The following is a 57,671-nucleotide window of genomic DNA, read 5'->3' as shown; positions in this document are numbered from 1 at the left end:
ACCATCAGATACGAACCCATTACAGATGGTAGCTGCGGTGGTCTGCTCACCCTGTGCATTCTGCAGATCAAATTTTACATTATCACCAAGCTTTTCTTTTAAAGCATCCTGGAATCCCTGGGTTGCTGCATCCAGAGCTTCATGCTCAACCAGCTGGCAGATACCGATGTTATATACCTTGCCATCTGTGGAAGCGGCACTAGTAGCTGCTGCTTCACTCTGAGCTGTGCCGGTAGCTGCTGCGGTGGAAGCAGTTCCGTTATCGGTGCTGCCACAACCTGTCAGGACAGATGCTGCCATTACTGCGGTAAGTACTACAGATAATAATTTCTTTTTCATAATAAATGTCCTCTTTTCTGCGGATCTTACGATCTGCTTACTGTAATGCGCAGACGCTTTACCCCGTCAAAGCGTTGCACTGATAAATATCATAACCCATAAAAGGACATTCGTCAATCAAAATTCATCGATGCTTTGAATAATAATGATCTAATTTTTAGATATTATCTTTTTTCACCACATCTCCGGGTCTTTTGAAGATATGTCCAGCAGGGATCACCCCTCTGACACAGGAAGTAGGATACACGTTGGAATTGCGTCCGATGACTGTTCCGGGATTCAGTACGCTGTTGCAACCCACTTCTACATGGTCTCCCAACATGGCCCCCATCTTCTTCAGCCCGGTTTCAATCTTCTCTTCTCCGTTCTTTACAACCACCAGCGTCTTGTCGCTCTTCACGTTGGAAGTAATGGAACCGGCCCCCATATGGGACTTGAAGCCCAACACACTGTCTCCCACATAATTATAATGAGGCACCTGTACTTTATTGAACAGAACCACGTTCTTAAGTTCCGTGGAATTGCCAACTACCGCGCCTTTACCCACAATGGCATTGCCACGGACAAAGGCACAGAGACGGACCTCCGCTTCTTCATCAATGATCAGCGGACCGTTCAGGCAGGCGGTAGGAGCTACCTTTGCGTTCTTTGCCACCCAGATATCCTCGCCTCTTTTTTCATAAATTTCTTCCGGCAGTCTCTTACCCAGTTCCAGAATGAAATCGTGGATTCTGGGAAGCACCTCCCAGGGATATTCTGCCTCGGTGAACAGATCTGCCGCAATGGTCTCCTTCAGATCATACAGATTCTCAATCGTAATATTTTCCATGATAATTTCTCCTCATCTTTATTCCTTATTTTTGGCATTGGATTGCTTTGTCTTCTTCTGATAAAATTCTTCTGTAGCCTGGAACTGTCTCCATAGCACTCCCTGATTGTTCAGGCTGCGTACAGCGGTAGTTCGCCTTCCCACAAAATCCGTCAGCTTTCCCATGTACTCTTCCGGTGTGATCACACCATCCGCCACCATGGTAAGCCCCTTTTCCCAACTGGCCGTCAGTGCCGGATTTAAAAGTGGTCTTATGGAATCCGATACCACGTCATAGATCATCTCTCCCATCTGGGTGGGAGTCAGCACCTGGGTCTTCTTGTTCAGTGCCAGATATTCGATATTCACCAGTTTCTTCAGGATCTCCGCTCTCGTGGCGCTGGTGCCGATGCCGCTTCCCTTGATCTGGGCCCGCAGTTCTTCGTCCTCGATAAACTGGCCCGCATTTTCCATGGTCAGGATAATGCTTCCCGAAGTGTAACGCTTGGGCGGCGAAGTCTCGCCCTCCTTGATCTCATAGGTATCCGCAGTCAGAGAATCTCCTTTTTTCAGATGCATCAGCAGATTGGTAAGCTCTGCATCACATTTTTCATCAGCGCTTTCATTCTCATTCTCTTTATCTTCCTTCGGTGCCGTATTCTCCTTCTTAAAAGAGAAGTTCGCCACCTTCAGATACCCTTCCTGTACCAGTACCTTAAAGCTGGCAAAAAAGTTTTCTTCCTTTACCTTCACTGTCAGAGAGAACTTCTGATAGACTGCCGGAGGATAGAAAATACTCAGGAACCGGCGTACAATGACCTCGTACACTTTTGCCGCCGTAGGGGCCAGACCTGCCAGATTGTTCAGTCCCTGTCCCGTTGGAATGATGGCATAATGATCCGTGATCTGCTTATCATTCACGTAACGTGTCTTCGCAATATTCTTATAGGTCCCCTGCTCTAACACTTCTTTGGCAAAAGGAGTGGCCAGAGCATAGCTGCGTAAGCCACCGATATTCTTGTGGATTTCCTTTGTCACCGCCGTAGACAGGACTCTGGCATCCGTTCGGGGATAAGTGGTCATCTTTTTCTCATACAGTTCCTGTACGATCCGCAAAGTCTCATCCGGGCTGATCTTAAAGTATTTGGAACAGTCATTCTGTAACTCCGCCAGATTGTACAGAAGCGGTGCATTCTTGTTCTCTTTTTTCTTCTCAATGCCGGTGACAGTCACCGGGCCCACCGGTTCTGCGGTAAGCTCTGCGATCAGACGCTCGGCATCCTCTTTTTTCTTGAAGCCATTCTCTTTATACAGTGCCGGAGAATTATAATATTTCGAGCCTTCCACTGCTCTCCACTCTGCGGTAAAGGGCTTCTCCTGTAATTTAAAATTACCGATCACCCGGTAAAAGGGAGTCTTGGTGAACGAACGGATCTCCCGCTCTCTGTTCACGATCATTCCAAGGACACAGGTCATGACACGACCCACAGAAATCACTGCCCGGTCTCTTTTGAGATACCCTTTTACCGTGTTGCCGTATTTTAACGTCAGGGCTCTGGAAAAATTGATACCCATGAGATAATCTTCCTTGGCCCGCAGATAGGCAGCATTTCCCAGATTGTCGTAGGCTGAGAGATCTTTTGCCTCCCGGATTCCACGTAAGATTTCTTCCTCCGTCTGGGAGTCGATCCATACACGTTTCCGTTCCTTGTCCTGTACGCCCGACATCTGCTCCACCAGACGATAGATGTATTCTCCCTCTCTTCCGGAGTCGGTGCAGACATAAATTGTCGTAACATCCGGCCGGTTCAGCAGGGAACTTACGATCGTATACTGTTTTTTCGCACTTTCAATGACTTCGTATTTGAATTCCGTCGGTAGAAAAGGCAAGGTGTCAAAGCTCCATCTCCGGAACTTTTCATCATACACCTCCGGATAACTCATGGTCACCAGATGTCCCACACACCAGGTAACGATAGCCTCTTCCGATTCCAGATAGCCGTCTTTGGAACGCATATTGTATTTTAAAGCATTGGCAAATTCTCTTGCCACGCTCGGTTTCTCTGCAATAAATAAATTTTTACCCACGTAATACCATCTTTCCTGTCTTACGAGTTCTCATCCACGGAATGCACCAGTATCTGTACCGTTCCTTCCGTTAATGTCTTCTCATATCCATTCTCGCTAAATATCAGAATGCTGTCTGCAGTCACATGTTCCCTCTTCATGGATGCCTGCAGCACATCATAATCTTTCGAAGTATAACATACCGTGCCGGAATAATCCACCACGATCTTTCTGCCGGTGTCCTCCCTGCACAGAAAATAGATTTTCCCCTGTCTGCTGTTCCAGAGTTCAACCGTCCGGAAACGTCCCTGCAGCACTTCCTGACAGATCCGGCGATAGGTCAACAGTTGAAAATCATTATATTCTTCCCGGATGTATTTTTCATAAAATGTACTGCCTTCTGTCCGCTCAGACGTCTGATGCGGAAACAGAAAGCAAAAATAAAACCGGACAAACGCATTACAGATCTCATATGTACCGGGCAGCACCTTCTCCACCAGCTCCAGTTCCATCAAATTCTTCAGATATACACTGATCTTGGCCCGGGAAAATCCGGTATGTGCATACATATCGTTCAGTTTTCCATGTCTTCCGTCTGCCAGCGTTGCCAGAATGGTGTCATAAACTGCCGTCTCCCGCGATTCCTCCGACAGCCATTTTATCATAAGCTCCGGCAGAAAGCTGTTCCTCTGTAAAAGCAGCCGGATCAGATTTTCTTCTGCCGAATTCTGCGGATAAAGCAGCCGCCACAGTCCCGGCAGCCCTCCCAATGCCGCATAAAGCGAAATACTTTCCTGTACTGTATAGTCGGAAAATATCTTACGCATGGCGGAAAAAGGCAGTTCCTTCACCTTCAGAAATCCGCTGACGGAAAATGCCAGATTTCCCACTTTGGAAATCATGCTGTTCTCCACCCAGCCGGAGGCATAGGTGGTCAGGATCACTAACAGTGCTTCTTTTTTCTCCTTCAGGAACCGGATCAGTTCCTGCAAAAACAAAGTATCCCCTTTTAAAAGATACTGAAAATTCTCTATGATAAGTACTTTCTTATCTGCTGTCGTTTCGCCTTTCTGTATTGTCATGCATTCCAGCAATTCCCGCCAGGAAGGATACTCTGCAATCTCCTTTCCCCGGCTTCGCAGTTCCCGTCCCCACAAATATTGTTGTTCTCTGGAAGAACAGTTTCCCGCACTATAACGCAACATCTGTTTTTTCTCCGTAAAAGAGGTTAAGAGAGCCGTCTTGCCAACGCCTCTCTGTCCATACACCACCAGGATCTGACTCCCTGTTCTCTTATAATGATTTTCCAAAAAAGCTGTTTCCTGTTCCCTTCCAGTCAGCATGGCAGCCTCTTTCTTTCTGACCCAGCAGATCAGTACATCTTCTGCAACAGTTGTTCGATCTCTTCCTGTGACAACGGCTTTCCAAACAGATATCCCTGAATGATATCACACCCGATGACCCGCAGATATTTATACTGCTGTTCTTCCTCCACGCCTTCCGCAATGGACTCAAATCCCAGGGATTTCACCATACTTACAATAGACTCCGTAATAATCCGGGTCGCAGAATCCGTCAGCAGCGTGTCGGTAAATGATTTATCAATCTTCAGCGTATTGATAGGCAGCTTCTTTAAGTAAGACAGGGAAGAAAATCCTGTTCCGAAGTCATCCAGTGAAATGCGAATCCCGTACTCCTTCAACAACTGCATTTTCTCGGTAACTGCACTGAAATCGTCGATCAAAATGCTTTCTGTGATCTCCAGTTCGATTTCATCCGGATCCACATCGTATTTATGAATGATATTCAGCAGGGTTTCCACAAAATCTTCCTTCTGGTACTGCAACGCGGAAATATTCACTGACAGCACAAAAGGAACTCCGTAACGGTTCCTCCATTCGGAAAAAGTACGGATACTCTGTTCCAGTACCCAGTTGCCGATAGGAATGATCGTTCCGTTCTTCTCCGCAATGGGAATAAATTTTGCCGGACTGATCATTCTGCCGTTGCCATCCTTCCAACGGATCAGTGCCTCCACGCCCCGCAGTTTACGGTTGCCCGCATAATACTGGGGCTGATAATACAGCAGAAAATTATTCTCAAAAACAGCCTCTTTTAATTTGCTGTCCAGTTCTACATTTTTCAGGAAATCGTTCAGGATCGGCGTATCGAAATACTGGATCCGGTTCTTGCCCATGGCTTTTCCCTTGAACATTACGATTTCCGCACAGTTGATCAGTTCCAGTGCGGAAGTCGCAGCCTCCGGATATTCCGCCACACCGACACTTACGGTGATGTTCAGGACCTGCCCGCCCACCAGATAAAACGGCTCCCTGGTGCGCTTAACGATCTCCTTATGAATATGTTCCACACTTTTGTTCCCACAAGGATCATAAATGGCCATGCAGTAGACATCACTGGTCAGGTGGCAGACGATCACATCATCCCCGTTAAATTCCTTCAGAAAAGAGCCAAACTGCTGTACCAGTTCGTCCCCCGCCACGATTCCCAGTCCGTCATTTACCTTGCGGAAATCATCAATATCAATAACAAGCACGCTGACCAGCCGGTTATCCTCTTTGGCCCGACGAAGAAATTCGGTCAGAAGACGCACAAAATAATTACGGTTGTACAGTCCGGTCAGACTGTCGTAATACGCCATGTAGAGAAGCTCTTCGTTCTGTGTTTTCTGTTTGGTGATATTCTGTACCACAATAATCTGATCCGTCGGCCTGCCATCTTCGTAGAAAATCCTGCTGGAAAACTGCAGCCAGGTCTTCTTTCCCCTCTGCATACATTCCACAGAGTCCGTCTCCCGACCGCTCTTTTCCAAAAACAGCATTTCCCGAAGTGCCAGCACATACGGTTCGTCCACCATCTCCTGAAGTTTTACAAAATCTCTTCTGTCCAGAATCTGGAAGTCAAAGAAATCATCCCATTTTCCCAGCGTAGTGACCGTATTCTTTTCAAAAGAATAGTAGATATAAGCATAATCCATGGTATCGCACAACAGACGATACATTCTCTCCTTAGCGCTCAGTTTCTGATTCATTGCGCGCATAAGATCCAGCTGATAGCGTAACTCGTTCATAACCCCACTCACCCTTTATTTTTTGGTGATGTAACCCTGTGCTTTCAAAAGTTCTGCGCAAAGCAATGCTCCCCCAGCTGCTCCACGTAAGGTATTGTGTGACAAACCTACGAACTTGTAATCATATACGGTATCTTCTCTCAGACGACCTACACTGATACCCATACCGTTCTCGAAATCAACATCCAGAGCCACCTGAGGTCTGTTGTCCTCCTCCAGATACTGGATAAACTGCTTCGGTGCGCTGGGAAGTCCCAGTCTCTGAGGCTCACCGCTGAAGGTGACCAGTTTCTCGATCAGCTGCTCCTTGGTGGGCTTCTTACGGAATTTAACAAATACGGCTGCGGTATGTCCGTTCAATACCGGAACACGGATGCACTGACAGGTGATCACGGGAGAAGTTGCGGGAACGATCTTATCGCCTTCCACTTTACCCCAGATACGTAAGGGTTCTTTCTCACTCTTCTCTTCCTCACCACCGATGTAAGGAATGATATTGCCTACCATCTCGGGCCAGTCCTTAAAAGTCTTGCCTGCGCCGGAGATTGCCTGATAAGTGGTTGCTACCACTTCGTAAGGCTCGAATTCCTTCCATGCGGTCAGAACCGGTGCATAGCTCTGGATGGAGCAGTTGGGCTTTACAGCGATAAATCCTCTGGTGGTTCCCAGTCTCTTCTTCTGTGCCTCGATGATCTGGAAATGTTCGGGATTGATCTCGGGTACTACCATGGGAACATCGGGGGTCCATCTGTGGGCACTGTTGTTGGATACCACAGGGGTTTCGGTCTTTGCGTATGCTTCCTCGATGGCCTTGATCTCATCCTTGGTCATATCTACCGCACTGAATACGAAATCAACCTGTGCGGCTACTTTTTCTACTTCATTGACATTCATGACTACCAGCTTTTTCACAGCTTCGGGCATGGGAGTGGTCATCTTCCAACGGTCACCCACGGCCTCCTCATAAGTCTTGCCTGCGGAACGGGGGCTGGCAGCAATGGTCGTTACCTCGAACCAGGGATGGTTCTCCAACAGAGAGATAAATCTCTGACCTACCATACCGGTTCCGCCCAGGATACCTACACGTAATTTTTCACTCATTTTTCATTTCCTCCTCATCTTTGTGCATTTTTATTTTATCTGCAAAAGACCTGTTCAGTTTCCACTTACTGAATGCGGTCTTCCAAAGCCTGTTGATATACTTCTATGGCATTTGTTTTCAGGTATTCTTTATTTTTCTCAATGACCTGCTTCATCATTTCCGCACCGGGAGCACCGATGGTCAGCCGCTTTTCCACACAGGTCTTTAAGGAAATGGCATCGTAAATGTCCTCATCAAACTTATCACTGATGGAACGTAATTCTTCCAGGCTCAGGGCATCAATGGAAGTATCCTTTTCAATACAATACAGTACCAGGCGTCCGATAATGCCGTGAGCATCCCGGAAAGGTACGCCCTTACCTACCAGATAATCTGCGGCATCCGTAGCATTGGTAAATCCGTTCATGGCACTCTTTGCCATACGGTCCTTACGGAACTTCATGGTCTTTATCATGCCGGTAAATAAGGCAATACAGTCCGCTGCGGTATCCATGGCATCAAAAGCCATCTCCTTGTCTTCCTGCATGTCTTTATTATAAGCAAGGGGCAGTCCCTTCATTGTGGTAAGTAACGCCATCAGGGCACCGTAGACTCTTCCGGTCTTGCCTCTTACCAGTTCGGCGATATCCGGGTTCTTCTTCTGAGGCATAATGCTGCTTCCAGTGGAATAGGCATCGTCCAGTTCCACGAACTGGTACTCATTGGAATTCCAGATAATGATTTCTTCGCTGAAACGGCTTAAATGCATCATGATCGTGGAAAGTGCGGAAAGGAACTCGATCAGATAATCTCTGTCCGCCACGGAATCGATACTGTTTAATGTCGGTCCTTCAAAACGAAGCAGCTTTGCGGTATACTCACGGTCTAACGGATACGTGGTACCGGCCAGTGCTCCTGCTCCCAGAGGACAATAATTCATACGTTTGTAAATATCGACCAGACGCTGTCTGTCCCTCTTGAACATTTCAAAATAGGCACCATAATGATGAGCCAGAGTAATGGGCTGTGCCTTCTGTAAATGGGTGAATCCCGGCATATAGGTCTCTAAGTTGTTCTCCATGGTGTCAAGAATGGCTTCCAGAAGCTTTTCCAGAAGTCCGTCTGTCTCTGCCACTCTCGCTCTGGTATAGAGACGCATGTCCAACGCCACCTGGTCGTTACGGCTGCGTCCGGTGTGAAGCTTTTTGCCTGCATCACCGATCCGGTCGATCAGGGTTGCCTCTACAAAACTGTGGATATCCTCCTGGGTTTCGTCGATTGTAAGCTTTCCGGCATCCACATCCTCTAAAATACCGGTCAGTCCTTCGATAATGCTCTTTCTCTCCTCCTCGGTGAGGATTCCCTGCCTTGCCAGCATGGTGGCATGTACGATACTTCCGGTGACATCTTCATGAAACAATCTCTTATCGAATGTTATGGACGCATTGAAATCAAATACCAGCTGATCGGTCTGTTTCGTAAAGCGTCCTCCCCATAATTGTGCCATGGTCATTCTCCCATCTTTTTATTCTGTCAGCAGCCTATCAGACAATTTTTCTCATAGACATTGATTGCAATTAATCATATCACAAACGACACTTTAATGCAATACAGTGAATTTCATCACTTTCGGGTAGCAAAAACACTTTTTTCTTTTAAATTCATACTATAACAATAAATATTCAAGTTAAGGAAGTATGCCTTTTTATGGGAGCTCTCATCGAATTAAAAAACATAGGTTACTCCTATCATAATCTGGCGGGCGAGACCGGTGCCATAAAAGATGTCTCCTTTCAGGTGGAGGAAGGGGAATTTGTCGCTTTAGTAGGTCCCAGCGGCTGCGGGAAGTCCACGCTGCTGTCTATCATTGCGGGACTGCTTGCTCCGGAGACCGGCACCATCGTAGTCAACAATCCCGACGGATCCCTTCACTATCCCCGTGTCGGCTATATGCTGCAGCACGATCATCTCTTCGAATGGCGTACCATCTACCAGAATGTCACTCTGGGACTGGAGATCCATCATGCTCTTACCAAAGAGCGTACCGACTATGTGAAACAGCTTCTGTCCGACTATGGTCTGGAAAGCTTTCAGGATAAACGTCCCAGCGAATTGTCCGGCGGCATGAAGCAGCGTGCTGCCCTGATCCGCACCCTTGCCCTGGATCCCCAGCTGCTCCTTCTGGATGAACCCTTCAGCGCCCTGGATTACCAGACCAGGCTCATGGTATCCGCGGATATCTGCCGGCTGATCCGGCAGGCTGGTAAGACTATGATCATCGTCACTCACGATCTGTCGGAGGCCATCAGTCTGGCCGACAAGGTCTATGTACTGTCTGCGAGGCCGGCGACGATCAAGGCCGTTCTCCCCATCCGGCTCACGCTTCCGGATGCATCACCGCTGGCTGCCAGAAATGCGCCAGAATTTCCATATTATTTCAAACAACTCTGGGAGGAATTAACGGATGAGACCACAAATTAAACAACCTCTGACCGTTCAGGAACAATATCTTCGAAAACACAAAAGCCATCACAGACAGGTCTCCTTCCTGCGCTTTTTTCTTCTGGGAATCTTTTTACTCCTGTGGGAAGTAAGTGCAGATCTTGACTGGATCGACAGTTTCTTTTTCTCCAGTCCCCACAGAGTCATTCTGTGCCTTGGAGAATTATGGACAGAGCGGTCCCTTCCGATGCATATCGGTATCACACTGTTAGAAACGATCCTGAGTTTCCTGCTGGTATTTTTCGTCAGTCTTCTGTTATCCACTCTGCTGTGGTTTTCCAGGCAGCTGTCGGAGATCTTAGAGCCTTATCTGGTACTGCTCAACAGCCTTCCGAAATCCGCTCTGGCTCCTCTGTTTATTGTCTGGCTGGGCACCGGGATCAACACCATCATCATTGCTGGAATCTCTGTGGCAGTATTCGGATCCATCATCAGCTTTTACACCGCCTTTCATCAGGTAGATCCGGAAAAGGAGATTCTGATCCGCACACTGGGTGGAAACCGCAGGGATATCTTTTTCAAAGTGGTACTGCCGGGATCCATTCCCACCCTGCTCAGTACCACCAAAGTCAATATCGGGCTGTCCCTGGTAGGTGTTATCATCGGGGAATTTCTCGCCGCCAGACGGGGACTGGGCTACCTGATCATCTACGGTTCCCAGGTCTTCCAGCTGGATATGGTAATCAGTTCCATCTTACTGCTATGTGTGATTGCCATGCTGCTCTACCTGCTGACACAGTCTCTGGAACATTACAGCAAAAAGCACCGCAACTGACCTTTCGGAGATCCGCAGGCGTTTTCGTCTTACGGTCTCCTACATAATTTACGGCTTTGTGAAACGTTCTGCGAAAATAATAAATTTTACAGTTGCAAAATTTCCCAAGAACATATATAATAACCTAGTCCGCTGAAATAGCTCAGTTGGTAGAGCACTTCACTCGTAATGAAGGGGTCGTGGGTTCGAGTCCCATTTTCAGCTTATATGTATTAAAAAAGAGAAAGCTTTTCGCTTTCTCTTTTTTTGTAGTAACTCTTCAGAGCCATGCAAAGCTGCGTTCTGCAAATGTCTGCTTATCTTGCACCTTTGTCGTAGATCACTCCCAGTGCTCTCGGTGCACCGTTCTGTTTGGAGAAGAATACCAGAAGCAGCAAAGTCAGTACATAAGGCAGGATCATGACCAGATCCTGATAACTGCTGGGCATCTGCAGTACCTGTACCAGACGGTATCCACCGGATCTGGCAAATCCGAACAACAGACACGCTCCCAGAGTCGGCAGGATACGCCAGTTGCCGAAGATCAGTGCCGCAATAGCCAGATAACCGTAACCTACATAAATACTGGAGGAAAAGTTTGCGGAAATGGAATACGCGAAACAGATACCTCCCAGTCCCGACAACGCACCACAGATCATAATGGCTGCAAGACGGATCTGTCCCACCTGTCTTCCGGCCGCATCCACTGCATGGGGATTGTCACCGCAGGCACGCAGATGCATGCCGAAGCGGGTCTTATACATCACAAACCACGCCACGAAAGCCACTACCACAATCACCAGTTCAAAAGGATACAGATTGGTAAATACCGCTCCCAGTACCGGAATCTTAGAGATTCCCGGGATGGTAATTCTGGAAGAAACAGTCAGTACGAATTTATCGGACGTAGCACCAAATACCACTCTGTTGAACAGCTTCGTTAAATATGCGGTCAGCGCCATGGCCAGAATATTGACTACCACACCACTGATAACCTGATTAGCCTTGAACTTCAGACATAACATGGCATGGATCAGTGCAAACAGACTTCCGCCCACAGCCGCCATAACCATGGCAATGTAGAAAGGCGCCGGAGAGTCTCCGGCAAAGTTTCCCGCAATGGCAACCGCCACGAATGCACCGATAAAGGCGCCAAAACCCTGTAAGCCTTCTACCGCCAGCATGGTCACACCGGATTTCTCACAGTAGATGCCACCGATGGCCATAATAAATAAAGGCAGTGCAAAGGATAAACCGTCAATGATCACAATATCCATTTATTTGTCCTCCTTTGTCTTGTTGGTTTTCTCTCTTCTGTTTCGCTCCATTTTCCACTTGATGTAAGCATTACATGCGCTGAACAAAAGGATGATACCGGTGATAACGGATGCAATCTCCGCATCCACGCCGGCCGCAGATTTCATATAAGTACTTCCCTTGCTGATCAGGGTGATCAGCATAGTAGAAAATACAATACCGAAGGGATTGTTGTTACCAAGCAGGGATACCGCAATGGCATCAAATCCGGTACTGATCAATACCTTTGGCTGAATGGATCCCACATAGCCCAGATAATAAGTCACACCGGCAAGTCCGGCCAGTGCACCGGAAATCGTCATGGACAGTACCATGCTTCTGCCTACCTTGATACCTGCATATTTTGCAGCACTGCGGGAATAGCCCACAGCCTTCAGTTCATAACCAAGCTTTGTCTTCTCTAACAGGAACCATACAGCCACCACCGTAAGCAGAGCCAGAATAATTCCCAGCGGAATATCCATTTTCAGATTGCCCACCATGGTATCCATCAGTGTCAGTCTGGAAGCTGCGGAGATTTCCTTTGACTGTCTGGAGACCGGATCCACGAAAAAGGTATTGATGAAGAAACTGATCACATACTGGAACGTATAGTTTAACATAATAGAGGAAACGACCTCATTGATATTAAACCGGTATTTCAGGAAGCCGATCAGTGCTCCCACCAGACCACCGACGATCAGGCCGATGATTACTACCAGCGGCTTTGCCAGCACGGCGTTCAGACTGCTGTAGCCCACAACGATGCTTGCGGTAAATCCGGCTGCCAGCATCTGTCCGGAGACGCCGATATTAAACAGTCCGGCGCGGAGTGCTACCGCCACAGCCAGTGCCGCGAAGATCATGGGGGTAAAATAGTTCACATAACTCATAAAGTCCGTCAGCATACTCTTGTAGCTGGCGTAGGAGGACTTGGGTGCCAGTCCGCCTCCCTGTAGAAGTGCGTAATAAGCCTTAAAGGGATTGGAACCGGTCACAGCGATGATCACACCACCTGCCACAAGACTACAAAGGATCGCAAGGAGAGGAATCTTTACCGCATTCCATAATTTTGTAAATTTTTTCATGGTCTTATGCCTCCTTCTCCTTGTTTTTTACGCCCATCATGAACTCTCCCACTTCATTGGTGGTCAGTTCACTGGCTTTGGCGATCTTCTGTATGCTTCCGTTATAAATAACTGCGATGGTATCCGCACAATTCATGATCTCATCCAATTCCAGAGAGATCAGAAGGATTGCCTTGCCCTTGTCTCTCTCTGCAATGATCTGCTTGTGGATATTCTCTATGGCACCGATATCCAGTCCACGGGTGGGCTGCACAAAGATCATCAGGGAGGAATCCTGTTCCACTTCTCTGGCAATAATGGCTTTCTGCTGATTACCACCACTCATGGAACGTACCACTGTCTTGCTGCCCTGGCCGCTTCGGATATCGTATTTTTCTATCAGTTTTTCACTGTTGTCTTCAAAAATCTTCTGATCCAGTACTCCCTTATGACAGAACGGCTCTTTGTAATAATTACGAAGTGCCAGATTCTCCGAAAGGGTAAAATCCATGACCAGTCCGTAATTCTGTCTATCCTCGGGAATATAGGAAATTCCTTCGGTCGTTCGTTCTCTGATAGACAGGTTCGTAATGTCTCTGCCGTTTAACAGGATCTTGCCGGAACGCACCGGTACCAGTCCCGCAATAGCATCTGCGATTTCTACCTGTCCGTTGCCTGCCACACCTGCGATCGCAACGATCTCACCGGAATGTACCTCCAGAGATACATCCTTTACCACTTGGAAATCCTGTTTATTGTAAACATTCAGTTTCTCGATACTGAGTATGGTCTTACCCGGTTTTGCAGGCTCTTTTTCTGTCTCAAAATTCACTTCACGGCCTACCATTTTGTTGGCCATGACTTTGGTGGACGTGGTAGCCACATCCATGACATCCATCAGACGTCCGTGGTTCAGGATGGCACATCTGTCCGCGATCCGTTTGATTTCTTCCAGTTTATGTGTGATCAGGATGATAGTCTTGCCGTCATCCCGCAGAGATTTGATAATATCCAACAGGAAATCGATCTCCTGCGGTGTCAGAACCGCTGTGGGTTCATCAAAAATGAGGATCTCCGCTTCTCTGTAAAGCATCTTTAAGATCTCTACTCTCTGCTGTGTAGAGACATTAATGTCGCTGATCACATCGGTGGGGTTCACTGCCAGTCCGTATTTTTCCGAAAGGTTCCGGATATCCTGATTGGCCTTCTTCATATCCACTACCGGAATACATCCCAGCACCTTCTTCACCGGCTCCATACCCATTACGATATTCTCAGCAATGGTGTAGTTGGATACCAGTTTGAAATGCTGGTGTACCATACCGATGTTTAATTTGGTGGCATGATTGGGGGATTCCAGCTTCACCTTTTCACCCCGGATATAGATCTCTCCTTCATCCGGTTCGTACATTCCGAACAGCATACTCATCAAGGTGGATTTTCCTGCACCATTTTCTCCCAGAAGGGCAAAGATCTCTCCCTTTTTGATCTGGATCGTCACATCGTCATTGGCTACGATCCCGGGAAAACGTTTGGTGATGTGTTTCATCTCAACAATATATTCCGACATGTTCATCCTCATTTCTGTACATTTTCCTGCCTAAACAGCAGTTTAAACAAGAAGAAGGTGACAGTTCCTCACCATCACCTTCTTGTGAATCCATTCTTCCTACCAGGTAAAGGTCTCCGGAGTTACACCGTTAAAGTTTGCCGCAGGAACGATCTTGCCTTCCTTTAACAGAGCCTGTGCTGCATTGATCTTCTCAATAGCCTCTGCGGTGAGCTGGCATCTGCCTTCCTCACTTACGAAACCGGTAGCATCATCTGCTGCGGTCAGAGTCACATTAGCACCTTTGAAGGAACCGTCTTTTACTTCGTTCAGTACGTTGTAAACAGTATCATGCATTACCTTCAGGCCACTGGTCAGAACGATATTGCTGTCACCGTTTGCACCGTCATCATACTGGTCAACATCACAACCGATCACCTTAACGCCTTCAGCTTCCTTTGCAGCGGTGAATACACCGTTACCGGAACCACCTGCTGCTACGAACAGGATGTCCACGCCTTCAGCGATCAGAGCATTACCCAGTACCTTACCGGTAGCTTCATCGGAGAAGTTACCAACATAGTTACCGCCTACGTTAGCGCCGGTAACATCGGTACCTGCGTAAGAAGGAAGCTCTACTACTTCTACGTTCATGCCTTCGGTACCGTTCACATACTTAACACCGCACTCGAAGCCATACTGGTAGTTCACGTTGGAAGGATATGCAATACCGTTTACTACTGCTACCTTACCTGTGGTGGTAGACAGAGCTGCAGCCATACCTGCATAGAAACCACTCTCCTGCTCAGCATAGTAAGCAGCGTATACGTTGTCGATCACCTGATCTGCGGTTACTTCGGTACCATCAACGGTAGGCCAGGAATCGATCAGGATGAACTTGGTATCCGGATTCTCCTGTGCCAGATTGCCGATACCTGCAAACTGGAAACCACAGCATACAATAACATCATAATCAGCTACAACATCAGCTACAGCCTGAACAGCTGCTGCGCTGTCACCGGTCTCCTCACGGATGGGGGTTACGGTTGCATTCGGATTCTCCTCAATGAACTTCAGAACACCGTTGTAGTTGTCCTGATTGAAGGAACCGTCATCCACGCCGGAGGGGCTGGATACGATAGCGATCTTCAGACCGGGTTCTTCACTGCTGCTCTCTGCAGTTGTTGCAGTGGTGGTAGCTGCCGCACTGGATTCTGCATTGGTGTCAGCATTGGTGCTGCCGCATGCTACCAGAGAAACAGCCATGACAGATGCAAGTGCAAGTGCCAGAAACTTTTTCATAATTTTTTCCTCCTAAAAATGTAAATATTAAAACATTGAATCACAACGGTAATATTATCATTATAGTCTGTAAAATTCAATATCTATTTTTAATTAACGCATATGCACGTCCATCTGCGGGAACGGTATTTCAATTTCTGCTTTATCAAGTGCATACTTACACTGTTCGGTAATACGCCATTTTCCCTGCCAGAAATCCTCATTTTTGAACCAGCAGCGTACACATAGGTTGATTCCGGAGTCTGCCAGTTCATCTACAAATACAAAATGCTCTCTTTCCTTTATAGTATCGGGATCTTCAGAGAGAACCTTTGTCAGAACTTCCTTTGCCTTCTTAATATCTGCGCTGTAAGCAATAGACACCTTCACATCACATCGCCTGGATTCGGCAGCAGTGACATTCACAATGGTGTTATTTGCCAGATTGCCGTTTGGAAGAATAATCGTCTGATTATCATAGGTTAACAGCTTTGTATAGAAGATCTGGATCTCTTTTACTGTACCTTCCTTACCGGAGGAGCCTTCCACAATGTAATCTCCCACCTTAAACGGCTTCAATAATAAAATCAGCACACCGCCCGCCAGATTAGACAGACTTCCCTGCACTGCCAGACCGATGGCCACGCCGGCCGATCCCAGCAACGCCACAATGCTGGCTGCGTCCACGCCGAAGGAGGACGCCAGTGTCAGGATCAGTATTATATATAAAGAAGCTTTTACAAAAGAGTCCACGAACTGGATCACACCGATCTCTGCTCCCGCCCGGTTCATAGATTTACGGATGATCTTGCGGATCAGCCTGATCAGCTGCATTCCAATGAAAAAGAATACCAGTGCCAGTCCGATCCGGATGCCAAGATTCAGTGCCTTTTCCGGCAGGGTATCCAGGAAAGATGCGATCAGTCCTTCTTTTTTCTGCACCTCTTCAATTACGTTATCTGTCAGATCCATGTTGCCTTATTTCTCCTGTTTTCTTTTTGTAGTCTTGCCTGCGGTCTTGCGGATCGGTGTATTCTTGCGGATACGCTTCTCGATCACTTTTTCCAGTTCTGCCTCGGTATAAGGAATAAACTGCAGAATGCTTAAGGAAAGGGGAGCCATTTTCACGGTAACGGACTGCTTTTTGTCATCCCATTCCACGTCCTCCGCACGTTTCACACGGTCATTGACCACACCGGTACCGCCATATTGCACAGCATCCGTGTTCAGGATCTCCTTGTATTTTCCCTCGTAAGGCACACCTGTGGTGATCTCTCTGGGTACTCCGGAGAAGTTTGCTACGACCAGAAGCAGTTCCTCTGCCTCTTCTCCCTTACGCACAAAGCTTACATAGCATTCATTGGCAGAGATCTCGTTCATCCACTGGAAGCCTTTGGCCTGATCATCGCATTCATACAATGCCTTATTCTCTCTGTAAAGTACATTCAGATCCCTCACCAGTTTCTGGACACCGGCATTTTCCTTCTGTTCCTCCAGCTGCCACTCTACCTGACGCATTTCGTTCCATTCTTTCTCTTCCGCCAGATCCTGTCCCATGAAGAGAAGCTTCTTGCCGGGATGGGTCATCATATAACCGTAAGTCAGACGTAAATTAGCAAGCTTCTGTGCCCTGTCTCCAGGCATTTTACCAAGCAGAGTTCCTTTGCCGTGTACCACTTCATCATGGGAAAATACCAGCATGAACTTCTCACTGTAGGCATAGATCATGCTAAAAGTAAGCTCTCCGTGGTGGTGGCTGCGGAAATAGGGATCGTATTTGATATAATCCAGATAGTCATTCATGAAGCCCATGTTCCACTTCAGGTCAAATCCCAGTCCGCCTTCCTCCAGTGATCCGGTGATCATGGGAAATGCCGTGCTTTCCTCTGCAATGGACAATACCCCGGGATCTCTCTTTTTGAGGATTGAATTAAAGTGTTTGATCAGCTCGATGGCTTCCAGATTCTCATTACCACCGTACATATTGGGAATCCATTCCCCGTCCTGTTTGCCGTAGTCCAAATAAAGCATACTGGCTACCGCATCCATCCGGATACCGTCTGCATGATATTTTTCCACCCAGAATAAAGCATTGGCGATCAGGTAATTGGATACCTGGGGACGGCCGTAGTTGTAGATCAGCGTTCCCCAGTGAGGATGGCTTCCCTGCCTGGGATCCTGATGCTCATAGAGACAGGTGCCGTCAAAGCCGGACAATCCGTAAGTATCTCTGGGAAAATGTGCCGGTACCCAGTCAAGGATCACGCCGATTCCCGCCTTATGCAGTTCATTCACGAAGAACATAAAGTCCTCCGGTGTACCGTATCTGGCGGTAGGGGCATAATAACCGATCACCTGATAGCCCCAGGAAGCATCCAGAGGATGTTCCATAACCGGCATCAGTTCCACATGGGTGTATCCCATTTTTTTTACATAGTCAATGACCTTCGGAGCGATCTCACGATAGTTCGCATAATCCTGTCCCTCGTCCGGCGTCACAAAGCTTCCCAGATACATTTCATACACACTGACCGGAGCATTTCCGCACTGGTAGCTTTCCCTTTTTTTCAAGAATTCGCTGTCATCCCACGAAAAATCTCGCAGGTCAGCGATGACGGAAGCTGTCTCCGGTCTCTTCTGCGCGGCGTTGCCGTAAGGGTCTGCTTTCAGATAAGTCAGTCCACCTTTGATCTTCAATTCATATTTATAGCAGTCTCCTGCTTCTGCGCCGGGAATGAACAATTCGAAAATACCGGAATCTCCCAGGCGTCTCATCTGGTGGATCCGTCCGTCCCATCCGTTGAAATCCCCCACTACACTGATGCGCATGGCGTTCGGTGCCCAGACGGCAAAATAGGTTCCACTCTCTCCGTCCAGTTCCATGGGATGTGCGCCCAGTTTTTCATAAATGGTGTAATGAACACCGACTGCAAAACGATCCATATCTTCCTTCGTGATCTGGGGAACATGCCGGTAAGCATCGCCGCAGATCATTCTGTGGGCTTCACGCTCTTCTGTCTTTCCATATTCCACCACATATTCATAAGGTGCCATCTTCCCGGCATTTATCAGGGCTGCGAAATAACCTTCTTCGTCTGCCAGTTCCATAGGGACATCTGCCAGAAAAGCTTCGCCTACCTGTCCTGTCTTCTTCCAGTGGATCGTCACCTTTTCTGCTCCCGGGAAGAATGCCTGTACCAGCATTTTACTTCCCTGCTTATGAGGTCCTAACAGTTCATGGGGATTATCACATTCAGAATAAGTGATTTCTTCTATCTTTGCCCAGTTCATCAGTTTATAAAGTTTGTTTGTCATATTCCCTCTTTTCTGCGGCGTGTAGTCTGCTGCATTCTATTCTGTCACTATTTTGCTTATCCGGTCGTAGGTATTACCGCTCTATCTCATGCAGAAACAGACCGCTGCGCAGCTTCGGCTCGAACCAGGTGGACTTCGGAGGCATCAGACGTCCCGCATCCGCCACTGCAAAAAGTTCCCCTATGGAAGTAGGATACATGGAAAATGCCACCTTCATATCGGTATGTACTCTCCGCTCCAGTTCCGCAAGTCCCCGGATACCTCCCACAAAATCGATCCGCTTATCGGTCTTTGGATCTTCGATTCCCAGAACAGGATTCAACAGGTGATTTTGTAAAAGAGATACATCCAGTCCTTCCACAGCATCTTCGCTCCGAATCTCCTTCTTCGCTGTAAGACAGTACCACTCATCTTCCAGGAACATACCGAAAGCTCCTTTTTTCTCCGGCCGGTAAGGAATACGTCCTTTTTTCTCTATCATAAAATGTTCTTCGATGGCTGCCAGGAACGCATCGACATCCATACCGTTTAAATCCTTCACCACCCGGTTATAATCCAGGATCTGCAGTTCTTCATCCGGGAAAATCACCGACAGGAAATAATTGAATTCCTCTTCTCCCGTATAATCCGGATGCTGCTCTCTGCGCTTTAATCCCACCTTTACCGCTGAGGCACAACGATGATGACCGTCCGCAATATAAATAGCCGGGATCTTTGCAAACGCCTCTTCAATCATTGCCACATCCGCAGCCTCCGAAATCACCCACACACGATGTTCGATGCCGTCCTCACTGACAAAATCGTATACCGGTGTCTGTGTTTTGATCTCTCCGATCTTGTTCTGCAGTTCCTCTTTCGCCCGATATGCCAGGAAAATGGGCCCCGTCTGCATACTGCAGGTATCTACATGGCGGATACGGTCTTCCTCCTTATCCGCTCTGGTATTTTCATGCTTTTTGATCACATTGTTCCGGTAATCGTCAATAGAGGCACAAGCCACTACACCGGTCTGGCTGTTCCCGTCCATGGTCAGTTCATACAGATAGAAACATGGCGTCGGATCCTGTACAAATTTTCCTTCCTGAATTTTCTCCCGAAGCAGCTGATCCGCTTTCTCATACACACAGTCCGCATATGTGTCTACTTCCTCGCCAAACTGCGTCTCCGCCCGATCAACCGCCAGAAAAGAGTCCGGATTCTTCTTCACCACTTCACACGCTTCCTCCCTGTTATATACATCATAAGGAAGCGCCGCAATCCTTTTCTCCATCCCCTGACAGGGACGATATGCCCTAAATGGTCTGATCTGTGCCATACTCCTACCTCCCAATTTCTATATGTTCTTATTTTACCAAATCCCATCTCATATCACAAGGTTATTAAAATAAGCAAGCAGCCCCGGATGGGTGTAAGAATAAGCAGGCCGTAAGCAGACGTCAGCACTTAGCGGGCGTATTCTGACCGCTTATGTGCCGTTACGCTCTGCGACAGAGCGAAAGCGTGCCGCGTTTCTTACCCCAGCCGAGGCTGCGGGGGTTATTACTAAAATAATACCTACCCCAACTTATGGAACAAAATACAGTTGGGCATATTGACCTTCATTGCCGGTCCATTCATGATCATCGTTCCATGCTCCAGATCAATATGGAAGAAGGTCATCGTATTACTTTCATGATTCAAAGACACCAGAAACTTATTGTCCGGGAAGAACTCTGCATCCTTGGGATACTCACCGCTGATCGGCAGCAGGAAGTTCTTCTTCAAAAGTCCTGTCTTCTTGTCTACATCAAATACGATAACAGAATTATCCCCTGCAATGGAACTGAGCAGATAATTGTAATCCAATGAAAAACTGAAGGCGCTGGCACTGTTGGTGTTGCCTCTGGTCAGCTTGATCAGCTCTACCGTCTGGATCTTCTCAAAGGTAGGGTCGTTATTATTGTCCGCATATTCATATACATCAATATAACACTTTAATTCATGGAGAATGTAAATATACCTGCCATCCTCGGAAATCTTGATATGACGGGGTGCGGATTCCATCTCACTGCGGATGATATCCTCCAGCTTTACCTTGCCCTTCTCCACATCAAAACGATATACATTGACATGATCCATACCCTGATCTGCCACCAGAAGATACTTATTATCATGTGTCATGCGGGCACAGTTGATATGGGGACGGAAATTCCGCTCTGCCATACTGCCCAGACCCTTGTGGTAGATTTCATCAGTGATTTCGCCGATGGAACCGTCCTCTTTCAGTCTGAGTACTGTCAGCTTACCGTCATGATAACCGGCTACAAACAGATACTGATCCGTATAATCCGTAGAAACATAGCAGCCTCTCATACCATTGATTGGTGCAAAGTTGATCAGCTCCAGATCTCCGTCCGGCTGGATGGTATAAGCCTCCACACCAAAATCCGTTATAGAATAAAGAAACTTTCCGTTGTGGGAAATGGTCAGATAGGAAGAGTTCGTGATCTCTACCTTATCTTTCTCCTTGAAACGGCCGTTTTTCATATCCACATCATATATTCTGATGCCATGACTGTCCCCCTGTGTGTAACTGGAAATGTAGGCAACATATTTTTCCTTGCTCATGACCGGATCCTCCTTAGCGTTCTATGTCTTTTTTTATGTTTATAAATATAGCACAATTCTGAAAATTGTGAAACATTTTTTCTGCAAAATTGCCGAAAAATACTCCTGTTTTTTCCACAGGGTAAAGTTTATGTAAATTAGGCCAGAAATTGCAAAACTTCACATTGACTTTCCGTGTATTTACGTATAATATTAATTCGACTTGCAAAAAATTTTCATTTAGGTTTTTCGAGGATTTTTTGCAGGATTTTTTACATCAGGAAGGAAAAAATTGATGAAAAATGCTTTAGTCAATTTAGTGAACATCTCAAAATCATTTGACAATCAGATGGTTCTGGATGATCTCAATCTGTACATCCGCGAGAACGAGTTTCTGACTCTGTTGGGCCCCAGTGGCTGCGGAAAGACTACAACCCTCCGTATCTTGGGCGGTTTCGAGACCCCTGATAAAGGTCAGGTCATTTTCGAAGGCCGGGATATCACTAACCTTCCACCCAATAAGCGCAATTTAAATACCGTATTCCAGAAGTATGCTCTTTTCCCTCATATGACCATTGCGGAGAACATTGCTTTCGGATTAAAGATCAGCGGTAAAAGTAAATCTTATATTAATGATAAAATTAAATATGCCCTGAAGTTAGTCAATCTGGACGGTTTCGAGAACCGTATGCCGGATTCCTTAAGCGGCGGTCAGCAGCAGCGTATCGCCATTGCCCGTGCTATCGTAAATGAGCCCAAGCTTCTGCTGTTGGATGAGCCTCTGGGTGCACTGGATCTGAAACTGCGTCAGGACATGCAGTACGAACTGATCCGTCTGAAAAATGAGTTGGGAATTACCTTTATCTATGTCACCCACGACCAGGAGGAGGCTCTGACCATGTCCGATACCATCGTGGTCATGAACCAGGGCTATATCCAGCAGATCGGCACTCCCGAAAGTATCTACAACGAGCCGGAAAACGCTTTCGTTGCCGACTTTATCGGTGACAGTAACATTATCGGTGCAACCATGATCAGAGATCGTCTGGTAGAGATCCTTGGTGCCCGCTTTGAATGTGTGGATACCGGTTTCGGAGAAAACAAGCCCGTCGACGTAGTCATCCGTCCCGAGGACGTGGAGCTGGTATCACCGGAAGAAGGTATTATCCAGGGTACACTGACCCATTCCATTTTCAAAGGTGTCCATTACGAAATGGAAGTTATGGCCAACGGTTTCGAGTGGCTGGTACAGTCCACGAAAATGGTTCCTGTCGGGACCAAAGTCGGCATCAAAGTGGATCCGTTCAACATCCAGATCATGAAGAAGCCGGAATCCGAGGATGAGGAGGCGATTGGAGTCAATGAATAAAAAATTATTATCGCTCCCTTTTATCTTCTGGTCAGCCATGTTTGTCATCGTGCCCCTGTGCATGGTCTTCTACTATGGTCTGACCGATAAGAGCGGTGCTTTTACGCTGGATAATATTCTGGCGATCGCAACCGCCGAGCATTCCAAGGCTCTGTGGGAAGCGCTGAAGTTATCCGTGATCAGCACTGTGATCTGCCTGCTTCTGGCATATCCCCTTGCCATGATCCTGTGTAACATGAATGTCAACCAGAACTCGTTTCTGGTATTGATCTTTATCCTGCCCATGTGGATGAACTTCCTGCTTCGTACCCTGGCATGGCAGACACTGCTTGAGAAGACAGGTGTCATCAACAGCATCCTCTCCACCCTGCATCTGCCGGCGTTAAATATTATCAATACACCCTCTGCCATCGTACTGGGTATGGTATACAACTTTTTGCCTTTTATGGTACTGCCTCTTTATAATGTACTGGTCAAGATCGACAAGAGCGTAATCAACGCCGCTTATGATCTTGGTGCCAACGGTGTGCAGACCTTTGTACGGATCATCTTCCCCTTAAGTCTGCCCGGCATGTTCAGCGGTATCACTATGGTATTTGTCCCCGCCCTGACCACTTTCGTGATCAGTAAGATCTTAGGCGGCAGCAAAATCCTGCTCATTGGTAATGTCATCGAACAGGAATTTACCCAGACCGGCAACTGGAATCTGGGAAGCGGACTTTCCATCGTACTGATGCTGTTCATTATCTTCAATATGGTGATCTCCGTAATCACGGATAAAGAGGGGGAGGCGAACACATTATGATCAAAACAACGGCACAGAAAATATATCTGGGGCTGATCTTTATCTTTTTGTATGCCCCCATCGTTACCCTGATTGTACTCTCCTTCAACGCCAGCAAGACCCGTGCAAAATGGGGAGGTTTTACGACCAAATGGTATGTTGCCCTGTTCCAGAACGAACAGATCATGCAGGCTCTGTGGAATACACTGGCGCTGGCTGTGTTGTCTGCACTGATTGCCACCTTCATTGGTACGATTGCCTGTATTGCCATGCAATCCATGAAGCGTACCAGCCGTACGATCCTTATGGGAATCACAAATATTCCCATGCTGAACGCAGAGATTGTTACCGGTATCTCCCTGATGCTTCTGTTCTTAAGTCTTGGAGCCAAATTTGGTTTTGGTACGATTCTGCTGTCACACATTACGTTTAATATTCCTTATGTGATCTTAAGCGTAATGCCCCGTATGAAGCAGTTGAACCCCAGCACGTATGAGGCCGCCCTTGACCTGGGTGCTTCCCAGACCTACGCCTTTTTCAAGGTGGTATTTCCGGATATCCTGCCGGGTATCCTTTCCGGTTTCCTGATGGCATTTACCATGTCACTGGATGATTTTATCATTACCCACTTTACCAAAGGTCCCGGTGTCGACACACTGTCCACCAAAATCTACACTGAAGTAAAGAAGGGCATCAAGCCGGAAATGTATGCATTGTCCACCATCATTTTTGTGACGGTACTGGTTCTGCTTTTACTGGTGAACTACATGCCCATGGCAAAGAAGAAGAAATAATTCTTTGAAAATAGATTCAGGAGGAAAAGAAATGAAAAAATTTATTGCACTGCTTCTGTGCGGTATCCTTACCGCAACTGCTCTGACCGGCTGCGGGTCCTCTTCCGCCGGTGGTGAAAACGGTGAAGTCATCGTCTACAACTGGGGTGAATATATCGATCCCGATACGATCACCATGTTCGAAAAAGAGACCGGAATCAAAGTGGTCTACGATGAGTTCGAGACCAACGAGATCATGTATCCCAAGGTAGAAGCTGGTTCTTCCGCTTATGATGTGGTATGTCCTTCCGATTACATGGTACAGAAAATGATTGAAAACGACCTGATCCAGGAACTGGATTATGACAAGATCCCCAATGCCAAGGAAAACATCGGTGCCGAGTATTATGAGCAGGCTGCCGCTTACGATCCCGGCAACAAGTACTGTGTTCCCTACTGCTGGGGAACTGTAGGAATCATCTATAATAAGACTCTGGTAGATACCCCTCCCACCAAATGGGCAGATCTGTGGGATGAAAAATATGCTGACAATATTCTGATGATGGATTCCATCAAGGACTGCTTCATGGTGGCACTGAAAAAGAACGGCTTCTCTTCCAACAGTCTGGACGAATCCGAACTGCAGATTGCCACAGAGGATCTGATTGCCCAGAAGCCTCTGGTACAGGCCTATGTAGTAGATCAGGTACGTGATAAAATGATCGGTGGCGAGGCTGCGATCGGTGTAATGTTCTCCGGTGATGCCATTTATGTGATCGGCGAAAATCCGGATCTCGATTATGTCATTCCCGAGGAAGGCACCAATGTCTGGATCGATGGCTGGGTAATCCCGAAGAATGCTCCCAACAAGGAAAATGCAGAGAAATTCATCGATTTCATGTGTCGTCCGGATGTAGCACTGAAGAATTTCGAGTACATCACCTACGGTACTCCCAATACCGCCGCCAGAGAGCTGATCGAGGATGAAGATCTGAAGAATTCTCCCATTGCTTTCCCGGATCTGACGCAGTATAACAATCTGGAGACCTTCCTGTACCTCGGAGAGGACGGCGAAGAACTCTACAACAAATACTGGAAAGAAGTTATGTCCAACTAGTCTTTCAGACAAAACAAGCCCCTGAACTGCCAAGACAGTTCAGGGGCTTTCCTGTTACCCATATTTTCAGGAATTCTGCTCACATCCACAGGTCTCGCATCTTCCGTCATTTCTCCTGGAAAATGCCGGATCATCCACCGGTGTGAAATTCGGGAAATCCGGTCTGGGCGGTCTGCGGTCTCTGTCTCCACCGCATCCCTCGTCCTCCAGATGACGTGCGCCGCAGGCATTCGAGCCGCCACAGGAACTACTGCTTCCGCAGGAGTTATTGGAATTCCCACAGGAATTGTTGTTTCCGCAGGAACTGCGATTGCTGTTTCCTATACAGCTACAGCCGTTGCTGCAGGAATTTCCACCACAAAATAGTAACAATAACAGAATGATACAGTTCATAGGATCCTCTGCTTACCACTGTTTTTTACTATTCTATTCCGCTTTCTTCAGCTGGTGCCAGTCCATACACCGTTTCTGCTGCACCAGTTCCTTTTTGATAAACCGGAAGGTCTTCTCCTCTCCCTCCTCTGCCAGCATTTCCAGCACATATAGCAGTTTTGCCTTCGTCTCCGGATGAATGGGTGCCCTATCTGTCCCCTGATAATAGTAATCAAGAGGAGACCTGTCCATGTATTCGCCTCCCATATAGACCTTGCTGGCAGCGATCCGATCCATGATCATTTCCGCAATATACTTATCCGGCATCGGCACCGGAGCCATTCCACCGGGAAGTGCCTGCATGCTGTAATCGATCCAGTATTCGTAATGATGTTTATTCCGGCCCTTATGGTGCAGCCAGGCGCTGGAATAACCGATATCTTCTCGTTCCGCATTGTTGGGGCTGCGTGTCCCCTGATAGTATTTTGCCCCTACCCAGAACTCTGTGGGACTATACTTGGACATATCATGCAACAATCCCTGTTTATACAGACCTACCTTAAAGCAGCCCTTTGCCACAAGGATCTTATGATGTGTGATCGTTTTAAAATGTTTCCAGATATTCATTTCGTTCTATCATCTTTCTCCGGCAACATCTGTTTTCTTTTTTAAAGATCTTGCCGAAACTTTTTTCTCCTTGTCCTGTGATTCTGCCATCACAACGCCTTCATATACTGCAATACTTCTGGGGGCAATGATCCCCGTCTGCTCTCTGGACTGTTCTTCTTTCTCCTGCACTGTCAGAGTATCTTCCGCCTTCTCCGTTGCCAGCACAAGATTCCATTCCATACCCTTCGGCAGCTTTGGAAATGCCAGTTTCTGCGGCTCCCAGTGCATATTCATGGCAACATAGAGGAAAGAATCCTCCCCACCCTGTGGTGTCTTTGCATACTTTCCGCAGTACATAATGCCTACATGCCGGTTATAGCTCTCTGTCTGGGGCCTCCAGGCATTCTGTCCGTGATAGGACAGATCCGGATAACCACAGGATAACGTATCCAGGATCCGAAGCTCTTCCTCAGGATGCAGGATCGGGTGTGCCTTACGGAAAGCGATCATCTGTTTCCAGAAATTCAATAATTCCGCATTTTTCTCCCTGTCCTGCCAGTTCAGCCATGTGATTTTATTGTCCTGGCAATAGGGATTATTGTTGCCCTGCTGGGAATTGCCAAACTCATCCCCCATGAAAATCAACGGGGTGGACTGTGTCAACAGCAACATACAAAATGCATTCTGTAACTGTTTTTTCCGAAGTGCCTGCACTTTTTTCCGTCTGGACGGTCCTTCCTCCCCACAGTTCCAGCTGCAGTTATAATCATTGCCATCCCGGTTACCTTCTCCGTTGGCTTCATTATGCTTGTGATCATAGGACACCATATCCATCAGCGTAAGGCCGTAATAATTGGACAGATAATGGATCCGTCCCATATTGGCGGGGATATGACGCATCTCATACAATACGCCCGATAGCATATTGTCATCTCCCTTAAGAAAACGACGCATGGTATACAGATAATCGTCCCGGTATTCCGCCAGATTCCGGTATTCCGGCTTCACTGCCGGATCATAGAGTTGCTCCGTATCAAAGGAATAATGCCACAGTTTTGTCCCGGACAATGCCGGATCTCCAGCCAGCATCTGAGCCGGTACTCCCTCCCCCATCAGATGAAAACCATCCACATGATAGGATAATACCCAGAATCTTAAAATATTCCCGATCTCTGCCGCATCCATTCCCCGGGGGAAATAGAACTGCAGGACCACTTCCATTTTTCGCTTATGGAATTCTTTTACCATAAGACGAAACTCTTCTGCCGGGTCTTCCCCTGCCGCATAGGCTGCCTTAGGTGCATAATAGAAGCCTTCCCGATAGCCCCAATAGTTCAGCACCCGGTAGCCGGGCAATTTACCTTCTCCGTTCTTTTCCCCCGCCACGGCCGCAAGCTCTCCGGAGGTCTTCGGCACCGTCTTCTCCGGTGTCTCATCGAATTCATAGACCGGTTGGAATTCCACGGTTGTCACACCGATTTTCTGAAGATAGTCCAGCTTCTCCACAACCCCTGCAAAGGTGCCTCGATGTGTTACCTGAGATGAGGCATGCATGGTAAAGCCACGCACATGAAGGCAATAGCAGGTGCTGTCTTCATAGGGAAGCATAGGGTGCATATCCTGTTCCCAGTCGAAATCTTCGTTGGGAAATACTGCAATGCGATCCGCAGGCTTACGTATTTTCCCATAAGCAGGCTTACGCAGGAACCCCTGTGCATGCAGATCCGGCACAGTACGCTCCCCTTCATAGAACTGATACCCGACATTTTCCGGCTCCAGTTCCAGATATTTACAGTACACATTTCCCATCCGTTCCTCCTGTCGAAACGGAACCCTGTGCGTTTTTTTTCCACTCTTTCTGTCATATATGAGAATGCCGCAATCCTTTTTCCCGGACGCATAGGTAAAACGGATGGCTCCGTCCTCCACATGCGCCCCCAGAGGGTAAGGCTTTATTGCATGCTTTTTTTCTGTCATTGTCATACCCCATCTTCCAGTTTTCTATCACTTAAAGTCTCTTTGTCCATTTTTATTATAGTCTGTAAGTGTAAGAAAAACAAGCATTGCAAGAATATCCGTAAGCGGTTATAATAAAGGAACAAAGTACTGTTACACCCAATAAACATAACAGGAGGATTCCCATGGGTAAAAAAGAAAGCTATGAAGATGAAGAAATGACCGTTGAGCTGGAGCTGGAAGACGGCACTGTTGTCAACTGTGCCATCATTACCATTCTCACCGTAGAGGCCAAGGACTATATCGTACTGTTGCCTCTGGACGAGGACGGCGAAAACGAAGACGGAGAAGTATGGTTCTACGGATATTCCGAGAATCCGGATGACCCGAATGAAGAACCCATTCTCGCATACATTGAAGATGATGATGTCTACGAAAAGGTTGCCGATGCTTTTGATGAGTATCTCGACAGCTGTGAATTTGACGAGATCATCGATGATAACGATTCAGAGGAATAAGGAATCTGGAAGGGAACCTGGGACGCTCTCTCGTGCCTGTAAGGCAGAGAAGTTCCAGGTCTTTTTTTGCCCGTGTCATCGCCACATAGAAGATCCGTCGTTCCTCTTCACAATGCTCCGGCTCCCGGGAGCTTCCGTGGGGAAAGGTCTTCTCATTACAGTCCGGGATCCACACATGGTCGAATTCCAGTCCCTTTGCCGCATGTACCGTCAGCAGAGTGATCCCGCTGTTTTCCTGTTTTTCCTGCTTCTTCTGCATGCCACTCCTTACATTTTCCCTGCATTGCAGTTGTTCCCGGTAAAGCTCCTGTGCTTCCTGCCATTCTTCAAGGCTTCGGTATCGTCCCGCATCCTCCGTGATAAAATCCAGCACTTCCTGCCATTCCGTCAGATCTGTTTTTCCCTCCTGTGCAGCTCTCACCCGCAGGTATCTCTCATAGCCGCACGCCTTACGCAAAAATGCCATTGCAAGCTTCAGTTCCGTATTTTTTACAAATTCCATCTGTCGTATCCATACTCCGACCGCTTTCTGCGCCTTTTGCTGCCCCGCGTCCGGACTTCCCGCAGCCAGATCTTCATAATATTTCTTCAAAGCCGGTAAAGATGCTTCGGCACCAAAAGCCTCTCTGGAAATATTCCGATATGGTCTGTTGCTCACCCTCAGGTAATCCGCTCTTGTAGCACACCCCTGCGCGATCCGCAGATAGGACAGAAGATCCTGTGCGATAAAATGGTCGTAAATGTTTCTCCCCTTCTCTTTCATGGAAAAAGGGATCCCCTCCCCGGTAAGTCTCGCCGCCACGCCCTGCATGGCCAGATTTGTCCGGAACAATACAGCACAGGTCTCCCCATTTATCCGATTTTTCAAGCTTTGTACCAGATAACTCATTTGTTCCGAAGCCTCACTGAATTCCCTGATTTTTACCCGATATTCCTTCCGGTATCCGGCGTCAGTCTTATGACCCCCTGCCTGCCGTCTATGCGCCTCGCAAGGCTCCAGATCCTTATGAAAACGGTCTTTATTCTCATCTATCACCGTCAGGGATGCCTCCACGATATCCGGATGACTGCGATAATTCGTCCGAAGAAGGATCTGCTTTGCACCAAATTCTTCTACAAACTGTCTCATGCAGGCTGGTCTGGCTCCGCGGAATCCGTAAATGGCCTGATCATCATCCCCCACTGCAAAAATATTTCTATGTTTTTCCGCCAGAATTTTCACGATACTGTACTGTCTGTAATTGATATCCTGAAATTCATCGATCAGTATATATTCAAACCGGTTCTGCCAGTATGTACGCTGCCCCGGATCCCTTTGCAGAAACTCCTCACATTCCTTTAATATATCCTCAAAATCAAGGCCTCCGGTATTTTTTCTCGCCTCCTCATAAGCTTCATAGATCCTGGAAAAATGTTGTTTTTCTTCTTCCGGAAGCTTCTTTCTGCTGTTCTCAATATCGCCGGTATTTTTGTAATAACCGATGGCAGCAAGATAGTTCCCGGCAAGCTCCGTTACTTCCGCTACGGATCTTTTTTTACAGTCTGTTATTTTCTTCAAAATGGGAAGGATAAGATCTCTTTTTTGTCTGTCGTTTAAAATATTGCCTGATGAAATTCTGCCCGACTGGAGCAGGATTTGATAGAAAACAGAATGAAATGTTCCAAAATTGACGGTATGCACTTCCTGTGGAGATATCTGCGCAAAGCGCTGCCTCATGGATAGAGCCGCTTCTCTGGTAAAGGTGATCACCAGAAGCTTCTCCGGGGTGATCCGGCGTTCCCGGATCAGATACAGGATCCTCTGGGTGATGGTAAATGTCTTGCCGGAGCCGGGGCCCGCCAGTAATAACAGCGGTCCCTCTCCGAACGTGACAGCCTCCTGCTGGGAGGCATTTAAGCATGTCAGATCAGACATTTGCCTGTAATAACTCGATTCCTTTGCGGATTCTTGCCAGAGATTCCTCTTTGCCCAGGACTTCCATAATCTCCGTAGCACCGGCAGGTGTCATCTGCTTGCCGGATACTGCGGTACGGATCGGCCACATCACATAGCCGTTCTTACAGCCTTTTTCCTCCACATATTTTACAAGAGTCTGATACAGCCCGTCATTGCTGTAATCCTCCTGTGCCTCCAGGATCGGAAGCAGATCTTTCAATACCTCCAGAGAAGTCTCTGCGGTAGTCTTCATCTTCTTGTGTGTATACATTGCCACGTCATATTCCGGAAGCTCCTCGAAGAAATCTACCAGTCCGGCAATATCCGGGAATACTTCGATTCGGGTCTTTACCATGGCTGCGATCTTCTTCAGATCCAGAGGCTTGCTAATCGCTGCCTTCAGGTAAGGCTCTGCCATCTCATAGAACTTGTCGAAATCCATAGCCTTCAGATATTCACCATTCATCCAACGCAATTTCACGATATCGAAGACTGCCGGGGACTTGCTGATGCGATGGTAATCGAACTCCTTGATCAATTCATCCAGAGAGAAAATCTCGCGGTTATCCTCCGGGCTCCATCCAAGCAGTGCCACATAGTTCACGATGGCTTCGGTAATGAATCCCTGATCGATCAGATCCTCGAAGGAAGCATGTCCGCTTCTCTTGGACAGCTTCTTGTGGTTCTCATCGGTGATCAGCGGCAGATGGATATATACCGGTACCTGCCATCCGAAAGCTTCGTACAGACGTACATATTTTGGGGAGGAGGACAGATATTCGTTGCCTCGTACCACATGGGTGATATTCATGGTATGGTCATCTACCACGTTTGCAAAGTTATAGGTAGGGTAACCGTCGGATTTGATCAGGATCATATCATCCAGCTGGGAGTTATCTACTGTAATGTCTCCGTATAACTCGTCATGGAAAGTCGTGGTGCCTTCCTTGGGGTTGTTCTGGCGAATGACAAAAGGCTTGCCTGCGGCAAGATTTGCCTCAATCTCTTCTTTGGACAGGGACAGGCAGTGCTTGTCATATACGGTGATCTCCTTACCATCCACAACTTCGGTCTTCAGGGAAGCCAGTCTCTCCTTGTCACAGAAACAGTAATAAGCTTCTCCCTTATCGATCAGTTCCTTGGCATATTTCATATAAATACCGGTTTTCATACGTTCACTCTGCACGTAAGGACCATAACCGCCGTCCTTATCCGGGCCTTCGTCATGTACCAGTCCGGTCTTCTCCAGGGTACGATAGATGATCTCGGTAGCACCTTCCACATAACGTTCCTGATCTGTATCCTCGATGCGGAGCATAAAATCTCCGCCGGCATGCTTTGCAATCAAAAATTCATATAATGCGGACCGCAGATTACCTACATGCATTTTACCGGTAGGGCTGGGTGCGTATCTTGTTCTGATCTTTGTCATTTTCTCCTCATTTCCGCAGGAAATCTGTGCATATCCGGGCTACGGTCTTCCGGCATACATTTTCCTGCTTATATATTCCTGTCCGCCATCTCCCGGGCAGACCACTTTCTTATTCTACCGCCTTTTTTCAAAAACTGCAACAGTTAAGACGAGGATTTCGGATGGGGAAGATTCCATCTGTAATGTGCTGCCAGGAAACGGATCGCCATGACAATGAAAGCTCCGATAAATACCGCCGGCAGTCTTCCCCACTCTCTGAATATCCACACACAGCCCAGTGCTCCCACGAGGGATGCACAGGCATAAATATGCTTTACGAAGATGTAGGGTTCCTCTCCCGCCATCATATCACGCATCAGACCGCCGCCTACCCCGGTAAGCATTCCTATAAACACCAGCAGGAAGGAATTATCAGGATATCCATTATCAATTCCCGACATCACACCCAGGGATGTAAAGATTCCCAGGCCTACAGAATCCATGATCAGCATAGCCTTGTCATAAAAAGTTCCCAGTCTGCCACTCAGAAGATCATGTTTGATATACAGCAGTACAAAAATCGCCAGTGACGTAATCACTGATACCACGACATACACAGGCTTTTCCAGAGCCGAGGGCAATTTCCCCAGGATCACATCCCTGGTCATACCTCCTCCCACTGCCGTCACCACACCCAACACGCAGATCCCGAAAATATCCATTTGTTTTCGGATCCCCACCATGGCACCTGACGCGGCAAAAGCGATGGTTCCCAGAATTTCCATAAAAAATATGATACTGTCCTGAATGTTCATACAATTAGTTTCTCCTAAAAGTTCTCCACGCTATTTTATAGTATCTTTGTTAAAATAACAATAGCTAATTTACACACTGTAAAAAAGGAACCATCACACTTCTGTGATGATTCCCTTTCCCGACAAAATTTCTGTCCTATGTTTATTCTTTTTCCAATTCCACCATTTCCTGATCCACACTTTCATCAGGTACTTTCTTCTCTGCCTCGTTCTTGAACTTGTCCACGGCTCTGGCCGCTACGGGGATAGCAATGTTGGTGCCTGCTCCGGCAATACAGCCTCCGGGACATGCCATACCCTCGATCAGACAGCCGTTCATCTTACCGGCCTTGGCAAGGAGCAGGGCTTTCTTACATTCTGCCAGGCTCTCCGCATGCTGAATGTTCACCGGTGTTCCCGGATAATACTGTTCGATACACTCCTTGATGGCATTGGCAACGCCGCCTGCCACGCCGTAACCTCTTCCGGCTGCGGTAGCATCCTTCATCTCATCCATTGCTTTGATCTCATCCAGCAGGATTCCCTTAGCTTCGAACATACCGGTCAGTTCCTCAAAAGTAATAACAAAGTCTACATCGGAACGAACGGTACGTCTGCTGGCTTCCAGCTTCTTGGAAGCGCAAGGGCCAATGAATACTACGGATGCATCCGGATGTTCCTGTTTGATCAGACGGGCGGTGGCTACCATAGGAGTCAGCTCGTTGCTGATCTTGTCAATGGTCTCCGGGAACAGATTCTTCGCCATCACGGACCAGGAAGGACAGCAGGAAGTCAGCGCAAACTGTTGCTTACCTGTGGCTACTTCCTTTACATAATGCTCTGCTTCCGCCATACATCCCATATCCGCACCCAGAGCAGTTTCATATACATCCGCAAATCCCAGTTCCTTCAGTGCTGTCTTGAACATCTCAGGTGTCACCTTCGGGCCGAACTGTCCGGCAAATGCAGGTGCTACCTGGGCTATGATCTTCCGTCCGGACTGCATGGCACGGATCAACTGGAAGATCTGAGACTTGTCAGCAATCGCTCCAAAAGGACAGCTTACCATACACTGACCGCAGGATACACATTTCTCATTGTCGATCACGGCTCTTCCCACATGGTCAGATGTAATAGCTCCAATACCGCAGGCAGCCTTACAGGGACGCTCTTTGTGACAAATTGCATCATAAGGGCAGATTTCACGACACTTTCCGCACTTGATGCATTTCTCCTGATCAATAACAGACTTGCCGTTTTTCATAGAGATCGCACCCTTGGGACAGACACTCTGGCAGGGATGTGCCAGGCACCCCATGCAGGAGCTGGTCACCTCATAACGGTTCTCCGGGCAGGCATTACAAGCCGACGGAATGACCTGCATCAGAGGGGGCTCATAATATTTTTCATCAATATTACTCTCTTCCAATCCCTGTGTCAGATGTCCGGGATGTTCGCGGTTCTCCGGGCGTAAACTCATCCCCATGGCCAGACGGATGCGCTCACGGATGATCGCTCTGTCACGATAAACGCTCTCCCAGAACTCCGACTCTTCATAGTCTACGATCTTATAAGGCAGCGCCTCCATATCATCCTTCAGATTTGTGGAATTGTAAGCCAGATTAGCCACTTCCTTAAATACCCTTCTTCTCCGCTGTCTTACCGGAGTATCGATCCCTCTCATGCTGCTCATATCATAATTACCGCCTTTTGATATTTTTTTAACACACTAACCATATTAAACCATATCATATCCATAAATGCAAGAAAAATATCAATAAAAATGGGATCTCACACCGTTTTTACGTGAAAGATCCCATCCTTAGAATTTTCTGTTATTCTTATCTTTTATTACTTCATAACGACTCTCTTGAAGTTCTTCTTACCTCTGCGGACTACCAGGCCCTCTCCATCAAACTGCTCGGGAGCGTAAGTAGTCTTTACATCGGTAACTTTCTCATCCGCTACGACAACACCGCCCTGTTCTACAGCACGTCTTGCTTCACTGCGGGATGCAGACAAACCGGATTTTACCAGAACACCGAGAATATCGATCTTACCATCCACAAAATCAGCCTCTGTCAGCTCGCTGGTAGGCATCTCTGCAGCATTGCCACCGGTAAACAGTGCTCTTGCACTCTCCTGTGCCTTCTTAGCCTCTTCCTCGCCATGTACCAGATTGGTCAGTTCGTATGCCAGAATCTCCTTCGCCTGATTCAGCTGGCTGCCTTCCCATTTGTCCATCTCATCGATCTGCTCTAAGGGCAGGAAGGTCAGCATTCGCAGGCACTTCAGAACATCGGCATCTGCTACGTTTCTCCAGTACTGGTAGAACTCGAAGGGAGTGGTCTTGTTGGGATCCAGCCATACGGCACCCTTCTGGGTCTTACCCATCTTCTTGCCCTCGGAATTCAACAGCAGGGTAATGGTCATGGCGTAAGCATCCTTGCCCAGCTTTCTGCGGATCAGTTCCGTACCACCCAGCATGTTGCTCCACTGGTCGTCACCGCCGAACTGCATGTTACAGCCGTATTTCTGATATAAGGTCAGGAAGTCAAAGCTCTGCATGATCATGTAGTTGAATTCAAGAAAGCTTAAGCCCTTCTCCATTCTCTGCTTGTAGCACTCTGCGGTCAGCATACGGTTGACACTGAAATGTGCTCCCACGTCTCTCAACAGTTCCACGTAATTCAGGTTCAACAGCCAGTCCGCATTGTTGACCATCAGTGCCTTGCCGTCACTGAAATCAATAAAACGGCTCATCTGCTTCTTGAAGCAGTCTACGTTATGCTGAATGGTCTCCTTGGTCATCATGGTACGCATATCGCTTCTGCCGGAGGGATCACCGATCATCGCAGTTCCTCCACCGATCAGAGCGATGGGCTTGTTGCCTGCCATCTGCATTCTCTTCATCAGGCACAGGGCCATGAAATGCCCCACGTGAAGACTGTCTGCAGTAGGATCAAAACCGATATAGAAGGTAGCCTTTCCGTTATTGATCAGTTCCTTGATCTCCTCTTCATCTGTCAGCTGTGCCAGCAGTCCTCTTGCTTTTAATTCGTCAAATACTGTCATTTTCTCTTCTCCTTTTTGGGTTCTTTTTACTCTGTATACCTTTTTTACATTTTGGGGGAATCGGCTCCAAAGGCACTAAAAAAGCCCGCCCCTTTTTCAAAAGGACGAGCTTAATCACTCGTGTTACCACCTAATGTTCCCGCCAGACTCACATCTGACAGCTCAGTAAGTATCTATCAATACTCCGGCCGATATCGGTGCCTGCCGTCCTGATCTACTCGTTCGGGATCCTCTGATAAAATCTACTGATCCTTCTCTTTCCACCGGCTGCTCCGGGATGTATTCCTGCTCTGCTTCTGTGCGCCTCTCACCGACCGGCTGCTCTCTGTCAGAAGTGGAGGAACAGTACTTCTTCCCTTCATTGCATTCTTCTTATCCTATGTTTGCGCTAAACATGACCTTATTATAGCCAGTCTGCGTTTTTCTGTCAACACTTAAAATTTTGCTGCTGGCAGGAGCCGCCTCCGGGTCTATTCTTCCGGCCAGGGCAGGTGGGATACTTCCAGCTTCTTGTCACGAAGCATCAGTTCTTTTACCGCCTGATCCGCAGGCTTACCGTCAAAGAGCACTTCATTTACCTGCTCGATAATAGGCAGCTGAACATCATATTTTTTCGACAGTTCCATGGCAGCCTTGGCGGAATACACGCCCTCTACCACCATCTGTACTTCCTTCATGGCTTCCTCGTAGGTCTTGCCCTGTCCGATGAGGATACCGGCACGACGGTTGCGGGAATGCATGCTGGCGCAGGTCACGATCAGATCTCCGATACCGGTCAGACCGCAGAAGGTCTCAAAATTACCACCCATGGCAGTACCAAGTCTTGCGATTTCGGTAATGCCTCTGGTGATCAGCGCAGCCTTCGTATTATCTCCGTAGCCCAGTCCGTCTGCGATACCGGCAGCCAGTGCCACTACATTTTTCAGTGCACCGCCCAGTTCAATGCCCAGTACATCCGGGCTGGTATAGACACGGAACACTTCGTTCATGAACAGATTCTGCACATATTCCGCGCAGCTTTTGCTCTTAGAACCCGCTACGATCGTTGTAGGAATCCCGCGGCTGACTTCCTCCGCGTGGGTAGGTCCGGACAGCACCGCTACCTGTGCCTGCGGAATCTCATCTTCGATGATCTGCGCCTGGGTCATCAGGGTATGCTCCTCGATTCCCTTGGAGACACTGACAATTTTCTGTCCCTGTGCCACCAGCGGGCTGATGCGATGTGCTGTGCTTCTGGTATAGGAGCTTGCCACTGCCATGACCAACAGGTCCTTGCCCTCGATGGCCTGTTTATCATCCGTCGTAAAGATCATATCCTCCGGAAGCTTTACTCCCGGCAGCATCTTGTGCTCATGCTTCTCCTGAAGCATCTGAATCTCTGCGGGAACCGCAGACCATACCGTCACCTCATGTCCGTTCTTATGTAATACCACTGACAGGCCGATGCCCCAGCTTCCACCACCCAAGATACATACTTTTGCCATAATTATTTGTCCTCCCCTGAGATTTCCGTCTGCGCTTCGGCTGATTTCTTATTCTTGAACAGATAAGTCTTCCTCTCGTTCCCGTGGATCAGACGCACAATGTTCTGTCTGTGCTTCCAGTAAGCCATAACCGTAAGAAATGCAGTGATGGCATACATTTCATACAGCTGTGACTGTGGCATGGCACCGAACAGTCCCATCTGTCCGCAGACTACCATCTGGATCATAAATCCGGCATATACAAGCAATGATCCCAGCGAAACATAATGTGTGGTCAGGAAAGTGCCGAAAAACAATACCACACCCATCACGATAAAATAAGGATGGAACGAAAGAATCAGACCTGCAGTGGCAGCGATTCCTTTTCCTCCCTTAAATCCCATGTAAAATGGGAAGTTATGTCCGATGACAGCTCCTGCACCGGTGTACAGGCACAGCAGATAAATATTCTCCGGATGTCCGGTACTGAATAAGGCTCTGGTGATGCACACGGCAATAATACACTTTAAGCAGTCTCCCGCCAGTACGATCAGTCCTGCCTTGGTTCCCAGCACTCTCAGGGCATTGGTGGTACCGGCATTGCCGCTTCCGTACTTACGGATATCGATTCCTTTTGCCTTCCCGTAAAAGTATGCGGTCTGAAACAGGCCGAACACATAACCGATGAGTAAACAGATAACACGTTCCATTATTGATCTTTTTCCTTTCGTTCTCTGATAATAAACCGGAGGGGGGTTCCCTTGAAGCCAAAGGTCTCCCGGATCTGATTCTCAATATATCTGGTATAGGAGAAATGCATCAGCTCCTTATCATTGACAAAGATTACAAAGGTAGGGGGCTTTACCGCTACCTGGGTAATGTAATACAATCTCAGTCTCTTACCCTTGTCGGAAGGTGGCTGCTGCATGGCCACGGCCTCTGCCATGATCTCATTCAGCACACCGGTAGCCACACGCATGGCGTGATTCTCACTGACGATATCGATGGTCTCGAACAGCTTGGGCAGTCTCTGTCCTGTTTTCGCAGAGACGAACAGAAGCTCTGCATAGGGCATGAAGGATAAGGTATTACGCACCTTTTCGGTAAATTTATAAATGGTCTTGTCATCCTTTTCGATAGCATCCCATTTGTTCACCACGATGATCGTAGCCTTTCCTCTCTCATGGGCGATTCCGGCGATCTTCGCATCCTGCTCCGTAACACCTTCCTCTGCATCGATCATCAGTACCACCACCTCGGCACGCTCTACGGCACTGACGGTACGGACGATCATATAACGCTCCAGTTCTTCCTTGATCTTGTTCTTCCGGCGAAGACCGGCAGTATCAATGAAGACATATTCTTTGCCGTTATAAGTGATCTCGGTATCCACCGCATCTCTGGTGGTACCCGCGATATCAGAAACGATCAGACGGTTCTCACCCAGCAGTTTGTTGATCAGGGAAGACTTGCCGACATTGGGCTTTCCGACGATGGCCACACGGGTGCGGTCATCCTCTTCTTCCTCTGCCTGTTCCTTATCAAAATATTCCGTTACGGCCTCCAGCATGTCACCGATTCCCAGACGATTCACCGCAGAGATCGGATGGGGATCGCCAATACCCAGATTGTAGAATTCGTAGACATCCGCCATATACTTCTGGAAGCTGTCCACCTTATTGACCACCAGTACCACGGGCTTGTGGGAACGGCGCAGCATGTCTGCCACCTTGGAATCCGCATCCACCAGTCCCTGCTTTACATCCACCAGGAAAATGATCACGTCTGCAGTCTCCATAGCGATCTCTGCCTGTTCCCGCATCTGGGACAGGATCACGTCCTTGCTGTCCGGCTCGATACCTCCTGTGTCGATCAGGGTAAATGTCATATCCAGCCAGTGGATATCCGCATAGATACGGTCTCTGGTAATACCGGGTGTATCTTTCACAATAGATATATTTTCGCCAGCCAGTGCATTGAACAGGGTGGACTTACCGACATTCGGGCGTCCCACCACCGCAACGATGGGCTTGGTTTTTCTCTTTGCCATAATTTCCTCCGTTTCTTATTTACCATCTTAAAATCTATTCAGATGTATCTTCTCCAAGCAGGGCATCCACAAGATCATATCCGCTTGATTTTACAATATTCACGGGCACTTGTAAAGCCCCCTCCACGTCTGCCAGCGTATAATCATCCAGGAACAGATCCGCTCCGCTTCTGAGTACATTCCGGGGAAGATACAATGCTTCTCCCAGATTTTTGTCCTTTAACTGCTTTACGATATCCTGTCCCGTCAGAAGTCCGGACACCGTGATCAGCTCTCCGAAAAATTCATTGATGACCTCATAGACATGTATCTGCAGGCCGGGGTATTCCGACATCATTTCTTCCGACATCTTCTTTAAATAAGGAAACGCCAGTCTTCCCGTAGCCAGAGAGATCTCTCTGGTGCCTTCCCAGGATGGCTTTTTTCCCGCTTCCTTTTCTGCGGTACGCCTCTTCAGTCCGTCGTGGAATTCATCCAATAGCAGGCGGATCATTCCAACACCGTTCTCCAACTGCAGATATCCGTCGTAACGTTCCTCTTCCGGCACCTCTCTGCCCGCCAGAATGTACCATTCATCACTGGCCTGGATAAAGTGTGTCCCATATTTTTCCATGCAGATCTTCTGGTATTTCTCGATCAGATCAATGATCTCACCGGCATCCTGCGCATTAAACGGCTCTAACGGATATAATCCCTCCCGGTACCTGGATAATCCTACCGGCACCACCGAGACACTTTCCACATTTGGCAGATATTCCATCAGCTTCCGGATGCTGTATTCCAGTTCCTTGCCATCGTTTACGCCCTTGCAGAGCACGATTTGTCCATTCATACGGATTCCGGCGGCATTGAGGATGTCCACCTTTTTCAGGGCATCCCCCGCAAAACGGTTGTTCAGCATTTTGCAGCGCAGTTCCGGATTCATGGTCTGGAAGGAGATATTGATCGGAGATAAATGGTATCTGCAGATCCGGTCAATATCATGATCCGACATATTGGTCAGCGTCACATAATTTCCCTGCAAAAAAGATAATCGGGAATCATCATCCTTAAAATAAAGAGTATCACGCATGCCCTTCGGCATCTGATCGATAAAGCAGAAAATGCATTTGTTATGGCAATGACGGTATTCGTCCATCAGACCGTTCTCAAATTCGATGCCCATATCCTCATCAAATTCCTTGTCGATCTCTAAGAGCCACTGCTCTCCGTCCGGCTTCTCTACCAGCATCTCAATATAAGTATCCTGTGTCAGAAACTGATAATCAAAAATGTCTTCGATCTCTGTATTATCTATGGCCAGTACTTTATCTCCGGGAGCGATCTCCAGTTCCTCCGCGATGCTTCCCGGCTTTACTGTTTTTACAATATGTTCTTTTTTCTTCATTCTAATTCACCTAACCATCTTTCTCCTATCCATTGTACAAGAAATTCCTTGACGTGTCACTAGCATAATGTTATAAATTAATTGTTATATTCAGAATAGTTCCGCAAAAATTAAGCATCGAAGATGCGCTTTTGCGAATGAAGCTCTGCATATTTTTACGAACAATAAAGCTCGTCCAGGAGGGACATCATGCCTAATTTACACGAACTGGAAAATGCCATGCCCGTGGCTCCTTTGAAGATCATCGCTCTGCCTTCCGCAGAAAAAATGGGACGCCGCATCAATGACTACATGGTAGAATTCCGTAAGAGTATCCATAATGACAAAGTGAAAAACGATCCTGCCTTTCACGGCTATATCGAGAGCAACTATCTCGTAGACGTGGATGTGCCCCGTTTCGGAAGCGGTGAAGCAAAAGCGCAGATCAGCGAGACCATCCGCGGTAAGGATCTGTTCATTCTCACCGATGTATGCAATCATAGTATTACTTACAACATGAACGGCTATACCAACCACATGTCTCCTGATGACCACTATCAGGATCTGAAGCGTGTCATCGCCGCCTGCAACGGCAAGGCCAGACGTATCAACGTCATCATGCCTTTCCTCTATGAAGGCAGACAGCATCGCCGCAGCGGCAGAGAATCCCTGGACTGTGCTTATGCACTGGAAGAGTTACGGGATATGGGAATTGATAACTTTATCACTTTTGATGCCCATGATCCCAGAGTACAGAACTCCACTCCGCTGAACGGATTTGATAATTTTACCACCCCTTACCAGTTCATCAAGTCCTTGTTAAATTCCGAAGATGATATGATTGTAGACAAAGATCACCTGTTAGTCATCAGCCCGGATGAAGGAGCTCTGGATCGTGCCATTTATTTTGCCAGCGTTCTGGGTGTCGATACCGGTATGTTCTACAAGAGACGTGACTATTCCACCATCGTCAACGGTAAGAACCCTATCGTGGCTCACGAATTCTTAGGTGACAATATTGAAGGTAAGGATATCATCATCATCGATGACATGATCTCCTCCGGTGGAAGTATGCTGGATACTGCAAAACAGTTAAAGGCCATGAAAGCCAGACGCGTATATATCTGCTGTACTTTCGGCTTGTTCACCGACGGTCTGAAGAATTTCGACGTTGCTTACGAGCATGGTGATTTCGATAAGGTCATTACTACGAATCTTACCTATCTACCGCCTGAGATCTACACCAGACCTTATTTCGTGGAAGCCGATATGAGCAAGTTCATTGCTTCCCTGATCGACTTTATGAACCATGACGCTTCTCTGTCCAATGTCATGGCTACCACCGAAAAGATCCACGGTATCGTAGAAGCCTACAACAATCGTACGGAAATGAGCGAATTTCATTTTTAATTTCCAACAGATCTGACAACGCATAAAAAAACACAGAAGCCGTTATGGTTTCTGCGTTTTTCAGTTATATTGCTTATTTCAGTATTTCTTATTTCGCCATTTCTAAACCTCTTTCGACACGGTCTCCTTCAGCTGCTCAGTGGCGGGTTCTTCCGGCTTATGGTATTCCGGGAAATCCAATATAATCTTAAACAGATCTCCATCCAGCTGAATCTGGAATTCTCCGTGCTGTGCCTTGGTCAGATTTTTCGCAATATACAGACCCAGACCACTTCCCTCGGTAGTACGGGAAGCATCTCCCCGGATAAATCTCTCTGACAGTTCCTCACCCTTGAGATTCATGGGCCGGTCGGAAATATTTTTCAGAGAAGCGATGACTCTTCCGTCCTTTACCTGCATCTCCAGATAGACTCTGGTTCCCTCCAGGGCATACTTGCAGATATTCTGAAACAGATTTTCAATGATTCTCCACATCCTGCGGCTGTCGGCATAGATCATGCCGGCCACATCATTTCCGTCAAAGATCACCTGCAGCTTTTTCTCTTCCATTCTGTCGGAGAATTCTCCCACTGCCTGATTCAGCAGTTCCGTCAGGTTCAACTGTTCCAGATTCAGCACAATGTTACCGGAGGAGATTTTCGAAGCCTCCACCAGATCATCCGTCAACTGTTTCAGTCTCTGGGATTTGCTGTCCAGCACCTCAATATAGCTCCTGGCCGGTTCTTCCGTGATCTTTAGGCGTTTCAGCAGATCCACATAATTGATAATGGAAGTCAGCGGTGTCTTAATATCATGGGAGACATTGGTGATCAGATCCGATTTCATCTGCTCATCCTTCATGCTGGTGCTTACCGCCTTGCGGATACCCTCTCCGATGTTATTGACTGCATCCGCCATCTCACGGTTGTCCCCATGAAGAGATTCCACATCCAGCTTATAATCCACTTCTCCATCACGGATCCTGCGGATTCCTTCCACGATATCGATCTGCTCCGCTTTTTGCTTGAACCTTAGTACCCCCACAATGCCGTCCAACACAATAGCCCCCAGTGCCGGAAGCACCCACAGAGCGCTTTTTCCCCGCAGCAGATAAGCTCCGAAAATTCCTGCCAGATTCACCAGTAGAAACAGATTATACGGGATCAGTGAGCTGATGGCGGAATTTCTGTGGGAAACCACAAAATGTACCGCCTTACCGAAGCTTGTGACGATCCAGTGCAGGAAACTGTCACTCCACATATTGTGGGATTTGATCCTGCGGATCAGGCTGTACCAGAAAACATTGATTCCCATGCTTACGCAGAAGCCATACAGCGCAAAGACACCGTAGGCTGTCAGCCGTGTGATCTCCCGCCCCTGGATCTCGGAATGGCTGAGATATACCTTATTGGCCACATTCATCAGATAATCGTATCCGATTCTTCCGCCATAAATAAATCCCACCAGCAAAAGCGCCATGAACTCGATCCAGACATGATCGATACCGTTCAGGTACAGAACCGGCTCATCCTCCTCATCGTAAGCCACGCCGGCCGTTACGGTAAGATAAATACCCACCAGCAGCCACAATACTGCCAGCAGGATCCCTCCGCCGATCAGATACCAGATATTCGGAACGATTCTCTGGAACACCACATTGGCATTGTAAAAGGAATCTCCCTCCACCGGATAATTGGTATCCACTGCGATCCAGATATGAGTCATATCCGGATGCACATAACCATACTCTTTCAGATACTGATAGATCTGGCCCTCAGTCATTCCTGTGTTGCCGGTAAATTCCAGACTGTCCGGATAATAGATCAGATACCGTCTGTACTCCGAAAAATAATCCGTAATATCATTATCGGAACTGTTCTCAAACTCCGATACATTCGTATAGGTTCTGCTAACTCCATCTGTTGTCATCATACGGACCACATATTTCAGATTGCCCGCATCTTCTTTATACAGATCATTACAGTTCTGATACTGCTCATAGTTGGCTGACAACGTCTGGATCGTCATCTCCAGATTGCTCTGCAGCGCAATATATTCGATCCAGTTGTCCGCACAGGCTGTCAGCTGCTTCTCTCCGTCTACGGTGGCATAACGGTTCACCAGCATCGGGAAATATACCGTCAGCGTACCATCGTCTTCTCTGGATACCCGGATATCCTGTACACTCTCTTTCACAATGTATGTGAAAGCCAGGTCTTCCAGCCGATCGGTTCTCTGGCTCTCCGGAATTGCCTCGATTGCCTGTGCGACTACTTCCTTCTGCTCCTCCGTCTGCTCTCCGCCTGCCACGAACACCAGCTGTCCGTCCGCATCCACGCGGAAGTTCGACTCCAGGTCTATCGGTCCGAAATAATTCACGAAGTCCGACATACTCATAATACGATCTGTATATTCCGCACCGTATTTTCCCCATTTGATCAGATCTTCCAGCTCATAAACTGCTGTTACAGGGCAATCTGCACCGCCGGTTTTCCCTGAAGCAAATTCCGTGATATCAACATGCTTATGCGGATCAAAGCTTCCATTGGTTTCCATCTGTCCTTTGATCACCATAAGCTGGATAATATCCGATACCGAGCTCTGGAACAGATCATGGAAAATCACGGAATCTTCAAATTGCGTTTCCGCATCCAGAGGGGATAATTCATATACTTTTGTGCCATCCGCTGTGTCTACCGCCAGATAGGAATTGAACAAAACCGCCGCGATTGCCACCAGCAAAAGCAAAGCCGCCGTCTGCTGCACCAGTCCCAGCATCAGCCGTTTCAATGTAGGTCGTCTCATGCCTGCTCCTTGTCGATCTTATAGCCTACTCCCCATACCACTTTCAGATACCGGGGTTCCTTGGGATTGATCTCGATTTTTTCACGGATATGCCGGATGTGTACCGCCACGGTATTGTCCGCTCCGATGGCATCCTCATTCCAGATGCTTTCATAGATCTGATTGATGGAAAATACCCTGCCCTGGTTCTTCATCAAAAGTAATAAAATATTATATTCGATAGGTGTCATTTTTACCGGTTCATCGTCCACTGTCACCTGTTTGATATCATCATTGAGGATCAGTCCACCCACCTGATAGATTGCTTTGTTCTCACCGGTCAGGCTCCCCAGGGAGGTATATCTGCGCAAGTTGGATTTGACTCTCGCCACTAGTTCCAACGGATTAAAAGGCTTGCAGATATAATCATCCGCACCGATATTCAGCCCCAGGATCTTGTCCGTGTCTTCCGATTTGGCCGACAGGATAATAATGGGAATGCTGCTGTATTCCCGGATCTTCAATGTAGCCCGTATGCCATCCAGCCGGGGCATCATGATATCCATGATCAACAGATGGATATCCTCCTTGTCCAGGATCTGAATTGCCTGTTCCCCATCATACGCTTTATATATTTTATAGCCATCCTGACTCAGATAGATCTCGATGGCATCCACGATCTCTCTGTCATCATCACATACAAGAATATTTGCCATACTTCCCTCATTTCTCCGTTACTTCCCGGTTCCCCATCATTTTCGTTATTTCTATTTAAACATAATATTTTTAAATATTTTCGTGTTTTTTCTTAAATTTTCTTAATTCCCGTCAGGCACTCAGGAACTCAGGACTCCTTCAGCATTAAAAATGCCGCCAGATTTCCCCTCTGTCCGTGACTTGCCCGGTGGGAAAACAGATACTCCGGATTGTGGCAGGTACAGACGTTCGTTACCGCCATATGTTCCGGCGGGATCCCCACCCTTAACAGAATGCTCTGATTGGCTTTCCACAGATCAAGCTGATATTTACCCGGTGCTTTGCCCGGCTGCAGCACATCCTCCGGAAAGCCTTCCCGAAACTGTTCCGCCACTTCTTCACTCACTTCATAACAATCCACACAGATGGACGGTCCGATGGCCGCCACCAGCTCCTCCGGGCGGCTGTTAAAATGTTCCTGCATATATCGTACCATACAAGCTCCCATTCCCGCTACCGTTCCTCTCCAGCCGGAATGCGCCAGTCCGATGGCCCTGTGTACCGGATCCACGAAATACAGAGGAACACAGTCTGCATAAAAAGTTACCAGTGCGATTCCGGGGATATCCGTAGCCAGACCGTCTATATCGTCATAGACCGATGGTCTGGTGATCCCATTTCCGGCATCTGCTTTCGTCACCAGATGAATATTCGTGGTATGGGTCTGTTTCGATGCCACCATATGTTCCGGGTCTGTTCCCAGTACTTCGCCAATCCGTCTGTAATTCTCTCTGACACATTCCAGGTCATCTCCTCTGGAAAAACTCAGGTTCATAGTGGAATAGATTCCGTTGCTGACACCACCGGTCCTTGTGGTAAACAGATGTTCCACCACACCGGTTTCTTCCAGCTTCGGGAATACCAGATACTCCAGTTCCCCTTTTTGTCTCTGCTGTATACTGTCTGTGTCTCTGCTGTCTGTTCTGCTCAATGGATACATGTTTCTAACTCCTTGCACTATAATGATGCGGAAAAGCATTTGGAATCCAGTGAAGTGTCTCCCCCTGGATTGCCACCACATCATAACGCACCCAGGTATCCTCCCCATAATGATGCAGATAACGGTAATAATCCGCAACTCTGCAAATGGTTCTCTGTTTCGCCGTTGTCACGGCCTCCGCCGCATTTCCCTTTTCATCACCGGAACGGTATTTCACTTCCACAAACACAAGATATTTTCCGTCTCTGCCGATAATGTCGATCTCACCGTTCCTGCCTCTGCGGAAATTCCGTTCCAGGATACGCATTCCCTGTTTCTCCAGATAGTCCGCAGCCATCTGCTCATATACATTCCCCGTCTGTCTGGTATTCAACCCTTATGTTTTCCCCCGTTTGCCACACTTTCCTTTACCATGCGGTGATCCACAGCATCCACAAATACCAGAATCTCCGCCACCACTTCATACAACTCCGGCGGGATCATCTCGCCGATGTCCAGCCGGGACAGTGTATCCGCCAGCTTGTCATCCCGATGGATCGGCACACTGCTCTCCTGGGCCTTCTCTATGATCTTCTCCGCCAGAATTCCCTTGCCGCTGGCTATGACTCTGGGTGCCTCATCCGAGGGATCGTATTCCAGTGCTACGGCCTGTTTTACTTTCTTTTTCTCGTCATTCATTCTGTTGTCCTCTATGCTCTTCTAACATATACGTTTTCTCCGTGCTGCGCACTCTCGAAATCGTAACAATCATTCGTATTCCGGACTATCGTCCTGCATACTCATGTTTGTCCGCTCCTCTCATAGGAAACATCCGCTGCCTGCTAGCAGTCACGTCTGTTCTTCATTGACCTTACAAAACATATACGTTTTCTCCGTGCTGCGCACTCTCGAAATCGTAACAATCATTCGTATTCCGGACTATCGTCCTGCATACTCATGTTTGTCCGCTCCTCTCATAGGAAACATCCGCTGCCTGCTAGCAGTCACGTCTGTTTCCTATGGATGAGCTATGTTCTCACATCAAAGGCATATTGTGCTACCGGAACACTTCCTTCTGTCTTAAGAAGCGGTGCCATGGCCTGCGCCGTCTGCTGTAATTCGGTACGCAGTGTTGTCTCACATTTACAATCATAGCCTCTTTTTTGCAGCCGCTCTGTCAGCACATCCATATTAGCCTCCAGGTAATCCAGGATTGCATCATTCTGTACATAAAATTTGGTGCTGACTTTGGTATCTTTCAGAGTCACATACACATCAAGCGGTCCCAGATGTTCCATATCCAGATGCAGCAGTGCGCTGACCTGTCCGTCTTTTCTGGCAAGATTTTTCTTGTTGGTATATACGAACAGTTCTCCCGTCTTGTGCTCTCCCTGCCGTAGATGCAGCGGCAGCTGGATATAGGCATAGGTCTGGTTGATCTGTTGCAGGAAATCCACGTTCTGGCTTAAATTCGTCACGTTCTGATAAGCACTTGAACCACGCTGTCCGTTTTCTTCCAAAAGATTACTCAACCCCTTCAACTGTTTTCCCAGCTTCTGGTAAAGTTCCTCCACCTTCTCCGGAGATTCCACATCCTCTGGTTTTATGCTCCACCGATCCGCCAGGAGTTTTGCTGGAAGCTCTGCCACTTTGGAATTATGGAGAATACTGCGCAGCAAGGGAATATCTTTCGTCTCCAGCCCCTGCTTTAACAGTTTCTGCAGATTCTGCAGCTGTGGTGCCTCCTGTGTTTTTTCTGCACCGGGATTTTCTTTTATCGTCTGACCGTTGCCCGGTGCCGTCTCCGTCGGTTCCTCTATGATGGTCTTCTGCCCCGGCACAGCTTCCGGTGCTGTTGCCGAAGGCTGTACTGGCATCTGTTCTGCCTCTTCCGGGGTCACTGTCACATCCACGCCAGGCTCCGGCAGAGGTCCCTCGGTCTGTTGTTGTCCTGTTACCGTCTCTCCGGCCGCATCTTCGAAAGCCAACAGTTCCAGAACCTCACTGTAGATTGTGGCGGCCTGCTCTATGTCTCCGCTCTCTACCAGCCCCTGCAGCATATTTGTCAGACTTTCTCCGGTCTCTGCGATTCCTGCTGTCAGCTGATGTGTCAGATTGCGATAGGATGCCATCTGTGTGATATTTTCCTCCGTCACCGGAAGTTCCACTCTGTGAAGATTCACGAGATCCAGAATCTCGGCATCCGGGAACGCATTACTTTCATGCCAGATCTGCTGCAACGTATTCTTATCAATAGGAAGCCCCGCATCCATCAGTTGTTTTGTCATGGCTACCGTATTCTCGTTCACCGGCAGCGATGCCATATCCAACGCTTTCAGTACGGTTCCTTCTGTTGCCATATTGGTAAAAAGAGGACTCAGATTCAGTGTCTGCCCGTTATTTTTTACCTGAAAGGTAATGTTCTGCCCCAGTTCCAGACGGATATCCGCATCCACTTTTGCATCCACCAGGACATCCTGCAGCAGACGGATCTGCGCATTATTGCCCTCCCTGGAGACCACCTCTCCTCTGAGGGTCTGCCCGGGAACCAGTGCACGGATCTGCCGGTTTACCTGTTCGGTATTCGCATTATTTGGAGTCTGTACTCTGCTGTTATCCGCTATTTTATCCTGTGAGAACCATCCTGTCAGCTTCATATTTTCTCTCCCGGCACGCTAAAATGCCTTAAAATCCGAAATTTTTGATAAAGCTGTGTCTGTGGATCGGAGTCGGTCCATACTCCTTCAGTGCCGCAATATGTGCCGCACTGCCGTACCCTTTGTTGGATGCAAAATCATACTCCGGAAACACATCGGCATACTGCTCCATCAGACGGTCCCTGGTCACCTTGGCCACAATACTGGCCGCACCGATAGAAATGCTCTTGGCATCGCCCTTGATGATCGGCACCTGTCGGATCTCCACTCCGGGAATCGTCACAGCATCGTTCAACAACAGATCCGGTGCCGGATCCAGTTTGCCGACAGCCTCCCGCATGGCCTCATAGGTTGCCTGTAAAATATTGATCTCATCGATCCGCTCCGGAGAAGCATAGCCCACTGCCCAGGCCACCGCTTCCTTCGTGATCACATCGTACAGCTCTTCTCTCTTTTTTTCGGATAACTGCTTGGAATCATTAATGTATAAAATATCACAATCCTTCGGCAGAATGACAGCACCTGCCACTACCGGTCCCGCCAGAGGACCTCTTCCCACTTCGTCAATTCCGCAGATATAGGTATATTGTGCGTATTCTTTCTCGTATTTTTTCAGATTCTCGATCCGCTGACGTTCCTTTTCCAGAGCATCTATCTTTTTCTGTGCGCCAGACACCAGCTTCTGCACACCGCTTCTGGGATCATTCTCATATTCTGCTATAAATTCAGGCAGCTTTTCCATTGAAGCTGCCTGTAATATTTCCTTGATCTTTGCTGCACTTTCCATTTGTTTATCCCCATTTATGGTTATTGATGTTGTAATATACCGAAATCAGAAACCGGCCAGATCCGGAGCCAGGCTTTTCCGATGATATTTTCTCTTTTTATGTTACCCACCATATCCGTACGACTGTCGCTGGAATTGTTGCGGTTGTCTCCCATGACAAAATATTCATCATCCCCCAGTTCAATGGGTTCCGCAGCCCGGCCGATGGTCTCCGGTTTTATGACTTCCATGCCGTAGTTCTCTTCCAGCTTTTCCCCGTTGATGTAGATACTGCCATCATCCATGATCTGTACCGTCTCTCCCGGCAGTCCGATGATACGCTTGATATAATAGGTGTTGTCCTGGAATTGAAACGGGAAGACAATGATGTCAAAGCGTTCCGGATCATGAAAACGATAGCTTAACTTATCCACGATCAGATTATCCCCGTTGTGCAGGGTATTCTCCATGGAGGCTCCCTCCACTTCCGTACGCTGTCCTACAAAGGTGATCACCAGCCATACCGCTCCCAGTACACAGAGCAGGTAGATCGCTGTGTTTAATAATTCTCTCATGATTCTGTTCATCTGTCTATATCCTCTCCAGTGTTATTCGTCCCAGCTTGCCGCTCCGGAAATCATCGATCAGGATGCCGGCGGCTTTCCCCAGATCCAGTTGTTCTCCCTTTGCATAGCATTTGCGGCTCTCTGCCACTGCTTCCAGTATCTCTATGGGCTTGCCCGCAGGATCTGCCTCGTAGCGTTCCTGCAAAGCCTTCGGATAAAGCTCTTTGATGGCTCCGATCAGATCACAGGCCAGTTCATCTGGAATTAGGATCTCATCGTTCATGGATCCGATAAATGCCAGACGCATTCCTACCTGCTGGTCCTCGAATTTGGGCCACAGGATACCGGGGGTATCCAGAAGTTCCAGTCCTTTATTCAGACGGATCCACTGTTTTCCCTTGGTCACACCGGGTTTATTTCCCGTCTTGGCGCAGGCTTTTCCCGCGAAGGAATTGATAAAAGTGGATTTCCCCACATTTGGGATTCCCACTACCATAGCACGTACCGGTCGATTTACGATGCCTCGCTTTCTGTCACGTTCAATCTTCTCCTTGCAGACTTCCTGTACCAGCCCCTGGATCGACTTGATTCCCATACCGGTACGGGAATTGATTTCCAGTACACCCATTCCCTGATTTGAAAAATACTCGACCCATTTCTTATTCCACACCGGATCTGCCAGATCTGATTTATTCAACAAAATGATACGGGATTTACCTTTTCCCAGTTCATCGATATCCGGATTCCTGCTGCTGATGGGGATTCTGGCATCTACAAGTTCAATCACCAGATCGATCAGCTTGATATTTTCCTGCATCATACGCCTTGCTTTGGTCATATGACCGGGATACCACTGATAATTCATTTTTCTATTCTCCTACCATACTTTCTATTTGATAAAGCCGATGCCATCCGTCCCGGATTTTAAGTGGAACCAGGCTTTGCCGATCATATCGCCCTCCTCCACCGGTCCGATATTGGCGGATCTGCTGTCTTCGCTGTTATTCGGGTTGTCCCCGATGCAGAAATACTCCTTGTTCCCAAGGATAATCTCGTTTTCCGCTATACCCGCATCCAGGATCCGTTCCGTCACCCATTTGCTTTCCTGCCCGTTGACATACAGAGTTCCGTCCGCGATCCTTACCTTGTCTCCCGGCCCTGCCACAACACGCTTGACATAATAATGGGAATTTTCATTGCCATTCGGCAGAAATGCTACTACGTCTCCCGCCTTCGGAGAAGATAAAACATACAGAAAACGGTCAATAAATATCTGCTGTCCATTCTCCAGTGTCGGTTCCATGGACATGCCCACAACTCTGGTGGACTTTCCCAGAAAGATAACCACCACTGCAGCCAGAAAGACTGACAGTGCAATGCCGAAGATCCAGCTGAAAATTTCCCTGAGCAGTTCCTGACTGATCTTTTTCTTTTTTTTATAAAAACTTAGTCCCTTATTTCTCAATGTTCTGTCCTATCTCGCATAGTGTTTACAAGTCTCAGTGTACCATATCCGTATTCCTTTTTCAAATAAATATAAAAGGCAGCTGTCAGAAACAGCTGCCCCTTTCCGGTCAATGTAATTATTTAACTAATTCCTTAACCTTTGCCTTCTTACCAACACGATCTCTTAAGTAATTCAGCTTAGCACGTCTTACTTTACCTTTTCTTACAACTTCGATCTTCTCTACGTTGGGAGAATGTAAAGGCCAAGTCTTCTCTACGCCGATACCGTTGGAAGTCTTTCTAACAGTGAAAGTCTCTCTGTTGCTGCCGCCCTGTCTCTTCAGTACAACGCCTTCGAATACCTGGATTCTCTCACGGTTACCCTCTTTGATCTTGCCGTATACCTTAACGGTATCGCCGACTTCAAACTGATCAACGGTTGCTTTTAACTGTTCTGCTTCGATCTCTTTGATAATGTTACTCATAATGAGCCTCCTTCATAAAATGGATGTTCTTAATACCCTTATTGGTAACAGAGGACCATCTCGTTTTCACAACATTCAGATTTTACCATAAAGCCATATAAAAAGCAAGCTTTTTTTAATTATACAGCCACCAGATCGCGGGATCCGACAGATTCAGCCCCAACCGTTCCTGCAGTTGTATGGACGCTTCATTTCCATTCACAATATGGGCGTAGGGGATCATCCCCTGTTCTCTCTGTTTGTTGATCAGATAACCTTCCAGGGATGCTGCAAGTCCTTGTCTGCGGTATGCATCCTCCACATACAGCATTCCCATGCTGCCGTCATTGTGGCATCCTATAAAACCACAGAGTTTTCCCTCGATATAGATGCCGAAGACATCTCCTGCTGCAATCCTCTCCCGGACATAAATCTCGTCTCCCAGGTGATAATGCTCCGCCACATAAGGAACCTCTTCCACTGTCAGCTGCCGGATGTCCTTGTGCCTCACCGGAAGTGGTTCTCCTCTGGTATAGCACGCCTGGGAACATAGCATACTGCCATGATACCCTAAAATTTCACTGACACGTTCATTCCACCGGTCTGTCACGGTCACGATACTATGCCCCGACACGGCTTTCGGAATGAGCGGCAGCATTTTCTCCAAATGCTCCTCATCCTCCGCATTCAGCATGGCATTGCCGATCTCCGGCAGATAGATCAGTACATTTTTCCCCTCCGCATAGAGAACTTCTCCCAATCCTCTGGACAGTGTCTCCATCATATGAATAAAAATACGTTTCTTCGCGGAAAGTTTTTTTATGACTTTCTGTTTTTCCTGATATTTTGCATAGAGATCCGGGCGGCGTTCTTCCGTCCGTCTCTCGGACTGTTCCAGCCGCCAGGCATTGATCTTTTTATGATTGCCCGACAGAAGTACCTCCGGTACTTTCTTTCCGTGCCATTCCTCCGGGCGGGAATACTGGGGATATTCCAGCAGATCGTTATGGAAGCTCTCTGTCTCGGCAGATTCGTCGTTATTGAGTACCCCTGGCACCAGTCTGGCCACCGCATCCACCACGACCATGGCTGCCAGTTCCCCACCGGTGAGGACATAATCGCCGATAGAAATATAATCCGTCACGACCTCTTCCAGAACTCTCTCATCAATTCCCTCATAATGTCCGCAGAGCAATACCAGTTCCTCTTCCCCGGACAGTTCTCTTGCTTTTTTCTGGGTAAAAGGGGCTCCCTGTGGTGTCAGATAGACGCAGCGTACCTTTCTGTCTCCTGCCACCACCCGGTAAGCATCATATACCGGCTGTGCCTGCATCAGCATTCCGGCCCCGCCGCCATAGGTGTAATCATCCACTTTTCCGTGCTTATCCTGTGTGTAATCCCGGATATTCACCGCATCTATGGAAATCAGATCCTTCTCCGCTGCCCGGCCTAAAATACTGGTTGCCAGCCCCTGCTGCACCATTTCGGGGAACAGGGTCAGAATATGAAACTTCATCATAAGTCAAGCAGTCCTTCCAGTACATGTACCTGCATTGTGCCATTTTCCACGTCCACATTCAGGATACACTGTTTGATAGCGGGCAGAAGCAGGCTCTTACCGTCTGCCATTTCCACCTCGTAGACATCATTGGCACCGGTCTCGATCACATCTTTTACCGTGCCCAGTTCCTTACCGTCTTCATCCTGCACTTTCAGTCCGATCAGATCGGCGATGAAATACTCGTCCCTTTGCAGACGCACTGCATTTTTGCGGGTCACGTACAGGCTCTTCTGACGATATTTTTCTATATCATTAATGTTGTCCAGCCCTTTAAATTTCAAAATCACAAACTGCTTAAAGAACTTGACACCCTCAATTTCCAGATTCATTTTTTCCTTGCCGGTATCCAGAACGACTTCCTTTAATCTGCGGAATCTTCTGGGATCATCCGTGGTAGGATATACCTTTACTTCTCCTCTCACCCCGTGGGTGGAAGTGATAATGCCGACCTGCAACAGATCTTCCATATAGTTTTACTCCATTCCGGCTTTAGCCAAAAAACGGAGAAACACACGCCTGTATGTTTCTCCGCTCAACGTCAGGGATCTCTCAATTCGAAATTAAACGATCTCAACGTCCACTCTTGTGTTGTCTTTGGATGATGCTGCTTTCACAACGGAGCGGATTGCTTTTGCAATACGTCCCTGCTTACCGATCACCTTACCCATATCGGACGCAGCTACATGAAGTTCAAGGACGATATTTTTTCCTTCTGTCTTCTCAGTTACAACTACTTCATCCGGATTATCAACGAGTGCCTTTGCAACTACTTCTACTAGTTCCTTCATAATCCACCTCCGATGAATAGATATTTAGAACTTATTTCTCGATTCCTGCAACCTTGAAAAGCTTAGCAACCTGCTCGGTAGGCTGAGCACCGTTCTGTAACCACTTCTTAGCCAGCTCTTCATTGATCTTGAAAGTGGAAGGATCGGTGGAAGGATCGTAGGTACCGATCTCCTCGATGAATCTACCGTCTCTGGGGGAACGGGAATCTGCTACGATAATTCTGTAAAAAGGAGCCTTCTTCTGTCCCATTCTTCTTAATCTGATCTTTACTGCCATTTCTTTTTCCTCCATTAATTAAAAATAAAATAATTTATATGATAAGAACTGATTGTTCATATCGGACTTAAGTTAAGTAAACAGTGCTAGAAAAATCTGCCGCCAATACCGGGAAATTTTCCGCCGCCGAACATACCACCCATGCCGCCGCGGCCCTTTTTGCCGCCGCCAAACTGCTTCATCATCTTCTGTGTCTGCTCGAACTGTTTGATAAAACGGTTCACCGTTGCAATATCCACACCGGCACCTTTTGCAATACGGTGTTTTCTCTGAGGGGTCAGGATCTTGGGATTCCTGCGTTCCTCTTTTGTCATGGATAATACGATGGCTTCCGTACGCTTCATCTGCGTCTCATCAATGGCACCTTCCAGATCCGATGCCTTGATACCCATTCCGGGAAGCATCCCTAAGATGCTGGACAGACCGCCCATATTACGCATCTGCTTCATGCTCTCCAGGTAATCCTCAAAATCGAACTTACCTTTCTTCATGCGGCCGGCCATATCACGGCTCTTCTCCTCATCGATATCGATGCTGGCCTGTGCCTTGTCAATGAGGGATAACACATCACCCATACCAAGGATACGGCTTGCCATACGATCGGGATAGAACTGCTCTAAATCGGACAATTTCTCTCCCATACTTACAAAAAGGATCGGCTTTCCGGTGACTGCTTTGATGGAAAGTGCTGCACCGCCTCTGGTATCGCCGTCCATCTTGGACAGGATCACACCGTCGACGCCTACCTTTTCATCAAATTCTTTTGCCACATTTACGGCATCCTGACCGGTCATGGCATCGACTACCAAAAGTGTCTGATGCACGGTCACGGTCTCCTTGATCTCCTGTAATTCCGCCATCATGTCTTCATCCACATGAAGTCGTCCGGCAGTATCGAGGATCACTACATTATGACCGTTTTTCTCCGCATACGCAATGGCTTCCTTCGCAATCTCGGCAGGTTTATGATCCGTTCCCATGGAGAACACATCAACTTCCTGCTTCTTACCGTTGATCTGTAACTGTTCAATGGCTGCGGGACGGTAAATATCGCAGGCTACCAGCAAGGGCTTCTTGCCCTTGAGCTTCAGCTTACCGGCGATCTTGGCCGTTGCGGTGGTCTTACCTGCACCCTGAAGACCTGCCATCATGATAACGGTAATGGCTTTGCCGGGCTGCATGGCAATCTCTGTGGTCTCACTGCCCATGAGATTTACCATCTCTTCATTTACGATCTTGATCACCATCTGTCCGGGATTCAGACCGTTCATGACGTCCTGGCCAATGGCACGTTCCTCCACTGCCTTCACGAACTGCTTGACTACCTTGAAGTTAACATCTGCCTCCAGGAGCGCCATCTTGACTTCCTTCAGTGCGGACTTAACATCCTCTTCCGTCAGGCGGCCCTTGCTTCTTAAGTTTTTAAAAACATTCTGGAGTTTGTCTGTTAAACTTTCAAATGCCATTTGCTGCTCCTTACCATTCCTTTAAAAGGGATCTGGATAATTCCCGGATGCGTTCCATCCGTTCTCCGGGATCCGTATCATTCTCTGCCGTCAGCTGTTCGATCTCACCGATCTTCTCCTTGGCCGCCATGAAACGTTCCACCAGATGAAGCTTGCTCTCGTAATCCTGCAGGATCCGGTCACAGCGCTTGATCAGATCATGGACGCCCTGTCTGCTGATGCCCTGTTCTCCCGCGATCTCACTGAGAGACATATCATTATATACTGCATCCTCATACACTCTCTGCTGATGCTCGGTGAGAAGTTCACCGTAGAAATCATATAACAGATTCTGTTCCAAAATCCTGTCCATCTTATCCAGTGCCTTTCTATAGGTCATGCGATATGCACCTTGGCTATCATACTATAGAAAAGTATAGGTGTCAAGTATTTTTTCTTTACACCTTTTTATGTAAATTGAGAGTTAGTAAAGAAATGCTATCAAATCCCCGTAGCCCTTGGCA

Annotated in this window: 52 protein-coding genes, 1 tRNA gene and 1 other annotated feature (1 of these 54 running past the window's edge); of the genes, 9 read left to right on the top strand and 44 right to left on the bottom strand. The window is 47.7% G+C overall.

Going from position 1 to position 57,671, the window contains the following annotated elements; translation table 11 throughout:
* From DWZ61_RS06545 to argH, 7 genes are all read right to left on the bottom strand, one after another.
* A protein-coding gene (locus DWZ61_RS06545; protein WP_022312969.1) for an ABC transporter substrate-binding protein crosses the window boundary here: on the bottom strand, positions 1-339 show its beginning. 696 nt of this gene lie to the left of the window's left edge; only the first 339 of its 1,035 coding nucleotides appear in the window; its start codon is at positions 337-339; its stop codon lies off the left edge, out of view.
* 157 nt (positions 340-496) lie between these two features.
* Positions 497-1,168, bottom strand: a complete 672-nt coding sequence (locus tag DWZ61_RS06540; RefSeq protein WP_118537838.1) for a UDP-N-acetylglucosamine pyrophosphorylase — start codon at positions 1,166-1,168, stop codon at positions 497-499.
* 18 nt (positions 1,169-1,186) lie between these two features.
* A complete protein-coding gene (locus DWZ61_RS06535; protein WP_117466482.1) occupies positions 1,187-3,235 on the bottom strand; it encodes a DNA topoisomerase in 2,049 nt (682 codons plus the stop codon).
* Between the two features lie 20 nt (positions 3,236-3,255).
* A complete protein-coding gene (locus DWZ61_RS06530) occupies positions 3,256-4,557 on the bottom strand; it encodes an ATP-binding protein (RefSeq protein ID WP_118537837.1) in 1,302 nt (433 codons plus the stop codon).
* A gap of 29 nt (positions 4,558-4,586) precedes the next feature.
* Positions 4,587-6,305, bottom strand: coding sequence for a bifunctional diguanylate cyclase/phosphodiesterase (locus DWZ61_RS06525; RefSeq protein WP_118537836.1), 1,719 nt, complete (start codon positions 6,303-6,305; stop codon positions 4,587-4,589).
* Positions 6,306-6,320: 15 nt separating this feature from the next.
* Positions 6,321-7,406, bottom strand: coding sequence for an aspartate-semialdehyde dehydrogenase (gene asd / locus DWZ61_RS06520; RefSeq protein WP_022312974.1), 1,086 nt, complete (start codon positions 7,404-7,406; stop codon positions 6,321-6,323).
* Between the two features lie 65 nt (positions 7,407-7,471).
* Entirely contained in the window at positions 7,472-8,893 is a 1,422-nt protein-coding gene (gene argH, locus DWZ61_RS06515) for an argininosuccinate lyase (protein WP_118537835.1), read from the bottom strand.
* A gap of 200 nt (positions 8,894-9,093) precedes the next feature.
* Here argH and DWZ61_RS06510 point away from each other — a divergent pair, with 200 nt between their 5' ends.
* The 3 genes from DWZ61_RS06510 to DWZ61_RS06500 all read left to right on the top strand — a co-directional run bounded on the left by DWZ61_RS06510 (position 9,094) and on the right by DWZ61_RS06500 (position 10,867).
* Positions 9,094-9,867 carry an ABC transporter ATP-binding protein gene (locus DWZ61_RS06510; RefSeq protein ID WP_117466478.1) on the top strand — a complete coding sequence of 258 codons (774 nt, stop codon included), beginning with the start codon at positions 9,094-9,096 and terminating at the stop codon, positions 9,865-9,867.
* Complete coding sequence (locus DWZ61_RS06505) at positions 9,851-10,663, top strand: ABC transporter permease (RefSeq protein ID WP_117466477.1); 813 nt, start codon at positions 9,851-9,853, stop codon at positions 10,661-10,663. Before DWZ61_RS06510 ends, DWZ61_RS06505 begins: the two co-directional genes overlap by 17 nt.
* Before the next feature lie 131 nt (positions 10,664-10,794).
* A tRNA-Thr gene (locus tag DWZ61_RS06500) sits at positions 10,795-10,867 on the top strand.
* Between the two features lie 92 nt (positions 10,868-10,959).
* On the opposite strand, the gene DWZ61_RS06495 is transcribed toward DWZ61_RS06500, so the two are convergent.
* From DWZ61_RS06495 to DWZ61_RS06460, 8 genes are all read right to left on the bottom strand, one after another.
* Entirely contained in the window at positions 10,960-11,919 is a 960-nt protein-coding gene (locus DWZ61_RS06495; RefSeq protein WP_022312978.1) for an ABC transporter permease, read from the bottom strand.
* Positions 11,920-13,026 carry an ABC transporter permease gene (locus tag DWZ61_RS06490; RefSeq protein ID WP_022312979.1) on the bottom strand — a complete coding sequence of 369 codons (1,107 nt, stop codon included), beginning with the start codon at positions 13,024-13,026 and terminating at the stop codon, positions 11,920-11,922. It lies immediately after the preceding gene.
* Positions 13,027-13,030: 4 nt separating this feature from the next.
* The gene (locus DWZ61_RS06485; protein WP_118537834.1) at positions 13,031-14,575 is read right to left on the bottom strand and encodes an ABC transporter ATP-binding protein; all 1,545 of its coding nucleotides are present in this window, start codon (positions 14,573-14,575) and stop codon (positions 13,031-13,033) included.
* A 99-nt stretch (positions 14,576-14,674) separates the two neighbouring features.
* A complete protein-coding gene (locus tag DWZ61_RS06480; protein ID WP_022312981.1) occupies positions 14,675-15,856 on the bottom strand; it encodes a BMP family ABC transporter substrate-binding protein in 1,182 nt (393 codons plus the stop codon).
* Between the two features lie 93 nt (positions 15,857-15,949).
* Complete coding sequence (locus DWZ61_RS06475; RefSeq protein ID WP_022312982.1) at positions 15,950-16,807, bottom strand: mechanosensitive ion channel family protein; 858 nt, start codon at positions 16,805-16,807, stop codon at positions 15,950-15,952.
* Positions 16,808-16,813: 6 nt separating this feature from the next.
* Positions 16,814-19,150: a 1,4-alpha-glucan branching protein GlgB gene (glgB, locus tag DWZ61_RS06470; RefSeq protein WP_118537833.1), complete on the bottom strand. Its 2,337-nt coding sequence runs from the start codon at positions 19,148-19,150 to the stop codon at positions 16,814-16,816.
* Positions 19,151-19,223: 73 nt separating this feature from the next.
* Entirely contained in the window at positions 19,224-20,465 is a 1,242-nt protein-coding gene (locus tag DWZ61_RS06465) for a DUF1015 family protein (protein WP_118537832.1), read from the bottom strand.
* Positions 20,466-20,704: 239 nt separating this feature from the next.
* Complete coding sequence (locus tag DWZ61_RS06460) at positions 20,705-21,757, bottom strand: beta-propeller fold lactonase family protein (protein WP_022312985.1); 1,053 nt, start codon at positions 21,755-21,757, stop codon at positions 20,705-20,707.
* A 274-nt stretch (positions 21,758-22,031) separates the two neighbouring features.
* Here DWZ61_RS06460 and DWZ61_RS06455 point away from each other — a divergent pair, with 274 nt between their 5' ends.
* The 4 genes from DWZ61_RS06455 to DWZ61_RS06440 are packed head-to-tail and all read left to right on the top strand — an operon-like array spanning position 22,032 to position 25,779.
* Positions 22,032-23,105 (top strand): ABC transporter ATP-binding protein, encoded by a 1,074-nt coding sequence (locus DWZ61_RS06455; protein ID WP_118537831.1) that lies wholly within the window; start codon positions 22,032-22,034, stop codon positions 23,103-23,105.
* Complete coding sequence (locus tag DWZ61_RS06450; protein WP_022312987.1) at positions 23,098-23,910, top strand: ABC transporter permease; 813 nt, start codon at positions 23,098-23,100, stop codon at positions 23,908-23,910. Before DWZ61_RS06455 ends, DWZ61_RS06450 begins: the two co-directional genes overlap by 8 nt.
* On the top strand, positions 23,907-24,683 hold the full coding sequence (locus DWZ61_RS06445; protein WP_117466473.1) for an ABC transporter permease: 777 nt from the start codon (positions 23,907-23,909) through the stop codon (positions 24,681-24,683). The genes DWZ61_RS06450 and DWZ61_RS06445 overlap by 4 nt, the downstream gene beginning before the upstream one ends.
* Positions 24,684-24,714: 31 nt before the next feature.
* The gene (locus DWZ61_RS06440) at positions 24,715-25,779 is read left to right on the top strand and encodes an ABC transporter substrate-binding protein (RefSeq protein WP_117466472.1); all 1,065 of its coding nucleotides are present in this window, start codon (positions 24,715-24,717) and stop codon (positions 25,777-25,779) included.
* 66 nt (positions 25,780-25,845) lie between these two features.
* On the opposite strand, the gene DWZ61_RS06435 is transcribed toward DWZ61_RS06440, so the two are convergent.
* The 3 genes from DWZ61_RS06435 to DWZ61_RS06425 are packed head-to-tail and all read right to left on the bottom strand — an operon-like array spanning position 25,846 to position 28,743.
* Positions 25,846-26,172 (bottom strand): hypothetical protein, encoded by a 327-nt coding sequence (locus DWZ61_RS06435; protein WP_117466471.1) that lies wholly within the window; start codon positions 26,170-26,172, stop codon positions 25,846-25,848.
* A 33-nt stretch (positions 26,173-26,205) separates the two neighbouring features.
* Positions 26,206-26,778 carry a DUF5662 family protein gene (locus tag DWZ61_RS06430; protein ID WP_117466470.1) on the bottom strand — a complete coding sequence of 191 codons (573 nt, stop codon included), beginning with the start codon at positions 26,776-26,778 and terminating at the stop codon, positions 26,206-26,208.
* A gap of 9 nt (positions 26,779-26,787) precedes the next feature.
* Entirely contained in the window at positions 26,788-28,743 is a 1,956-nt protein-coding gene (locus DWZ61_RS06425; protein ID WP_118537830.1) for an alpha-amylase family glycosyl hydrolase, read from the bottom strand.
* 158 nt (positions 28,744-28,901) lie between these two features.
* Between DWZ61_RS06425 and DWZ61_RS06420 the strand changes: the two genes are divergently transcribed.
* Positions 28,902-29,234 carry a DUF1292 domain-containing protein gene (locus tag DWZ61_RS06420; RefSeq protein ID WP_022312993.1) on the top strand — a complete coding sequence of 111 codons (333 nt, stop codon included), beginning with the start codon at positions 28,902-28,904 and terminating at the stop codon, positions 29,232-29,234.
* Here the strand turns inward: DWZ61_RS06420 and DWZ61_RS06415 are convergent.
* The 9 genes from DWZ61_RS06415 to DWZ61_RS06375 form a co-directional block, all read right to left on the bottom strand.
* A complete protein-coding gene (locus tag DWZ61_RS06415; protein ID WP_118537829.1) occupies positions 29,206-31,149 on the bottom strand; it encodes an ATP-dependent helicase in 1,944 nt (647 codons plus the stop codon). The two genes, DWZ61_RS06420 and DWZ61_RS06415, sit on opposite strands and share 29 nt — an antisense overlap.
* Positions 31,142-32,602: a glutamate--tRNA ligase gene (gene gltX, locus DWZ61_RS06410; RefSeq protein ID WP_022312995.1), complete on the bottom strand. Its 1,461-nt coding sequence runs from the start codon at positions 32,600-32,602 to the stop codon at positions 31,142-31,144. Before gltX ends, DWZ61_RS06415 begins: the two co-directional genes overlap by 8 nt.
* 143 nt (positions 32,603-32,745) lie before the next feature.
* Positions 32,746-33,396 (bottom strand): trimeric intracellular cation channel family protein, encoded by a 651-nt coding sequence (locus DWZ61_RS06405; protein WP_118537828.1) that lies wholly within the window; start codon positions 33,394-33,396, stop codon positions 32,746-32,748.
* Between the two features lie 142 nt (positions 33,397-33,538).
* Complete coding sequence (locus DWZ61_RS06400; protein ID WP_118537865.1) at positions 33,539-35,059, bottom strand: 4Fe-4S dicluster domain-containing protein; 1,521 nt, start codon at positions 35,057-35,059, stop codon at positions 33,539-33,541.
* Between the two features lie 167 nt (positions 35,060-35,226).
* Positions 35,227-36,450, bottom strand: coding sequence for a tyrosine--tRNA ligase (gene tyrS, locus DWZ61_RS06395; protein ID WP_118537827.1), 1,224 nt, complete (start codon positions 36,448-36,450; stop codon positions 35,227-35,229).
* A gap of 97 nt (positions 36,451-36,547) precedes the next feature.
* Positions 36,548-36,821, bottom strand: a binding site (T-box leader).
* A gap of 99 nt (positions 36,822-36,920) precedes the next feature.
* Positions 36,921-37,934 (bottom strand): NAD(P)H-dependent glycerol-3-phosphate dehydrogenase, encoded by a 1,014-nt coding sequence (locus DWZ61_RS06390; RefSeq protein WP_118504680.1) that lies wholly within the window; start codon positions 37,932-37,934, stop codon positions 36,921-36,923.
* Positions 37,935-37,936: 2 nt separating this feature from the next.
* Complete coding sequence (gene plsY, locus DWZ61_RS06385; RefSeq protein ID WP_022313001.1) at positions 37,937-38,623, bottom strand: glycerol-3-phosphate 1-O-acyltransferase PlsY; 687 nt, start codon at positions 38,621-38,623, stop codon at positions 37,937-37,939.
* A complete protein-coding gene (gene der, locus DWZ61_RS06380; RefSeq protein ID WP_022313002.1) occupies positions 38,623-39,963 on the bottom strand; it encodes a ribosome biogenesis GTPase Der in 1,341 nt (446 codons plus the stop codon). Before der ends, plsY begins: the two co-directional genes overlap by 1 nt.
* 34 nt (positions 39,964-39,997) lie before the next feature.
* A complete protein-coding gene (locus DWZ61_RS06375; RefSeq protein ID WP_118504678.1) occupies positions 39,998-41,350 on the bottom strand; it encodes a DUF512 domain-containing protein in 1,353 nt (450 codons plus the stop codon).
* Positions 41,351-41,539: 189 nt separating this feature from the next.
* Between DWZ61_RS06375 and DWZ61_RS06370 the strand changes: the two genes are divergently transcribed.
* Entirely contained in the window at positions 41,540-42,739 is a 1,200-nt protein-coding gene (locus DWZ61_RS06370) for a ribose-phosphate pyrophosphokinase (protein ID WP_118537826.1), read from the top strand.
* A 102-nt stretch (positions 42,740-42,841) separates the two neighbouring features.
* Here DWZ61_RS06370 and DWZ61_RS06365 read toward each other — a convergent pair whose 3' ends face one another.
* The 17 genes from DWZ61_RS06365 to ylxM all read right to left on the bottom strand — a co-directional run bounded on the left by DWZ61_RS06365 (position 42,842) and on the right by ylxM (position 57,520).
* Entirely contained in the window at positions 42,842-45,523 is a 2,682-nt protein-coding gene (locus tag DWZ61_RS06365; protein ID WP_118537825.1) for a HAMP domain-containing sensor histidine kinase, read from the bottom strand.
* The gene (locus DWZ61_RS06360; protein ID WP_118537824.1) at positions 45,520-46,218 is read right to left on the bottom strand and encodes a response regulator transcription factor; all 699 of its coding nucleotides are present in this window, start codon (positions 46,216-46,218) and stop codon (positions 45,520-45,522) included. The genes DWZ61_RS06365 and DWZ61_RS06360 overlap by 4 nt, the downstream gene beginning before the upstream one ends.
* 128 nt (positions 46,219-46,346) lie before the next feature.
* A complete protein-coding gene (pgeF, locus tag DWZ61_RS06355; protein ID WP_118537823.1) occupies positions 46,347-47,198 on the bottom strand; it encodes a peptidoglycan editing factor PgeF in 852 nt (283 codons plus the stop codon).
* Positions 47,199-47,202: 4 nt separating this feature from the next.
* A complete protein-coding gene (locus DWZ61_RS06350) occupies positions 47,203-47,571 on the bottom strand; it encodes a YraN family protein (RefSeq protein WP_118537822.1) in 369 nt (122 codons plus the stop codon).
* Positions 47,568-47,876, bottom strand: coding sequence for an EscU/YscU/HrcU family type III secretion system export apparatus switch protein (locus DWZ61_RS06345; protein WP_117466456.1), 309 nt, complete (start codon positions 47,874-47,876; stop codon positions 47,568-47,570). The genes DWZ61_RS06350 and DWZ61_RS06345 overlap by 4 nt, the downstream gene beginning before the upstream one ends.
* A 329-nt stretch (positions 47,877-48,205) precedes the next feature.
* A complete protein-coding gene (locus DWZ61_RS06340; RefSeq protein WP_022313011.1) occupies positions 48,206-49,834 on the bottom strand; it encodes a flagellar hook-length control protein FliK in 1,629 nt (542 codons plus the stop codon).
* A gap of 28 nt (positions 49,835-49,862) precedes the next feature.
* Positions 49,863-50,621 carry a ribonuclease HII gene (locus DWZ61_RS06335; protein WP_022313012.1) on the bottom strand — a complete coding sequence of 253 codons (759 nt, stop codon included), beginning with the start codon at positions 50,619-50,621 and terminating at the stop codon, positions 49,863-49,865.
* 20 nt (positions 50,622-50,641) lie between these two features.
* On the bottom strand, positions 50,642-51,187 hold the full coding sequence (lepB, locus tag DWZ61_RS06330) for a signal peptidase I (protein WP_022313013.1): 546 nt from the start codon (positions 51,185-51,187) through the stop codon (positions 50,642-50,644).
* Between the two features lie 4 nt (positions 51,188-51,191).
* On the bottom strand, positions 51,192-52,031 hold the full coding sequence (gene ylqF, locus DWZ61_RS06325; protein WP_117466452.1) for a ribosome biogenesis GTPase YlqF: 840 nt from the start codon (positions 52,029-52,031) through the stop codon (positions 51,192-51,194).
* Between the two features lie 24 nt (positions 52,032-52,055).
* Positions 52,056-52,631 carry a signal peptidase I gene (lepB, locus tag DWZ61_RS06320; protein WP_022313015.1) on the bottom strand — a complete coding sequence of 192 codons (576 nt, stop codon included), beginning with the start codon at positions 52,629-52,631 and terminating at the stop codon, positions 52,056-52,058.
* A 118-nt stretch (positions 52,632-52,749) separates the two neighbouring features.
* Entirely contained in the window at positions 52,750-53,097 is a 348-nt protein-coding gene (gene rplS / locus DWZ61_RS06315; RefSeq protein WP_022313016.1) for a 50S ribosomal protein L19, read from the bottom strand.
* Positions 53,098-53,212: 115 nt separating this feature from the next.
* Positions 53,213-54,595, bottom strand: a complete 1,383-nt coding sequence (gene trmD / locus DWZ61_RS06310; protein WP_243026367.1) for a tRNA (guanosine(37)-N1)-methyltransferase TrmD — start codon at positions 54,593-54,595, stop codon at positions 53,213-53,215.
* Positions 54,592-55,104 (bottom strand): ribosome maturation factor RimM, encoded by a 513-nt coding sequence (gene rimM, locus DWZ61_RS06305; protein WP_118537821.1) that lies wholly within the window; start codon positions 55,102-55,104, stop codon positions 54,592-54,594. The genes trmD and rimM overlap by 4 nt, the downstream gene beginning before the upstream one ends.
* A 93-nt stretch (positions 55,105-55,197) precedes the next feature.
* Positions 55,198-55,425, bottom strand: coding sequence for a KH domain-containing protein (locus DWZ61_RS06300; RefSeq protein ID WP_022154075.1), 228 nt, complete (start codon positions 55,423-55,425; stop codon positions 55,198-55,200).
* 31 nt (positions 55,426-55,456) lie between these two features.
* Positions 55,457-55,702, bottom strand: coding sequence for a 30S ribosomal protein S16 (rpsP, locus tag DWZ61_RS06295; RefSeq protein ID WP_022313019.1), 246 nt, complete (start codon positions 55,700-55,702; stop codon positions 55,457-55,459).
* A gap of 86 nt (positions 55,703-55,788) precedes the next feature.
* Positions 55,789-57,168, bottom strand: a complete 1,380-nt coding sequence (gene ffh, locus DWZ61_RS06290) for a signal recognition particle protein (protein WP_118537820.1) — start codon at positions 57,166-57,168, stop codon at positions 55,789-55,791.
* A gap of 10 nt (positions 57,169-57,178) precedes the next feature.
* Complete coding sequence (ylxM, locus tag DWZ61_RS06285) at positions 57,179-57,520, bottom strand: YlxM family DNA-binding protein (protein WP_118537863.1); 342 nt, start codon at positions 57,518-57,520, stop codon at positions 57,179-57,181.
* Between the last annotated feature and the right edge of the window lie 151 nt (positions 57,521-57,671).

Origin of the sequence: Clostridium sp. AF34-10BH (genome assembly GCF_003478095.1) — a bacterium.
Classification (GTDB): Bacteria; Bacillota; Clostridia; order Lachnospirales; family Lachnospiraceae; genus Acetatifactor; species Acetatifactor acetigignens.
The sequence above is the reverse complement of the archived record's forward strand: the minus strand, read 5'-3'. Positions and strand labels throughout refer to the sequence as shown.

Excerpts from the sequence above, each read along its gene's own strand:
- glgB (WP_118537833.1), bottom strand. The coding sequence starts at position 19,150 with ATGACAAACAAACTTTATAAACTGATGAACTGGGCAAAGATAGAAGAA.
- DWZ61_RS06445 (WP_117466473.1), top strand. The coding sequence starts at position 23,907 with ATGATCAAAACAACGGCACAGAAAATATATCTGGGGCTGATCTTTATC.
- DWZ61_RS06440 (WP_117466472.1), top strand. The coding sequence starts at position 24,715 with ATGAAAAAATTTATTGCACTGCTTCTGTGCGGTATCCTTACCGCAACT.
- DWZ61_RS06400 (WP_118537865.1), bottom strand. The coding sequence starts at position 35,059 with ATGAGAGGGATCGATACTCCGGTAAGACAGCGGAGAAGAAGGGTATTT.
- pgeF (WP_118537823.1), bottom strand. The coding sequence starts at position 47,198 with ATGTATCCATTGAGCAGAACAGACAGCAGAGACACAGACAGTATACAG.
- DWZ61_RS06390 (WP_118504680.1), bottom strand. The coding sequence starts at position 37,934 with ATGGCAAAAGTATGTATCTTGGGTGGTGGAAGCTGGGGCATCGGCCTG.
- DWZ61_RS06335 (WP_022313012.1), bottom strand. The coding sequence starts at position 50,621 with ATGGAAAGTGCAGCAAAGATCAAGGAAATATTACAGGCAGCTTCAATG.
- DWZ61_RS06495 (WP_022312978.1), bottom strand. The coding sequence starts at position 11,919 with ATGGATATTGTGATCATTGACGGTTTATCCTTTGCACTGCCTTTATTT.
- DWZ61_RS06530 (WP_118537837.1), bottom strand. The coding sequence starts at position 4,557 with ATGCTGACTGGAAGGGAACAGGAAACAGCTTTTTTGGAAAATCATTAT.
- DWZ61_RS06480 (WP_022312981.1), bottom strand. The coding sequence starts at position 15,856 with ATGAAAAAGTTTCTGGCACTTGCACTTGCATCTGTCATGGCTGTTTCT.
- DWZ61_RS06340 (WP_022313011.1), bottom strand. The coding sequence starts at position 49,834 with ATGAAGCTGACAGGATGGTTCTCACAGGATAAAATAGCGGATAACAGC.
- rimM (WP_118537821.1), bottom strand. The coding sequence starts at position 55,104 with ATGGAAGATCTGTTGCAGGTCGGCATTATCACTTCCACCCACGGGGTG.
- DWZ61_RS06460 (WP_022312985.1), bottom strand. The coding sequence starts at position 21,757 with ATGAGCAAGGAAAAATATGTTGCCTACATTTCCAGTTACACACAGGGG.
- DWZ61_RS06505 (WP_117466477.1), top strand. The coding sequence starts at position 9,851 with ATGAGACCACAAATTAAACAACCTCTGACCGTTCAGGAACAATATCTT.
- DWZ61_RS06455 (WP_118537831.1), top strand. The coding sequence starts at position 22,032 with ATGAAAAATGCTTTAGTCAATTTAGTGAACATCTCAAAATCATTTGAC.
- DWZ61_RS06300 (WP_022154075.1), bottom strand. The coding sequence starts at position 55,425 with ATGAAGGAACTAGTAGAAGTAGTTGCAAAGGCACTCGTTGATAATCCG.
- tyrS (WP_118537827.1), bottom strand. The coding sequence starts at position 36,450 with ATGACAGTATTTGACGAATTAAAAGCAAGAGGACTGCTGGCACAGCTG.
- DWZ61_RS06360 (WP_118537824.1), bottom strand. The coding sequence starts at position 46,218 with ATGGCAAATATTCTTGTATGTGATGATGACAGAGAGATCGTGGATGCC.
- DWZ61_RS06490 (WP_022312979.1), bottom strand. The coding sequence starts at position 13,026 with ATGAAAAAATTTACAAAATTATGGAATGCGGTAAAGATTCCTCTCCTT.
- DWZ61_RS06365 (WP_118537825.1), bottom strand. The coding sequence starts at position 45,523 with ATGAGACGACCTACATTGAAACGGCTGATGCTGGGACTGGTGCAGCAG.
- gltX (WP_022312995.1), bottom strand. The coding sequence starts at position 32,602 with ATGACAAAGATCAGAACAAGATACGCACCCAGCCCTACCGGTAAAATG.
- DWZ61_RS06345 (WP_117466456.1), bottom strand. The coding sequence starts at position 47,876 with ATGAATGACGAGAAAAAGAAAGTAAAACAGGCCGTAGCACTGGAATAC.
- DWZ61_RS06420 (WP_022312993.1), top strand. The coding sequence starts at position 28,902 with ATGGGTAAAAAAGAAAGCTATGAAGATGAAGAAATGACCGTTGAGCTG.
- DWZ61_RS06540 (WP_118537838.1), bottom strand. The coding sequence starts at position 1,168 with ATGGAAAATATTACGATTGAGAATCTGTATGATCTGAAGGAGACCATT.
- DWZ61_RS06415 (WP_118537829.1), bottom strand. The coding sequence starts at position 31,149 with ATGTCTGATCTGACATGCTTAAATGCCTCCCAGCAGGAGGCTGTCACG.
- ffh (WP_118537820.1), bottom strand. The coding sequence starts at position 57,168 with ATGGCATTTGAAAGTTTAACAGACAAACTCCAGAATGTTTTTAAAAAC.
- DWZ61_RS06425 (WP_118537830.1), bottom strand. The coding sequence starts at position 28,743 with ATGACAATGACAGAAAAAAAGCATGCAATAAAGCCTTACCCTCTGGGG.
- trmD (WP_243026367.1), bottom strand. The coding sequence starts at position 54,595 with ATGATGAAGTTTCATATTCTGACCCTGTTCCCCGAAATGGTGCAGCAG.
- der (WP_022313002.1), bottom strand. The coding sequence starts at position 39,963 with ATGGCAAAGAGAAAAACCAAGCCCATCGTTGCGGTGGTGGGACGCCCG.
- ylqF (WP_117466452.1), bottom strand. The coding sequence starts at position 52,031 with ATGAATTATCAGTGGTATCCCGGTCATATGACCAAAGCAAGGCGTATG.
- rplS (WP_022313016.1), bottom strand. The coding sequence starts at position 53,097 with ATGAGTAACATTATCAAAGAGATCGAAGCAGAACAGTTAAAAGCAACC.
- DWZ61_RS06465 (WP_118537832.1), bottom strand. The coding sequence starts at position 20,465 with ATGGCACAGATCAGACCATTTAGGGCATATCGTCCCTGTCAGGGGATG.
- lepB (WP_022313013.1), bottom strand. The coding sequence starts at position 51,187 with ATGAACAGAATCATGAGAGAATTATTAAACACAGCGATCTACCTGCTC.
- DWZ61_RS06485 (WP_118537834.1), bottom strand. The coding sequence starts at position 14,575 with ATGTCGGAATATATTGTTGAGATGAAACACATCACCAAACGTTTTCCC.
- rpsP (WP_022313019.1), bottom strand. The coding sequence starts at position 55,702 with ATGGCAGTAAAGATCAGATTAAGAAGAATGGGACAGAAGAAGGCTCCT.
- ylxM (WP_118537863.1), bottom strand. The coding sequence starts at position 57,520 with ATGGACAGGATTTTGGAACAGAATCTGTTATATGATTTCTACGGTGAA.
- DWZ61_RS06405 (WP_118537828.1), bottom strand. The coding sequence starts at position 33,396 with ATGAACATTCAGGACAGTATCATATTTTTTATGGAAATTCTGGGAACC.
- asd (WP_022312974.1), bottom strand. The coding sequence starts at position 7,406 with ATGAGTGAAAAATTACGTGTAGGTATCCTGGGCGGAACCGGTATGGTA.
- DWZ61_RS06450 (WP_022312987.1), top strand. The coding sequence starts at position 23,098 with ATGAATAAAAAATTATTATCGCTCCCTTTTATCTTCTGGTCAGCCATG.
- DWZ61_RS06510 (WP_117466478.1), top strand. The coding sequence starts at position 9,094 with ATGGGAGCTCTCATCGAATTAAAAAACATAGGTTACTCCTATCATAAT.
- plsY (WP_022313001.1), bottom strand. The coding sequence starts at position 38,623 with ATGGAACGTGTTATCTGTTTACTCATCGGTTATGTGTTCGGCCTGTTT.
- DWZ61_RS06475 (WP_022312982.1), bottom strand. The coding sequence starts at position 16,807 with ATGGATCTGACAGATAACGTAATTGAAGAGGTGCAGAAAAAAGAAGGA.
- DWZ61_RS06430 (WP_117466470.1), bottom strand. The coding sequence starts at position 26,778 with ATGAATATCTGGAAACATTTTAAAACGATCACACATCATAAGATCCTT.
- argH (WP_118537835.1), bottom strand. The coding sequence starts at position 8,893 with ATGGCACAATTATGGGGAGGACGCTTTACGAAACAGACCGATCAGCTG.
- DWZ61_RS06375 (WP_118504678.1), bottom strand. The coding sequence starts at position 41,350 with ATGAAGAAAAAAGAACATATTGTAAAAACAGTAAAGCCGGGAAGCATC.
- DWZ61_RS06525 (WP_118537836.1), bottom strand. The coding sequence starts at position 6,305 with ATGAACGAGTTACGCTATCAGCTGGATCTTATGCGCGCAATGAATCAG.
- DWZ61_RS06370 (WP_118537826.1), top strand. The coding sequence starts at position 41,540 with ATGCCTAATTTACACGAACTGGAAAATGCCATGCCCGTGGCTCCTTTG.
- DWZ61_RS06435 (WP_117466471.1), bottom strand. The coding sequence starts at position 26,172 with ATGAACTGTATCATTCTGTTATTGTTACTATTTTGTGGTGGAAATTCC.